We start from the raw sequence: 54,034 nt of genomic DNA, 5'->3' as shown, positions 1-54,034 counted from the left end.
CGGAGTGCCCCTGGTCACCGCCGGGTTCTGGCTCGGTCCGCCCGGGATCGCGGTGCTCGCGGCGGCGGTCGGGGTGATCGCCGTCGTGGAGTACGGCGGGCTGCTGCGGCTCGGCCCGGTGGACCGGGCGGTGCTCGGCGCGGCGGTCGTCGGGCTCGTCCTGACGGCCTGGCTCGCTCCCGGGGAGATGCCCCGGGTGGCGGCGGCCGGGGCGCTCGCGGTCGCCGGGGTGCCGCTCCTCGCGGGTGACGCGGAGCACGGGCTCCGCCGTCTGGGGGCGGGGCTGCTCGGCCTTGTGTGGCTGGGTGTCCTGGCCGCGCTCGTGCCGCTGGGCGCCCTCGGCCTCGTCCTGTTCGTCGCGGTGTCGATCGCCGACATCGTCGCGTACGCGGCGGGGCGCCGTCTCGGCGGGCCCCGGCTCTCCCCGCTGTCGCCCGCCAAACGGTGGAGCGGCACGCTGGCCGGGGCGGCGGCCGGTCTCGGCACGCTCGCCGTCCTCTCGTCCCTGACGTGGCAGACGGCGGTGGCCGTGGCGGTCGGCGGCCCGCTCGGGGACCTGCTCGAATCGATGGTCAAGCGGGGTGCACGCGCGAAGGACGCGGGCCGCTGGCTTCCCGGCTCGGGCGGCCTGCTCGACCGGATCGACTCCCTCCTCGTCGCCCTGGCGGTGCTGCTGGTGCTGAGCTGATCCGGGGCGGGGCGGGGCGGGGGCGAGGGCGGGGCCCGGACGGAGCCCTCCGGGTGGCGGCGGGCAAGGCGCCGGGTGAGGCTGGCGCCATCATCCCCCCAAGGAGGTCCCGTCGTGGCCGGAAGTCTCTCGCGCGGAGTCGTGGCGCTGCTGTTGTCCTGCACCCTGCTCATGACCACCGCCGCCTGCGGCAGCGACGACGAGGCCAGCACGAGCGGTGCGGCGGCGACCCCGACGAGTTCGAGCACCTTCGAGCAGCAGAAGCTCGCGAAGACCCGGTTCGTCGCCAACGCCGGTCTGGCCGCGGGCGCCACGTACCAGTGGATCGTGAAGCCGTACAAGGCGGGCAAGTTCAAGAAGGGCGCGGACGGGCGGACCTTCGCCCTGGTGAAGGCGGGCCTGGCGGGCGCGTTCACGTACAACCGGCTGAAGGCGGCGGTGAACAACGCCAAGGGCGACCCGCTGCTCTCGAAGGCGGTCGCACCGCTCTCGGCGGGCATCGACTCGCTCAAGGACCTCGGAACGAAGCTCCGCAAGGGCGAGGCGGGCGACGCGGACGTCGGAGCCTTCGAGAAGATCATCAACAGCGTCAAGGACGCGGGGAAGAGCGCCGGCGCCGAGGTCGTCGACAAGGTGCCCAGCACGTCCCAGCTCGGCGGCTAGTGCCCTGGTGGGCAACGTTCGCCGGATACGGCCTCGCCGGCTGTGTCGCGCCCGAGGAGTGGCTGGGCGGCCTCGGGCGGCGGTGAGGCGGTACGCGGCTGACGGCGCCCCGCGGCCTCCTCCGTACGTCGCAGGTGTCGTCATGGTCTTGAAGAGGCACGACGGCGACCGTCAATCGCCGTCCAGGCCGAAACCGTTGAGCTCCGCGAGCAGGCGGAGCGTGGCGGAGTCCGGTGATGTGACGAGCAGGTCCGTCACCGGTCCCCGCCGCCATGACTCCAGGCGTCCGGCGATCCGCTTCCGCGGGCCGACGAGGGAGATCTCGTCCGCGAAGGCGTCCGGCACGGCGCGGACGGCCTCCTCGCGCCGCCCGGCCGCGAACAGCTCCTGGACGCGCCCGGCCTCCGTCCCGTACCCCATCCGCCCCATCAGGTCGGCGTGGAAGTTGCGGGACGCGTGCCCCATGCCGCCGATGTAGAAGCCGAGCATCGCCTTGACCGGCAGCAGCCCGGCCGGCACGTCCTCGCAGACCTGCGCGCGGACCATGGGGGCGACGAGGAAGCCCTCGGGGAGGGTGTCCGGCAGCGCGTACACCTCCGACCAGCGGTCGGGCGTCCAGTACAGCGGCAGCCAGCCGTCGGCGATGGTGAGGGTCTGCGCGATGTTCCTGGGCCCCTCGGCGCCGAGGAGGACGGGGACGTCGGCCCGGAGCGGGTGCGTGATCGGCTTGAGCGCCTTGCCGAGGCCGGTGCCGTCCTGGCCGGTGTACGGGTGGGAGTGGTGGCGGCCGTCGAGCCGGACGGGGGCCTCGCGGCGCAGGACCTGACGGACCACGTCCACGTACTCGCGGGTCGCGGTCAGCGGCGAGCGGGGGAAGGGGCGTCCGTACCAGCCTTCGACGACCTGCGGCCCCGAGAGGCCGAGTCCGAGCAGGACGCGCCCGCCGGAGAGGTGGTCGAGCGTGAGCGCGTGCATCGCGGTGGTGGTGGGGGCGCGGGCGGCCATCTGCGCGACGGCGGTGCCCAGCCTGATGCGGCTGGTGTGGGCGGCGATCCAGGTCAGCGCGGTGAAGGCGTCGGATCCCCAGGCCTCGGCCGTCCACACGGAGTCGTAGCCGAGCCGCTCGGCCTCACGGGCGAGGTCGAGATGGGCGGGGGAGGGGCCGCGGCCCCAGTAGCCGAGGGCGAGTCCGAGCCGCATGCCCCACACCTTTCTGACGAGCCGTCAGGTGTCTCGATGCGGGGACTGTACGGCAACGGCCCCCCGCCCGGAAGTGATTCCGGTCGGAGGGCCGTGAAGCTGCCGTGCGGGTCAGCCGCGCTGGATGCCCGTCGTGTCCTGGAGGACGCCGCGGCGGCCGTCCTGCGTCTGCGCCACGAGCGCGGCACTGCGCTGCTCGACCGCCAGGTACCAGGTACCCGGGGCCAGTTCGGCGATCGGAGCCTGGGATCCGTCCTCCGCGTACAGCTGGCGGGCGACCGGAACCGCGAACCAGAACGGCGTGAAGTCCGAGGCCGGCTGCGCCTGCGGGGCCGGGGCCTGGGCCTGCGGCTCCGGCTGGTGCGGGGCGTGCGGCTGCGCGGCGGCGGCCTGCGCGCCGAACGGCTGGCCCGCACCGTGCGAGGGGTCCTGCGGCCCGCCGTACGGCTGCTGCTGCGCACCCGGGTAGCCGTAGCCGCCGGGGACACCCTGCGGGCCGGGCTGGCCGGGCTGCATGCCGTACGGCTGCGGGGTCTGCGGCTTGGGCGCGCCGACGAGCGGGGCCTTGAGGGCGGGGACCAGCGGACCGGCGACGGCGGCACCGGCCGCGACGAGGGCGGCGATCAGGCCGAGGATGAGGCCCACGCCGGCGCTGTTCGCCTCGAAGATCCACATGAGCAGGGTCCAGGCGGAAGCGACGGTGAACGCCGTGCCGACCTGGCCGAGCTCGAGACCGGCCACCTTGCGCTGCTGCGGCAGGGCGCGGGAGAGGACGACGAGCGCGACGCCGACGATGCCGAGGAAGAAGGAGCCCCAGCCGAGCGGCGATGTTTCCCACGAGTTCGGGGAGTCGAACTGCTCGCAGAACGACTCCGGGCCGTCACAGCCGGCGTAGCCGAGGAACGAGGCGATGAACAGCACGACCGCTGCACCGATCAGCACGCCATCGCCTCGGGTGAGGGAGCGGATATTCACGTAAGAGTCCTTCGTCGGTCGTCAGTCGTCGCGTCGGGGGTGGCGCTCAAGGTTCATGGCACGGGGGAGGCCCCATCGTACGGAGCGAATCTATCGCCCGCCGGTTCTACCCTTCGAGGTAGGTCTCGATGCCGTCGGCGATGCCGCGTGCCGCTTTCTGGCGCCACGCCGCCGAGGCGAGCAGCTCGGCATCCTTCGGATCACGCATATTGCCGCATTCGACGAAGACCTTGGGGACGGTCGAGAGATTGAGCCCGCCGAGATCGTCGCGCACGTCCAACCCCGTACCGGCGCCGAGGTAGTTGGAGGGTTCCGTGCCGGTGGCGCGGGCGAACCGGTCGGCGATCCGCTCGCCGAGCTCACGGGAGGGGCCGACGATCTTCGCGGTGTCGGCGGATCCCCCGCGCACGGATGCGGGCAGGATCACATGGAACCCGCGGTGGCCGGCGGCGGAGCCGTCCGCGTGGACGGAGACCACGGCGTCGGCGCGGGCCTCGTTGCCGATCCGGGCGCGCTCGTCGATGCACGGACCCCAGGGGCGGTCGGCGTCATGGGTGAGGACGACGGTGGCGCCGCGCGCGGTGAGGAGGTCGCGCAGCCGGTGGGAGACGTCGAGCGTGAAGGAGGCCTCGGTGTATCCCGCGTTCGTGGAGGTGCCGGTGGTGTCGCACTCCTTGCGATGGGTCCCGACGTTCACTTTCTGGTTGATTTCCGTGGAATGACGGAAATTGCCGGGATTGTGGCCGGGGTCGATCGCGACGGTGCGCCCGGCGAGCGGACGGGCCGGCTCCGGGGCCGGGGCGAGCGGAGAGGGCGGCGGGGTCGCGCTCTCGCGCGGGGCTCTCTGGGACTCCGGGCTCTGCCCGGACTTCCCGGCCGGCGGCGAGGCCTGGGAGGCCCCGCACCCGGCGAGCACGGCGCAGCAGCCCGTGACGGCGAGGGCCAGGGCGAGGGTACGGCGGGCGGTGTTCCGGTGGTCGTACGGCACCCAGCGACTTTAGGCCCTGAGCGGGCCGGAATGCGGTAGGGGTACGTCGCAGGTTGGTCACCGGGTTCACGGAACGGTGGACGCGTGTGCGCGAACCGTGAAGGGTATGCCGGAAGAGGCGACGGTGGGGTGTCACCGCGCATGGACCCACGAGGGGGAACCGTGGTGGGGGAAGAACCGAACGACGCACGTCCCGAGCCGAACGATGCTCGACCCGAACCGGACGACGCTCGTCCTGAGCCGAGCGATGCCCGACCGGAACCCGACGACGCTCGCCCTGAGCCGAGCGATGCCCGACCGGAACCCGACGACGCTCGTCCTGAGCCGAGCGATGCCCGACCCGAACCGAACGACGCTCGCCCTGAGCCGAGCGATGTCCGCCCGGAGCCCGAGGACGCTCGCCCTGAGCCGAAGGGCAGACCTCCGGGTGACGCTTCCGGCGCCTCGGAGGCGCCTTGGGCCGCCCCGAGGCCGGTGGCGCCGGTGCCTCCGGTGGCTCCGGTACCTCCAGTGACCCCAGTGCTTCCGGTGGCTCCGGCCGCGCCGCCTGCCCCGGTGGCTCCGGCCGCACCTGCCGCACCTGGCGCGGCTCCGGCGGCCCCGGTGGCACCCGTGGCTCCGGCCGCTCCCCCCGCCGGGCCGCCCACGCTCGCCTTCGGCCCGCCGCCGGGGACTGTTCCGGCCGCAGCCGCCGCCCCGCCGTCGGAGGCCGTGCCCTCCGCGGCCGCCGCCCCGCCCCCCGCGGCGGCGACGCCACCCGTGGGGCCCGACCCGTCCGGAGCGGGAGCAGCTCCGGGGTCCGGGGCGGCGGCCGGATACGGAGCCGTACCGCCGCCCGCCGCCCCGCCCGGATACGGGCCGCCGCCGCCCGGTTACGGTCCCCCCGGATACGGCCCGCCGCCCCCCGGCTACGGCGGCGGGCAGCCGCCCGCGCCGCAGCCGCCCGGTGACGCCAACCCGGCCCAGGCCGCCATGATCGGCCTTCTCAACCTCTCCTGCCTGGGCCTCGGTTACGTCCTCCTGCGCAACTGGATCGGCGCCGCGCTCTGCTGGATCGCCACCGCCGCGCTGCTCGTGTTCGCGCTTCCCGCCGACGTCGACGGTGTGGCCCCCGGCCTCCTCATCGGCTACGGCGTCTTCCTGCTCGCCGTCGCCGCCGACGGCGCCAGGCGCGGGCTGCGCGCCACCCTCCGGATCGGCGCCGGCTTCCGCCGCCTCGCGCTGCCGCTCGCGCTCGTGCTGCTCGCGGTGCCCGCGGGCGGCTCGCTCGCGTACGGCGCGGCCCGCGACGAGGCGAAGGAACAGGCCCTGCTCGAACGGCTGGCCGCCGCGGACGTCCTGGTGGAGTCGGGCGACGGACTGCCCTTCGCCTCGGCCGAGCCGATCTGGCGCAAGGCGCTCGTCACCTACCAGGACCTCGGCACGAAGCACGCGGGATCGCGGGCTGGGAAGCTCGTCCCCGCGCGCCTCGACGCGTACTACGAGACGGTCTCCGGCCCGTACACGGAGAAGAAGTACTGCGCGGCCGTCCCGCTGCTCAAGCACCTGCGGGGGCTGCCCGCCACCTTCGACAAGGAGCTCCTGGGCTCCCGGCCCGCCAAGACGGACGAGCCGCTCGCCGAGTCGCTCTACGAGTGCGGGACGTCCGCGCTGGGCGTGCAGGCCGCCGAGCCGCCCGCCAGCGACAGCCTCAACGAGCTCCTCGACACCTTCCCGAAGTCGGCCCACGCCGCCCGCGTCGAGCCGGCCGTGCGCGCGGCCGTCAAGACCCGGACGAACGCGCTCGGCGGGGCCGAGCCCTGCGACGCCACCACCGAGCTGCGGGCCCTGCGCTCCTCCCTCGACAACATGACGGACCCGTCCTTCGAAGCCGTGGCGAAGGATGCCGCCGCCGGGGTCCAGAAGGGTGATTTCGCGTGCGGGACCGACCACTTCAGGGACAAGGAGTTCAGCTCTGCGGCCAAGGCCATGACCGACTACGCGACGACGTACCCGAGCAGCCCGCAGGCCGCGCACGCCCGCTCCATCGCCATCGCCGCCGAGATCGCCGAGGAGGAGCCCGAGGCCGGGAAGAAGCTGCCCCCGGCCGACGCGCCCGGCGGCGCCCGGATGGTGATGGTGGTGAGCAACGACGGCCCCGGCGAGGTCGAGCTGCTCTACACGGGCCCGATGACCGGCAAGGTCACGCTCGACGCGTGCAAGACCTGCACGAAGTACAAGGCCCCGATCCTCACCATCTCGCCGAAGATCAAGGCCTGCACGGGACCGGCCTCCAAGTACCCCAAGGCGACCATCCTCCTGCCCGCCGGCAACTACCACTTCCTCCAGAAGCGGGCCGCCGGCACGTCCTCGGCCGGTGACACGAAGTCGAGCAGGACGAAGATCGAACCCGGGTACAGCTACACCAACTGCCTGTATGTGACCTCGCTGTACTGACCGGCTGCTCAGCGGCGGCGCAGCACCCGCAGCGAGTCGGTGACGGAGACCTCGTCGAAGTCGCCCGACTCGATCGCGCGCAGGTAGATCCGGTACGGCGCCTGGCCGCCGTCCGCCGGGTCGGGGAAGACGTCGTGGATGACGAGCAGGCCCCCGGGGGCGACCTTGGGGGCCCAGCCCTCGTAGTCGTTCGTGGCGTGCTCGTCGGTGTGCCCGCCGTCGATGAACACGAGCCCCAGCTGCCCGCCCCACACCTTCGCCACCTGCGGCGACCGCCCGACGACGGCGATCACGTGCTCTTCGAGGCCCGCCTTGCGCAGGGTCCGGCGGAAGGTCGGCAGGGTGTCCATGACCCCCACCTCCGGGTCGACCACCGTCTCGTCGTGGTACTCCCACCCCGGCTGCTGCTCCTCGCTGCCCCGGTGGTGGTCCACGGTCACCGCGACCGTCCCCGCCTGCCGGGCCACGTCCGCGAGCAGGATCGTCGAGCGCCCGCAGTACGTGCCGACCTCAAGCAGCGGCAGCCCGAGCTTCGCCGCCTCCGCGGCCGCCTCGTACAGCGCGAGCCCCTCCGCGGCGGGCATGAACCCCTTCGCGGCCTCGAAGGCGGCAAGGATCGCGGGCGCGGGCACGGACATGGTGACTCCTACTGGCGGGTACGCGGGTACGGGCGCCCATCGTGCCCTACCTCTGCTCATGGCCAGTGCCCCGGCCTGCTCGATGTCACTAGCGAACGACTGCTACCGGAGCTTCGTCGCAGTTCACACCTCACCAAGATCACGCGGTGGCCGTACCGGTTCCCTCCGCATGCCACTGGCAGCGTCAGCCCCGCCGCCTGTCCCGGAACACCCAGGCCAACCGCTCCGTGAAGTGGTGACGCCAGAGCCACCACGGAAGCCGTCGGCGGGCGACGAAGGACCACAGGTCGTCATCGGCTTCGTTGCCACGCGGGCAACCGCGCAGGAGATCGAGACATCGACGATCAACGGTCCGATGCAGACGGGCGACGTGAGCCAGAGCGATGACCCCTTGGCGGCGGACCTCCGGGTCCTCCGCCTCCAGCGCCTTGCCGACTCGGGGCAGAATCGCGTCCGCCTCCGCATGGTTGAGAGCGAGCGCGATCACAGCCACCCCAACGAGCGGCTCACCCCGGCTGAACGCAGCATCGACCTCCTCGGGCCGATCGGTCCAGCGCAGCGTGGAGCCATCCTGCCAGTTCAGGACAGGTGCCGGATCGACAGGTCCGCTCTCATCAGGGTGCACGGCCCGACCCTACCGAGCCACACCCGAAGGAACCCTCGATCCGACGCAGACGAAAGCATTTGACGGCGTCGGGAGAATGCCTGGCATGGGTACAGATATAAGCGGCTTCATCGAGTATCGGGTGCCGCATGACGGTCAGGAGCCGACCTGGTACAGCGCACACGGCCTCAGCTCCCTCAACGATGTCCGTAACTACGATGCGTTCGCTTGTCTCTTCGGGGTCCGTAACTATGCGAACTTCCGTCCCTTGGCCGCAGGCAGGGGGTTTCCCGCCGACGCCTCGGCCGCCATGGATGCGCGGTTCGCCCAGCTGACCGAGTGGTACGGCGAAGACGGCTTTCACGGCACTACGTGGATCACGTGGGCCGAGGTGAAGGCCGTCGACTGGGACGAGCCCGCAGAGAAGCCCGACAGCCGGCTTCACGAATACCGCCAGACGGCGAGCGGGCTCAGGATGACGGGCAAGGCCTCCTGGAGTGGTGCATTTGCCGAGGCTGTCGGTCTCAAAGCTGGTGAGGTTCGGGAGTGGCCCGAAGGAAGTGAGTGGCTCGTCGGGGACACGCTCTACAGATCAGTCACCATCTGCCGCAAAGATGCCGTCACCGAAACCGGCGAGTGGCAACCCGTCTGGGAAGCCATGAAAGGACTCGCGGAACAGCACGGTGACGACAACGTGCGCCTCGTCGTGTGGTTCGACGACTGAGCAGGCCACTGCCACCGCGCATCGCCCTGGAGACCCCTTCCTGATCATCGCGCGGACCAGATGAAGATGGCGGCGATGTGGAGTCCGGCGAGGCAGATGGTGGCGGTCTTGTCGTAGCGAGTGGCCAGACCGCGCCGCTGCTTGAGCTTGTTGATGCACCGCTCGACCGTGTTGCGCCGCTTGTAGGTCTCGCGGTCGAAGGCCGGCGGCCTGCCGCCTCGGCTGCCGCGACGTTTGCGGTTCGCGGCCTGGTCGGAGGGCTGCGGGATCACGGCCCGGATCCCGTGTTGGCGGAGAGGGGTCCGGATCGCGCGGGACGAATGCGCCTTGTCGGTCAGGACCACATCCGGTGTCGTCCTGGGCCGGTCGACCGGCCGCGGCACCCGTAAGCGGGCCATGACCTCGGGGAACGCGGGTGCGTCACCTGTCTGGCCGGGTGTGAGGACGAAGGCGAGCGGGCGGCAGCGGCTGTCCGCGGCGAGGTGGATCCTGTTGGTCAGTCCGCCGCGGGAGCGTCCGAGGGCATGGTCGTCGGGCTCGCCGGCCGGGGCCCCTTTTGACGGGCCTCGGCGGCGTGCTGGTGAGCCCGGACGACGGTGGAGTCGACCGCGACGACCCGGTCGAGGTCGCCTTCGGCGTCGGCCTGGGCGAGCAGGGCGGTGAAGACCTTCTCCCAGGTGCCGTCGGCGGCCCATTTCCGCAGCCGGTTGTGGGCGGTCCTTCCACGAGCCGAAGTGCGTGGGCAGATCCATCCACGGTGTGCCGGTGCGGTACTTGAATGCGATCGCGTCGATCACCTGCCGGTGATCACGCCACCGCCTGCCCGGCCGCGGAGTCCGGTCCGGCAGCAACGGCTCGATCCTCGCCACTGGGCATCAGTGGGCCTCCGCCATCACCGGGCGGAGTTGGACGAGGAGGACTCCTTGAATGGCGGAACAAAAGGTGAGCTGAGGCCACCTATTTCTCATTAATTTCCGGAAGGTGAGCCACCGCACGCATCATTCTCACGGGGGTTTCTGGCCAACATCGTTGAGTGGGGACAGGTTCATCGCGGCGATGGATCTTCCACTGAGGGTATCCGTCACTGATGGGGATATGCGGCGGTGGCGGTGAGCGGCGCATATTTCAACAGAGCGACAGGTCTCGATTCCGGCCAAGTCGCCTCGGGCATCTGTTCGGTGTATTCACGGCGGCCTTAGCGTGTGTCCGTCCGACATGCACATGCCACACAGCGATGAAGGAGGAGCACATGAGGACACCCGGTCGAATAGCAGGGGCGATCGCCACCGTCGCCATCACCGGGGGCGGAATGCTCGCCGCCGCGCCGTCGGCATCCGCCGGTGAACAGCTCTACGGATGTACCAGCTCGTACATCACGGGCAGCGGTGGGCACAAGGGTGCCGCGATCACCTGCAAGGGTGCGGATTGGGAAAGCTTTGTCGGCTGGGTGAAGTGCCGGAACGTGGATGGCCATATTTATGAGAGCTACGGCCCCAAGACCTGGGCGAACAATGCGTCAACCGCCTGGTGCGCCCTGGGGTACAGGGTCTACGCGACCTACTACTACGCCGTGTAGCTGGGCGATGCGTCGGTTGTACGCGTGAGTCGTGAATTACGAAGCCCCTCGGATCGGCCAATTCGCTCCCGAGGGGCTTGCGCGTGAGGGGGTGGACCCTATGCGGTGGTGAATACCAAGCCCATCGAAAGGCCCAGGACCCATGCCGGGGGTGAGCTTGCGGGCGCGGGCGGCCTTGAAGCCAGTGATCACGACGGGGTTTTCGGGGTCGGTGTCGAGTCCGAGGAAGCCGAGGTCGCCCAGGGCGCCGAGGTCGGCTTCGCGCAGGTGGGACAGGATGTCGTCGCGGCGGGCGGCGGTGATGTCATGGGTGGCGCCTGCTCGGGCGGCGGAGATCCAGATCAGGCGGCCCTTCTCGTCGGTCAGGGCGAGGAAGTGCAGGCCGTGGCGTCGGTGTTTGCCGGAGTAGTTGCGCTTGTTGTCCTTCCCTGTGCGTCGCAGCGTCGGGGGCAGAGTGCCGTCGATCAGGACGACTTCCCCGCCAGGAACGAAGGTCGCAAGCCGAAGGCGAACGGCACACGTTTGACCCAGGCCAGGAGGAACGGCGGCGCATCCGGCGACGACGCCGGGCCCGCCTGAAGGCAGCCCTGCTGGGCCGTTCACGGGGTTGCTTGACCACCAGCTCCATCTCGTCGCCGATCCGCGCTGCTGCCCGCTCCCCTTCGTCCTGACCGAGGGACAGGGGCTTCCACGTAGGCGGCCCACTTGACGTTCCCCCTGAGCCGCTTGAATGCGGCTCTTGCCGCCACTGATACCTCGTCGGTTCAGGCGGCAGTGCCCACGAGTGTGATCACGAATCACCGTCGCCGAGCCGCGACGTCAGGTGTCGCACTCGAACCACACCGTCTTGCCGTCGGTCTTCTCCGTCACGCCCCACCGGTCCGTCACGGCCTCCACCAGCGCGAGCCCCCGGCCGCTCTCCTCCAGCGGACCGGCGAGCTTCGCGATCACCGCTCCAGGGACGGCGTCCGCGACCTCGACCCGCAGTCCGTACGGCTCCCGCAGGATCAGGACGGAGCACCGCCGGCCCGGCACGTGCCGGACGACGTTCGCGACCAGTTCGGTGAGCGCGAGGGCCGCCGGGTCGGCGAGGCGATCGAGCTCCCAACGGGTGAGGAACATGCGCAGGATGCGGCGCATGTGACCGGCGGAGTGCTCACCGACGGTGAAGCCCATGCGGTAGCTCGTCGCAAGTACCGCAGGATAGAGGTCTGTTGCCTGATTCATGCCACCAGGGTGGAGCTGCTTCGTTACGCTCGGCTACGGACTGAACGCAACGCCTCACCGCGTGAGCTTGGGGGTGACCTCGCCTTGGTCAACATCCGCAACCTGGATCCGAGTGCCTCGCCGCTGGACTACTACGGATCGGAACTCCGCCGCCTGAGGGAGGAGGCGAAGCTCGGCCAGGCGGAGTTGGGTTCGATCCTCTACTGCACGGCCTCGCTCGTGGGCCAGATAGAGACGGCGAAGAAGGTCCCCACGCGCCAGTTCTCGGAACGGCTGGACGCGGCGCTGCTGACGGGCGGGGTGTTCACCCGGCTGGTGGGCCTTGTGCTGAAGAGCCAGCTGCCGACGTGGTTCCAGGCGTACGCGGAGATGGAAGCGAAGGCCGCCTGTATCTACTCGTTCCAGGCGCAGCTGATCGACGGATTGCTCCAGACACCCGAGTACGCGAGAGCGGTTCTCGGAGTGCGGACCGAGGACGACCTCGACGCCAAGGTCGCTGCACGCATTGAGCGCCAGCGCATCCTGGACCGGGAGACTCCGCCGTTGGTCTGGGTGGTGATGAGCGAGGCGGTCCTGCGCCAGGAGATCGGCGGACGCGCGGTCATGCGAAACCAACTCGCCCACTTGTTGGCCATGCAGGAGCGGGAGTGGGTGAAGATTCAGATCCTGCCGTTCGAGGCCGGGGCACACGCGGGGCTACCGGGATCGTTCAACCTGCTGCGCTTCGAGGACGACCCCGACCTCGTCTACACGGAGGACTTCGTCCAGGGGCACATGACCGCCAATCCGGCAGCCATCAGGGAGGGTTCGCTCCGTTACGATCACCTGCAGGCTGCCGCGCTCTCCGTGGAGGATTCGGTCGCACTGATCGCCCGCGTAATGGAGGAACGCTATGGGGACCAAGCAGAACCTGACGGGCGCGCACTGGCGTAAGTCTTCGTACAGCTCCGACACCGGCGGCCAGTGCATCGAGTGCGCCCCCCTCGGCCCCGCCGCCTGGCGCAAGTCCTCGTACAGCGGCCCGAACGGCGGCGAGTGCATCGAGGTCGCCGACCTCACCGCCCACATCGCCGTCCGCGACTCCAAGAACCCCGAAGGCCCCGCCTTCCTCGCCACCCCCGCCGCCTTCACGGCCTTCGTGAGCGCCGCTGCCGAGGGGCACATCGGCCGCTGACCGTGGCGACCCTCATGGGAATCGTGGGCCGCGCTCACGTACGCCGCCGGCGGCGTCGCGCTGCTCGTGCTCGCGGTCACCGCCGCCGCCGCGACCGTCACGACGCGTCGTCCTCGCTCTCAGGAGCAGGCCCGCCGCAGCGCGCCGAACGCGCTTTGGCAGTCTTGGCGTGCCCTACGGCAGGACCGGGGGAGGGGAGGGACACCCGTATGTCCATTGGTGAGTCGATATGCGAAGAAGAGCGGCCGCGTGGCTGCGTACTGTGGCGCCCGTCCTGGGCGCCGCACTCCTCATAGGGACCCAGACGGCGCCCGCCGCGGCCGTCACGACGACGGCCGGTGACGCGGCGGGGAACGCGTACACCCGGGACTCGGTGCGCGCGGCGACCTGGAACATGTGCGGCGAGGCCGGTGGCGAATGGGCGTCCGCGCCCGGCTACTGCCCCTGGCGGAACGGCAACGAGACCGACACCGGGCTGGACAAGCCGGACGGGAAGCCCATCTACAGCTACGACGGGCCCCGTACGAAGATGCAGGGCGTGCTGAACCTCATCAACAAGCGCAATCTCAACGTGGTGATGCTCCAGGAGGTCTGCGGCGGCAGGACGCCGGGCGACCTCTACGGGACGAGCCACCTCGACGAGCTCGACGCGCTGCTCCCCGACGGCCCCGACGGATGGACGATCGCGTCGGCGGGCGTCACGCGGGCCGACGACCCGGTGGGGGTGGAGCCGGAGCGGTCGACGGTCGAGCTCATCGACCAGGAGGGTTCGGACTGCCGCACCGACGCCCTGACGGGGACGCTGGGCGTCGCCATCGCCGTCAAGGGGGAGATCACCTGGAAGTCGGAGACGGACTTCACCACCCCTGTCGGCACCGGTCTGTCGATGAACAGGGGGACCATGCTCTGCGTCGAGGTGGCCGGCTGGGAGAACCACCTGTGCACCACGCATGTCTCCAACTTCGACGAGGACGCCAAGGCGGGGAGGATCACCCAGGACCAGGCCGACGCCTACTACAACGGCCAGAGGGACAAGGTTGTGGAGGTGGCGAAGAAGTTCCCGTCCGTGGTCGTGGGCGGTGACTTCAACACCACCCGTGCGGACAGGATCCAGCCGCTCTACAGCCTCATGGCGGAGTGCGACCAGCGCGCGTACTACCCCGGTGACGCGGCGAACGAGGTGACGAAGCTCAACCGGACGAGCGCGCAGCTCGACGCGAACGCCGGGTACCTGTCGTACGAGAACACGTCGAGCAAGATCGACTACCTCTTCGCGACGGGCGGCTTCACCGGCTGCGACTCGGCGGTCGAGTACGGCGACCGGACGAACTACCTCGTCAGCGTTCAGCCGGACTGCCAGAAGATCGCGAAGAAGTGCGTCCCCGGCCCTGAGGCCTACTCCGACCACACCCCCCTCTACGGCTACACCCAGGGCGGACCGGTCCTCTCCTGGAAGCTCGACGGCAGCGCCGACGCGACCGTCGGAGGTTCCGGCGCCCACAGCGGCGTGCGTACCGGAGGGACGGACTGGGACCTCGCCGACCACGGGGGTGCCCTGCCGCTGGACGGCGACGACACCGTGACCGCGGCCGGTCCCGTGGTCAACACCGCCCAGAGCTTCACCGTCTCCGCCTGGGCCAAGGTGGACCCCGCGGCCGGCACGTCGGCCGTGGTGGCGCAGGACGGTTCGAGGATCAGCGGAATGATGCTCTGGTACAACGCGCCCGACAACTCCTGGCGCTTCGGCATGCCCAGGGCGGACGCCGACGGCTGGAGCATCGACCAGGCCGTCTCTCCCGGTGCTGTCAAGGGGGAGTGGACGAGGGTCACGGGCGTCTTCGACGCGGCGGCCGAGAAGGTCAGCCTGTACGTCAACGGCGTGAAGAAGGCCGAGGCCGCGCACCTCAGTGCCGCCCAGTGGCAGGCGAAGGGTCCGTTCGTCGTCGGCCGGGACCTCGTGAACGGCGCCCAGAACGCGTTCTTCAAGGGCCGTATCCAGCGCGTCGAGGCCTTCGGCTACGCCCTGCGGGACGACCAGATCGCGAACTACGCCGGCAGCATGACCGTCCCCACGGGCGAGCGCGTCGAGCTCTTCGGTGCGGCCGGGGAGCTTTCGCAGGGCTGCCACCAGATGGAGGAGACGTTCGGGAACAGCTTCGGCACCGCCGCGAGCCTCACGCCCACGCTCACGGCCACGGTCCGGCACCCCGATCCGTCGAAGGACGTCTGGGCGGAGTTCTCCCTCTGGGACAACACCACGTCGACGCAGATCCTGACGCTGGGGACGCCGGGGTCGCGCAGCGCCACGACGGTCAAGGGTCAGGGCACCGTCTCGCTCACCGTGCCGACGCTCGCCCCCGGCCACAGCTACGGCTGGCGGGTCCGCACGGCCGACCGGACCACCAACAACACGCCCGTCTCCGCCAACTGCCACTTCAAGACACCGGCGGCCTGACGGGCCGACGTCGCCGCCCGGGCCCCGGGCGGCGACCAGGGGGCAGCGGACGCGATCGCATCCCCCGACGCGGGCGGCTGTCCGACTGAGGCCCCTCGGAGCCGCCCCGGGTCGCCTACAGTGGCGTCCGATGACTCACTTACACGCACACGACTTCGGGGGCGAAGGCCCCCAGCTGGTACTTCTCCACGGTTACGGACGTTCGCTCCACGACTGGGACGCCGCGGCTCCTCTGCTCGCGGCCGCCGGTCACCGTGTCCTCGCCGTCGACCTTCCCGGGCACGGCGGCTCTCCCTCCCTCTCCCCCTGGACCGTCCCCGCCGTGGTGGGGAAGCTCGCGGACACCCTCGACGCGCACGGCGTGCCGGAGGCCGTCGTCGTCGGCCACTCCCTCGGCGGGCTCGTCGCGGTCGAGTACGCACGGGCCGACCCCGACCGGGCTCGCGCCCGCGCCGCCGTCGACCTCGACGGCTTCTGGTGGCCCAGCGAGTCGCCCGGCGCCGCACGGATGACGGAGGGCCTGCTCGCGGCGGCCGGGGCCGTCGCGCCGCCCGACTACATCGAGGCACAGGTCGCCCACTCCGCCCGGTTCGGGATTCCCGCCGACCGGGCGGAGGCCGCCGCCCGCGCGGCCGCCCGCCCGCTGCCCGACGGCACGTGGCGGACGCGGCCGGAACGGGCGACGGCGGACGAGATCGCGGGCGAACTCCGCCGGCTCGGCGATCACGGCGTCATCCGGTGGCTGGCCGGCGTGGACCGTCCGCTGCTCCTCGTGCAGGCCGGCCGGCGGCTGCCTCCGGCGCCGGGCATGGAATGGTTCGACGAGTTCAGCACCCGGTTCGCACGCGAGGTCTCCGAAGCCCTTGACGAGCTCGCCCGTGACCGGCCGGCGATCAGCGTCGAACGGATCGACGCCACCCATCCCATGATCCTGGAGACCCCGGAGGCGGTGGCGAAACTGGTCGCCGAGTTCGTCCGGGGACTGCCCGGCTGAGGAGTCCGGCACGAGGACCACGCCCGGGGCGCCTCGGTGAAGGGGTCGAAGCCCGCTACGCCCGGGGCGCCTCGGTGAACCGGTCGAAGCCGGCGATCCTGGGGGAGAACACGAGCGTGCCGTGTTCGGCGAGCACGTCCCGCAGTCCGGCCGCCACCTCGGCGTCCGGCTCGCCGAACACCTCGAAGTGCTCCACCCGGCAGTGCTCCATGACCTCCGCGATGTACGGGTCCGCGAGCCTCCAGTGCAGACGGACCGCGTCGGAGTCCCGGTAGAGCTGGAAACTGTGGGCGAGCATCCGCCGCTCGTCCAGGAACGTCTGCACCATCAGCTGCGGTCCGTGCCGCTGCGCGAAGTCCACGGCCCTCGCGATGGCCTCGCGGAAGCCGTCCAGGTGGCCCTCGGTGATGCGCATGGTGTTGCGGAAGAGAAGGGTTCCGTCGTTCTGTGCGGTCATCTTTCCATGCTGAGACCTCAGTCATGGTTGAGGTCAAGCGCCCGAACGGCCGTATCCCGACACGTAACTGACCTTCCGTCAGAATGAAACGTGTTCTAGTCTGCCCGCCATGGGCATCGCCATCACGCACGAACAGCGGGAGCTCGCCCGGTCCGTCCGTGGCCTGCTCGCCCGCGCCGTCCCCCCGGAGGACGTACGCAAGGAGCTCGACGCCCCCGAGCCCGGCACCGGCCGGCCCGGGTACTGGGACACCCTCGCCGGACAGGGGCTGCTGGGGCCGCACCTCCCCGAGGAGTACGGGGGAGGCGGCGGCGACCTGGGAGACCTGGCCGTGGTCGTGGAGGAGGCCGCCCGGGCCCTGCTGCCGGGGCCGTACCTCCCCACCGTCCTCGCCGCCGAACTCCTCCACCGGGCCGGGCTCGGGGAGCGGGCCGCCGCACTCGCGCGCGGGGATCGGACAGGGGCCGTCGGCCTGGGGGACACCGGCACCCTCACCGCCGTCCCCACCGCCGGCGGATACCTCCTCGACGGCACCGCGCCCCCCGTCCTCGGCGGCGCCCAGGCCGATCTCCTGATCCTGCGGGCCGCCACCCCCGACGGCTCCGTCCGGCTCGCCGTCGACGCCGCCGGTCTCGCCGTACGGCCCCACACGAGCGCCGACCCCACCCGGCCCACCGCCGAGGTCACCGCCCGCGCCCTTTCCGTGCCCGCCGACCGCGTCCTCGCCCTCGACCCCGCCCTCGTCCACGACCTCGCCGCCGTCCTCCTCGCCGCCGACGCCTGCGGCACCGCCGCCCGCGCCGTCGAGACCGCCGCCGCGCACGCCCGCACCCGCGAACAGTTCGGACGGCCCATCGGACAGTTCCAGGGCGTCAAACACCTCTGCGCCAACATGCTCGTCCGGCTCGAACAGGCCCGCGCCCTCACCTGGGACGCCGCCCGCGCCACCCGCACCGAGGCCCGGTCCCTCACCGCCTCCCTCGCCGCCGCCACCGCCCTCGACACCGCGTACACCTGCGCCAAGGACTGCATCCAGATCCTCGGTGGCACCGGCTTCACCTGGGAACACGACGCCCACCTGCTCCTCCGGCGCGCCGTCGTCGCCCGCCAGCTCCTCGGCACCGGCGACCACCACCGCCTCGCCGCCCTCCGCCACGCCTCCGCCGGCGTCCGGCGCGGCCTCCGCCTCGACCTGCCGCCCGAGGCCGACCCGTACATGAGGGAGGCACGCGAGGCCGTCGCCCCCGCCGCAGGACTCGACCCGGCCGCCGCCCGGCGCGCCCTCGCCCCCACCGGCCACGCGGCCCCGCACCTCCCCGAGCCGTACGGACTCGGCGCGGGCCCCCTCCAGCAGCTCGCCGTCCAGCGCGCACTGGAGGAGGCCGGGATCTCCCTCACCGGGCTCGGCATCGCCACCTGGGTCGTGCCCTCGCTCCTCGCCCACGGCACCCCCGCCCAGCAGGCCGAACACCTCGGCCCGACCCTGCGCGGCGAACGCCTCTGGTGCCAGCTCTTCTCCGAACCCGGCGCCGGATCCGACCTCGCCTCCCTCCGCACCCGCGCCGAACGCACCGAGGACGGACGCTGGCGGATCAACGGCCAGAAGGTGTGGACGAGCGCCGCCCAGGGGGCCCACCACGGGATCCTGCTCGCCCGCACCGACCCCGCCGCCCCCAAGCACCAGGGGCTCACCTACTTCCTCGTCGACATGCGGAACACGCCCGGGATCGCCGTACGGCCGCTCAAGGAGATCACCGGGGACTCCCTCTTCAACGAGGTCTGGTTCGACGACGCGATCCTTCCCGCCGACGCCGTCGTCGGCGAGGTGAACGACGGCTGGCGGGTCGCCCGCAACACCCTCGGCAACGAACGCGTCCACATGGCCGACCAGGTCGCCTTCGACAGCGGCCTCGAAGCCCTCATCGAGCGGGCCGACGGCGCCGACGACTCCGTACGCGTACGGATCGGGGCCCTCCTCGCCGAGGCGCACGCGCTCGCGTGCATCGGCCTGCGCACCACCCTGCTCCAGGTGTCCGGACTCGAACCGGGCGCGGGCGCCAGCGTCCGCAAGCTCGTCCAGACCCTCCACCAGCAGAAGGTCGCCGAACTCACCCTCGAACTCCTCGGCCCCGAAGGCGCCGTGCGCGAGGGCCCCGGCGAACGGGCCGTCCACGGACTACTCATGTCCCGCTGCCTCACCATCGCGGGCGGCACCACCCAGGTACAGCTCAATGTCGTCGCCGAGCGGCTGCTCGGCCTGCCGAGAGACTGAGGGGGAACCGAAGATGGGCAAGGCGTACGTCGTCGGTGTCGGGATGACGAAGTTCGAGAAGCCGGAGACCCGGGACTGGCAGTACTGGGACATGGTCCGCGAGGCCGGCACCGCCGCCCTCGCCGACGCCGGCGTCCCCTACGCGCGCGTGGAGCAGGCCGCCGTCGGCTACTGCTTCCAGGCCTCCACCGCGGGACAGCGCGCCGTGTACGAGCTCGGCCTCACCGGCATCCCCGTCCTCAACCTCAACAACAACTGCGCCACCGGCGCCACCGCCCTCATGACCGCCCGCCAGTTCGTCGAGGGCGGGATCGCCGACTGCGTCCTCGCCGTCGGCTTCGAGAAGATGAGCAGGGGCGCGCTCGGCGGCGGCTCGGGCGCGGGGGACTTCTCGACCTCGCCCGTCGCCCGGCACTACGGGATCATGGCCGCCGCCCACGGCTTCGAGGCCACCCCGCCCACCGCCCAGATCTTCGGCAACGCGGCCCGCGAGCACATGGAGCGGTACGGGACGACCGAGGTCCAGCTCGCGGCGGTCGGCGCCAAGAACCACCAGCACTCGGTGAACAACCCCAACGCCCAGTTCCAGGACGCCTGCACGGTCGACGAGATCCTCGCCGCGAAGACCGTCCACCGGCCGCTCACCAGGCTCCAGTGCTCGCCCACCTCCGACGGCGCGGCGGCGGCCCTTGTCGTCTCCGGACGCTTCGCCGAGGAACACGGGCTGCGGGAGAGGGCCGTGGAGATCGCCGGCCAGGCCATGACCACCGACACCGAGGAGTCCTTCGCCTCGGGCTCCTGCGTCGACGCGGTCGGCCGCCCGATGTCCCGGGCCGCCGCCCGGCAGGCCTACGAGCGCTCGGGACTCGGCATCGAGGACGTCGACGTCATCGAACTCCACGACTGCTTCTCCATCAACGAACTCCTCACGTACGAGGCGCTCGGCATGTGCGAGGAGGGAGCCTCCGGCAAACTCGTCGAGTCCGGCGCCACCACGTACGGCGGCCGCTGGATCGTGAACCCCTCGGGCGGCCTCATCTCCAAGGGGCACCCCCTGGGCGCCACGGGCCTCGCGCAGACCGCCGAACTCGTGTGGCAGCTGCGGGGCGAGGCCGGAGCCCGGCAGGTGACGGGGGCGCGGGTCGGACTCGCGCACAACATCGGCCTGGGCGGGGCGGCGGTGGTGACGCTGCTGCGAAAGCCGTGACCGCGAGGCCGTTCCTGCTGCGAAGGCCCTGACCTCGACGGCCGTTCCTGCTGCGGAAGCCGTAGGACTCGCGGTGTATGTACGGGGTGGAGGGCGTCTGCGACCATGACATTCATGCCGCAGAGCGACCCCGCAAGCAAGGCCGTCACGGCCTCCGCCCCCCTCCCGTCCATACCCGCCGCCCCGCCCCGCGCCTGGCTGGTCGTCCTCGCCGCCTGCGCGGGGCAGTTCCTCGTCGTCCTCGACGTCTCCGTCATGAACGTGGCCCTGCCGTCGATGAAGGCCGACCTCGGACTCTCCACGCTCGGACTCCAATGGGTGCTCAACGCCTACTCGATCGCCTTCGCCGGCTTCATGCTGCTCGGCGGACGGGCCGCCGACCTCTACGGGCGCAAGGCGATGTTCCTGCTCGGGCTCGGGCTCTTCACCGCGGCCTCCGTCGTCGGCGGCCTCGCCCCCGAGGGTCAGTACCTGATCGGCGCCCGTGCCGTGCAGGGCCTCGGCGCCGCCCTCCTCTCACCGGCCACCCTCACCCTGGTCACGGCGGCCGTCCCCGCGGGGGCCGCCCGCACCCGGGCCATCGGGACGTGGACGGCGGTCGGCGCGGCCGGCGGCGCGGCGGGCGGCTTCGTCGGCGGGCTCCTCGTCGACCTGCTCTCCTGGCGCTGGGTCCTCCTCATCAACGTCCCCGTCGGCATCCTGGTCCTCGCCGCCGGGGCCCTCTGGCTCCGCGAGAGCCGCACCGGCGCGGGCCGCCGCCTCGACCTCCCCGGCGCCGTCCTCGTCACGGCGGGCCTCGCCACCCTCGCGTACGGCATCGTGCAGACGGAGGCGACGGGCTGGACCGCCCCCGCGACCCTGCTGCCGCTGCTCGGCGGCCTCGCCCTCCTCGCCGTCTTCGTCGTCGTCGAGTCCCGCACCCGGGAGCCCCTCGTACCGCTCGGCATCTTCCGCAACCGGGCCGTGTCGGCGGCCAACGCGGCGATCCTGCTGTGCGGTTGCAGCTCCTTCGGCATGTGGTTCTTCATGACGGTGTACGCGCAGAACGTCCTCGGCTACACCCCGCTCCAGGCGGGTCTCGCTCTCGTCCCCAGCTCCCTGAGCGTGCTCCTCGGCTCCAAGCTCGCACCCCACCTGATGCCCGTGACCGGCGCGAGGAACCTCGCCGTCATCGGCGCGCTCCTCGCCGCCGCGGGCTTCGCCTGGCAGTCGACACTGACCGCCGACGGGACCTTCCTCGGCACGATCCTGGGCCCCGGCATCCTCATGATGGGCGGCATCGGGCTCGCGACCACCCCGCTCGCGACCCTTGCCACCTCCAGCGCCTCGCCGGGCGACGCGGGCCTGGTCTCCGGCCTGGTCAACACCTCCCGCACGATGGGCGGCGCGATCGGCCTCGCCGTCCTCACGACCGTCGCCGCGGCGGCCACACCCACGGTCGTCCACTTCGGCCTCGCGCCCGACCCCGACTGGCTCGTTCCCGGTTATGCGGCGGCCTTCCGCGTCTCGGCCGGGGTCCTCGTGGCGGCGGCCGCGCTGATGCTGCTCTGGCTGCCGAAGGAGGCGGACCGGCGCGGGGCGTAGGGGGTGGCTGACGATTCCCCGCTGCGTCGCGGCGACACCCCCTGGGCGACAATGCGGCCATGATGATCAAGAGCAGGTTCAGAACCGCCGTGACCGCCCTCGCCGTCGGCGCCGCCCTGACGGTCGCGCCCTCGGCGTCGGCGGAACCCGTCGTGGCCGTGACGACGGGCGCGATATTCAACGACCCGACGAGCACCGACAAGGCCGCCACCGGCCGGATCCTCTTCCACCTGGCGGACCTCGTCGACGGTGCCGAGACGGGATCGAGCGTCCGGATCTCCCTGTACCTCTTCCACTCCCAGTACCTGGCCGAGAAGCTGGTCGCCGCCCACCGGCGGGGCGTCTCCGTCCAGGTGGTCCTCGACGCCGACAGCACCTCGGGGGCGGCCACGTATCTCGCGACCGAGCTGGCGAAGCCCGGCAGCGCGCCGTCCTGGGTCCGCACCTGCAAGCCCTCGGAGGCCTGTCTCGCCCTGGACCCGGGCACCACGGCCGCGGACCCCGACGGCTGGTACAGCAACGTCAACCACAACAAGTTCTTCCTGTTCTCCCGCACCAAGGGCAAGGGCGACACCCCCGTCGACAACGTGGTGGTGCAGTCCTCGGGCAACCTCACCGGGCAGGACACCGGCGACTGGTGGAACGACGCCCTGACGGTGGTGGGCAACACGGAACTGTTCGCCGCGTACACCCGGTACTTCGACGACCAGGCGGCGGCGGCCGTCGGAGAGAAGCCGCAGGTCGCCGACTACGCCCACGACACCCAGGCCGGCAAGGCCAAGGTCTACTTCTTCCCCCGGTCCGGCACCGACGTGATCGTGAACATCCTCAAGACGGTGGCCCCGGCCGGCACCGCGAACCCCTGCGGCGGCAACTCCCCGGGATTCGGCACCACCGACGGCCGTACGAAGATCCGCATCGCGCAGGGTCACATCACCCGCACCGAGGTGGCCAGGCAGCTGTGGGAGCTCGCCGAGCAGGGCTGCCACATCGAGGTCGTGTACCGCTCGCTGGAGAACTGGGACGCGGCGGCCGGCAAGCCGATGACCGAGGTGTCCTCCTGGCTGACCAGGCCGACCTCGGGGAAGGGCCGCGTCATCCTGCACAAGCTCGACAACGACGGCCGCGGCGGCTCCGACACCCACACCAAGTACCTGCTGATCGAGGGCACGTACCTCGGCGGCGTGAACAAGAAGATCGTCTTCACCGGCAGCCACACGTACACGGGAATGGCGCTCACGGTGAACGACGAGACCCTCCTCAAGTACGAGGACACGACGGTCTTCGACCAGTACGCGGCCAACTTCGAGGCCCAGCGCGCGGCCTCCCTCGCGGAACGCGAACTGTAGGCGCCGCCGGCCACGACCAGCTCCGCCGGCGGCCCGCACCGCGTTCGTACGGCCGGGTGGCCGTCAGTACTGCTCCGCGGCGGCGGCCGCCGCGAGCGCCGGGTCGATCACCGTCTCCCCGCGCAGCACCCGTCTGACTGCCTCGGTCAGCTCCTCCACGGGGCCGTCCTTGACCAGGAAGCCGGCCGCCCCCGCCTCCCGTGCCCGCCGGAGATACCCCGGCCGCCCGGCGGTCGTCAGGATCACCACCCGGCAGCCCGGCACCTCGTCCCGCAGGTCCGCGGCGACGTCGAGCCCCGAACGCCCCGGCAGCCCGACGTCGAGCAGCGCCACATCGGGGCGCGCGAGGAGCGCCGCGTCCACGATCTCGTCGCCGCGCCCGACCTGCGCGACCACCTCGAAGTCATGTTCCATCCCGAGCAGCACGGCCAGGGCGCCCCGTGCCGTCCCCTGGTCCTCGGCGAGCAGGATCCTGATCATTCCGTGGGCTCCCCGTCGTGCGGGCCGGGGGCCGCCACGGGAAATTCCGCGGTGACCCGGGATCCGCGCCCCGGGGGCCGGTCCCGAGACAAGCGTGCCGCCTGCGGCCGCGAGCCGCTCGCGGAGAGCCGGGCGGCACCATTTCTGACATGCCGTCAGGAGGGTTCACAACCGTCATCGGCTCGGCTATACATGGGGACCACCGACCTAGAACGCGTTCTAGAACGGGCGCGTACGGGACGGTCCCCGCACGGCCTCGGTGCGGCCGACGGTGCGGACGGCCGCGCCGAGGTCTTCCCCGCCACGAGGAGCAGCAGCCCGATGCCCATCGACCCCGCCAAGGCCGTCGCCGCCGAACCCCGCAGCGCCGGGATCTCCTGGGACCACAAGGACGTCCAGCTCTACCACCTGGGGCTGGGCGCAGGCGTCCCCGCCACCGACCCCGACGAGCTCCGCTACACCCTCGAATCCAAGCTCCACGTCCTGCCCAGCTTCGCGACCGTCGCGGGCGCCGGCATGGGGGTCGTCGGCGGGCTCTCCGCCCCCGGCATCGACATCGACCTCGCCGCCGTCCTGCACGGCGGGCAGTCGATCACCCTCCACCGCCCCGTCCCCGTCACCGGCCGCGCCGTCTCCACCTCCCGCGTCGCCGCCGTGTACGACAAGGGCAAGGCCGCCGTCCTCGTCCTGCGCTCCGAGGCCGCCGACGAGGACGGACCGCTCTGGACCAGCGACGCCCAGATCTTCGTACGCGGCGAAGGCGGCTGGGGCGGCGACCGCGGCCCCTCCGAGCGCCTCGCCCTCCCCGACCGCGCGCCCGACGTCACCGCCGAACGCCCGGTCCGGGAGGAACAGGCCCTCCTCTACCGGCTCTCCGGGGACTGGAACCCGCTCCACGCCGACCCCGAGTTCGCCAAGCTCGCCGGCTTCGACAAGCCGATCCTGCACGGCCTCTGCTCGTACGGCATGACCCTCAAGGCGGTCGTGGACACGGTGCTCGGCGGGGACGTCACCCGGGTCACCTCGTACCGCACCCGCTTCGCCGGCGTCGTCTTCCCCGGCGAGACCCTGCGCATCCGGATGTGGGCCGGGGACGGCCGCGTCCAGGTGACGGTCACGGCCGTCGAGCGCGACGACGCCCCCGTACTCGCCGACACCCTCGTCGAACACTCGTAGGACCCACACACCCGTCCCGGAGGGAGCCGCACCATGCGCGCAGCCGTACTGCACGAGATCGGCCAGGACAAACTCGAAGTCCTCGACGACGTCGAGGCCGTGGGCTTCGGGCCCGGCAAGGTGCGGATCCGGGTCAGGGCCACCGGCCTCTGCCACTCCGACGTCTCCGCGATGAGCGGCGTCCTCCCGCAGCCCGCCCCGTTCATCCCCGGCCACGAGGGCGCCGGCGAGATCCTCGACGTCGGCGACGGCGTCACCGGACTCGTCCAGGGCCAGCGGGTCCTGCTCTGCTGGCTGCCCGCCTGCGGCAGCTGTCCCGCCTGCGGGCGCGGCCAGACGCACCTCTGCCTGGCCGGCTTCATGAACGCCGGCACGCCCAACTTCAAGCGCCCCGGCGGCGACCTCTTCGGCTTCGCCGGCACCGGCACCTTCACCGAGGAGGTCGTCGTCGACGCCGGCTGCGCCGTCCCGATCCCCGACGACGTGCCCTTCGAGATCGCCGCCCTCATCGGCTGCGGCGTCACCACCGGCCTCGGCGCCGCCATCAACACGGCCAAGGTCGAAGCCGGTTCGTCGGTCGCCGTCATCGGCTGCGGAGGCGTCGGCATTTCCGCGATCCAGGGCGCCAGGCTCCAGGGCGCCGCCCAGATCGTCGCCGTCGACCCCGTCGAGTCCCGGCGCGAGGCCGCCCTGCGCTTCGGCGCCACCGAGGCCGTCGCCCCGGACGCGCTCGCCGACGCCAAGCAGCGGATCACCGGCGGGGAGGGCTTCGACTACGTCTTCGAGGTCGTCGGCAGGTCCGCCACCGCCCGCACCGCCTACGAGGCGACCCGGCGCGGCGGCACCCTCTGCGTCGTCGGCGCCGGCGCCCTCGACGACCACCTCAAGCTCAGCATGTTCGAGCTGTTCTTCGACGAGAAGCGGATCCTGCCGTCCATGTACGGCGGCGGCGACGTGCTCCGCTCGTACGAGAGGGCCATCGCGCTCTGGCGGGCGGGCCGCATCGACCTGGAGTCGCTCATCACCCACCGGGTCCCGCTCGCCGGCATCAACGAGGCCCTGGAGCAGATGCGCACCGGCGCCGCCCTCCGTACCTGCATCGAGATCTGAGAGGGACGGCCATGACCCTTCCGCTCGACGGACTGAGCGCGATCGTCACCGGCGCCGGGCGCGGTCTCGGCCGCGCCGAGGCCCTCGAACTGGCCCGGCTCGGCGCCGCCGTCGTCGTCAACGACTACGGGCAGCCCGGCCGCGACGGCTCCGGCGCGGCCTCCGCCGCGCCCGCCGAGGAGGTCGCCGCCGAGATCCGCGCGGCGGGCGGCCGGGCCGTCGCGCACCTCGGCGACGTCTCCGACTTCGAGACCGCGGGGGCCCTGGTCGGCCTGGCCGTGGCCGAGTTCGGGAAACTGGACGTCCTGGTCAACAACGCGGGCATCCTGCGCGACCGGATGGTCTTCTCGATGAGCGAGGACGAGTGGGACTCGGTCGTACGGGTCCACCTCAAGGGCCACTTCAACACCACCCACTTCGCCGCCGCGCACTGGCGGGGCCGCGCCAAGGCGGGCGAGACCGGCGTCTACGGCCGGATCGTCAACACCTCGTCCGAGGCCTTCCTCGCGGGTTCGGCCGGACAGCCCAACTACGCGGCGGCCAAGGGCGGCATCGTGGGCCTGACCACCTCGACGGCGCTCGCGCTCGCCCGGTACGGGGTGACCGCGAACGCGATCTGCCCGAGGGCCAGGACGCGGATGACCGAGGACGTGTTCGCGGGCTTCGGGGAGCCGGGGGAGGGGGAGCTCGACCCGCTGTCCCCGGAGCACGTGGCGCCGCTCGTCGGCTATCTCGCCTCCCCGGCCGCGTCCGGGGTCAACGGCCAGCTGCTCGTCGTGCACGGCGGGATGGTGGCGATCGTGGACCGGCCGCGGGTGTCGGCCAAGTTCGACACGGCCAAGGAGGCGTTCACGTACGAGGAACTGGACGGCCTGCTCACCCCGCACTACGCCGCCCGCCCGGCGGGCGAGACCTTCGCGGCGGCGGAGGTGCTGGCGCTGAAGAAGGGATAGCGGCCCGGCGACTTCACGGGCGCCCGGGACCGGCCGTCGCAGGACGGTCAGCGGTGGGGAAGACGAAGGGCCCCGGGGGAGACCCCGGGGCCCTTCGCCTCACTGGACCTACCCGGTCACTGCGCGTCGGGCTCGCGGCGGTGACGGCCGTGCGGGGAGGACGCGGAGTCCTCCGCCGGCGCGGCCTGACCGCGGTGCTTGCCGGAGCCGTTCCGCTCCTGCCCGTGCGTGCTGTTTTCCGACATGGTCGAACTCACCCCGTTGACATCGGTCTTGCTGTGCAGCCCGAGAGTCTAGTCAGCGGGTTTCCGGTCGGTGAGAGGAGCCTGCTGAAGCGGCACCGGACGGCACACCCGGGGCTCCTCGGCGACCGCCGCAGTGACCGCGACCGCAACCGGCACCGGCACCGGCTCGGGCTCCGGCGGCGGCTCCACGTCCGCGAGCCCGCACGGCGCCCCGGCCGTCACGTACGGCAGCCGCAGGACGCCCCCGGCCGTCCACAGGCCCGCGCCGGCCAGCCAGCCCGCGGGGGCGGCCACCTGCCCCATCCGCCGGGCCGAGGGCTGCCAGGTGCCGACCCAGCTCCCGGCCGCCGCGTCGATCCGCAGCGCCACGCCACAGCTCTCCGGCATCAGCACCTGCCCCGGCTGCACGGCGAACGGCGTCACCGCCGCGTCGTCGAGCCGCAGACATTCGGGGAACCGCACCGGGAGCAGACTCCCGAGCACCCCCCAGCCGAGCCGGTCGTGCCCCGGCGACGGCGCGTCGGAGCGGATCAGGAGCAGCCCGCTGTCGGGGTCGGCGAGGAGCAGCCGGTCGTGACTGTCCTCGGTGATCTGGAGGAGCGGTGTCACCTCCCCGCCCCGCTCCAGGTCCACGGCGACGGCCTTCACGGGCCCGCCGTCGAGCCGCCGGTCGAGCGCGAGCATCCGGCCCGTACGGTCGAGCCACACACCGCCCGCGCACCGGCCCCTGACCTCCGCCACCTGCTCCGGGCCGAAGGCGCCGCCCGCGACGAGCCACAGCGTCGTCGTGTCGGGGCCGACGCACATCGCGTACGCGCAGATGCCGTCCGGCGAGGGCGGGAGCAGCACCAGCCGCTCGGAGCCCGGCGCCTCCACCGCGCCGAGCTGGAGCTCGCCGGTGGCCGGTCCCGTGGGGTAGAGCAGCGAGAAGGTGTTCCGCCGCCCGTCCACGCGGCGGGCGACGAGGACCCGGCCGTCCGCGAGGGGCAGCAGCTGGGTGCCCCGCTCCTCCGGCTGGCCGAGAGGGAGCGGCACGGCGTACGGTTCCGGGCCGTCGAGGGTCCACCGCTCCACGTACAGGGCGTCCCCGGCGCCCGCGAGCCTGGCCGCGTACGCGCCGTTCGCCGTGATCGTGAACCCCGTCGCCCGGACGGTTCCCCAGGGGCGCTCGACGTCCCGGCTTCCCTCGCGGTCGTCGTCCTCGGCCGCCGTCTCGATGGCACACGCTGTCATCGACTCGTCACCTCCGGCCACGAAGCTAGTTTTCGCACTTCCAGCCGAACAACACGAGCCCGGTCACTTCACACATAAGGGTGGCCGTGCGGCGGTTCGGCTGAGGGGAGGGGGGCGGCTGTGCTGGAGTGTGCCCGTGGTGAGTAAGGTAAGGCGAACCTAAACGGAGCCTGTGGCTCCGGCCGGTCGTGCCCGTCGCCCCGCCAGGACCCTTACAGGAGCCTTCTCATGTCCCTCCGCCGCAGCGGCACCGCCGCCGTCCTCGCCCTCGCCGCCACGCTCTCGCTCGCGGCCTGCGGAGGAGGGGACGGAGGCTCCGACGCCTCCGCGAAGGAGGACACGACCAAGAAGAAGGACGTCGCCACCGGCGGCAAGGACTTCGGCGACGCGGCGGCCAAGACCGCGGCCCTGGGCACCGACGCCAAGGCGGGCCAGTTCCCCCGCACCCTGACCCACGCCCTCGGCAGGACCGAGCTGAAGTCCGCGCCCAAGCGGGTCGTCGTCCTCGACGTCGGCGAGCTCGACAACGTCGTCTCCCTCGGCATCCAGCCCGTCGGCTACGCCCCCTCCGAGGGCGACGACGGCATCCCCGGCTACCTCAAGAAGGACGCCGGCGCCCCGAAGTCCGTCGGCACCATCAACAACCTCAACCTGGAGGCCATCGCCAACCTCCAGCCCGACTTGATCCTCGGCAGCCAGCTCCGCGCCGCCGACAAGTACGACGAACTGTCGAAGATCGCGCCGACCGTGTTCTCCATCCGTCCGGGCTTCACCTGGAAGGAGAACTACCTCCTGAACGCCGCCGCGCTCGACAGGACGGCGGAGGCGAAGGAGAAGCTCGCCGCGTACGAGACCAAGGCGAAGCAGCTCGGCACCGACATCGGAACGAACAAGCCGACCATCTCCATGGTCCGCTACCTCCCGGGCAAGATCCGCCTCTACGCCAAGGCCTCCTTCATCGGCACGATCCTGGAGGACACCGGCCTGCCCCGGCCCAAGAACCAGCAGATCAACGACCTCGCCGCCGAGATCAGCCCCGAGAAGATCGACGAGGCCGACGCCGACTGGATCTTCACCGGCGTGTACGGCGACGCCAAGGCCACCAAGAAGGACACCGCCCAGGCCAACCCGCTCTGGAAGAACCTCAAGGCGGTCAAGGCCGGCCAGGCCAAGGACGTCCCGGACGAGACCTGGTACCTCGGCCTCGGCGTGACGGCGGCGAACAGCGTCCTCGACGACCTCCGCGCGGATCTCGTCAAGAAGTAGGGACGACGCGTACGGGTTCGGGGGGCGCGGCGGTGCGCGGGGGACGTGAGCGCCGCCGCACCCGCCCTCGTACCGGCGCCCGCGCACCGGGCACGACGGCCCGGCACGTGAGCCAGGTAGCCTTTCCTCCGTGCCCCGTCTGTCTGAAGTCATCGCCGCGCTCGACGCCCTCTGGCCACCCGAGCGGGCCGAGTCGTGGGACGCCGTCGGCACCGTCTGCGGCGACCCCGACGCCGAGGTCACCCGCGTGCTCTTCGCCGTCGACCCCGTCCAGGAGATCGCCGACGAGGCCGTCGCCCTCGGCGCCGACCTGATCGTCACCCACCACCCGCTCTATCTCCGCGGTACGACGACGGTCGCGGCCGGCCACTTCAAGGGCCGCGTCGTGCACGGCCTCATCAAGCACGACATCGCCCTCCACGTCGCGCACACCAACGCCGACACCGCCGACCCCGGCGTCTCCGACGCCCTCGCCGGCGCCCTCGGCCTCCGCGTCACCGGCCCCCTCGTACCCGAGAACAACCTCGGCCGGATCTGCGAGCTCGACCACCCCGAGACCCTCGCGGAGTTCGCCGCGCGCGCCGCGAAGCGACTGCCCGCCACCGCGCAGGGCATCCGGGTCGCCGGCGACCCCGCCATGACCGTGCGCCGCGTCGCCGTCAGCGGCGGCTCCGGCGACAGCCTCTTCGACGCCGTACGGGCCGCCGACGTGGACGCCTTCCTCACCGCCGACCTGCGCCACCACCCGGTCTCCGAGGCCACCCAGCACTCACCGCTCGGTCTGGTCGACGCCGCCCACTGGGCCACCGAATGGCCCTGGTGCGAGCAGGCCGCCGCCCAGCTCGACGAGATTTCCGACCGCCACGGCTGGGACCTCCGCGTCCACGTCTCGAAGACGGTCACCGACCCCTGGTCCTCCCACCACACCTCCCCTGGAGCCCCCAACTGAACGCCGCGCCCGCCGACCAGATCCGCCTCCTCGACGTCCAGTCCCTGGACGTCCGCCTCCAGCAGCTCGCCCACAAGCGGCAGTCGCTGCCCGAGCACGCCGAGATCGAGTCGCTGACCAAGGACCTCACCCAGCTGCGCGACCTGCTCGTCGCCGCGCAGACCGAGGAGAGCGACTGCGGCCGTGAGCAGACCAAGGCCGAGCAGGACGTCGACCAGGTCCGCCAGCGGGCCGCCCGCGACCAGCAGCGCCTCGACTCCGGCGCCGTGTCCTCCCCGAAGGACCTGGAGAACCTCCAGCGCGAGATCGTCTCCCTCGCCAAGCGCCAGGGCGACCTGGAGGAGATCGTCCTCGAGGTCATGGAGCGCCGCGAGTCCGCGCAGGAGCGCCTCGCCGAGCTGACCGAGCGTGTCTCCGCCGTCCAGGCCAAGACCGACGACGCCACCGCCCGGCGCGACGCCGCCGAGGGCGAGCTGGACGCCGAGGTCGCCTCCGTGACGAAGGAGCGCGAGCTCATCGCGGCCTCCGTCCCCGCCGACCTCATGAAGCTGTACGAGAAGCTGCGCGTGCAGCAGGGCGGCGTCGGCGCGGCCCGGCTGTACCAGCGCAAGTGCGAGGGCTGCCACATCGAGCTCAACATCACCGAGCTCAACGAGGTCCGCGCCGCCGCCCGTGACGCGGTCGTCCGCTGCGAGAACTGCCGTCGCATCCTCGTCCGCACCTCGGAGTCCGGTCTGTAATGTCCGCCCTTCCGTCTCCGCGCGAGGTGATCGTCGAGGCCGACGGGGGATCCCGGGGCAACCCGGGGCCCGCCGGCTACGGGGCGGTCGTCCTGGACCCCGTGACGGGCGAGACGCTCGCGGAGGCGGCCGAGTACATCGGCGTGGCGACGAACAACGTCGCCGAGTACAAGGGCCTGGTGGCGGGCCTCGAAGCGGCCCGGGCGCTGTTCCCGGACGCCACCGTCCACGTCCGGATGGACTCCAAGCTGGTCGTCGAGCAGATGTCCGGCCGCTGGAAGATCAAGCACCCGGACATGAAGCCGCTCGCCGCGGAGGCGGGCCGGGTCTTCCCGGCGGGCCGGGTCCGCTACGAGTGGATCCCGCGGGAGCGGAACAAGCACGCGGACCGGCTCGCGAACGAGGCGATGGACGCGGGCAAGCGGGGCCGTCAGTGGGAACCGTCCGCCTCGACGGCCGCCCTCGACGCCTCCGCCGCGCGCAACGCCGCCGCCCCCGCCCCGTCGGGCCCGCCCGGCGACGCGACGGCGGGCGCGGCCCGCGCGAGGGCGGCGCTCGGCGCCCGGCCCCCGGGCGGCGCCGGGACCCGTACGGCGGACAGCGGCGCCACGACCGAGGGCGCCACGGGCACGGCCGCCTGGCCGAGCGCCGCGTCGCGCCCGTCGGCCCCGGCCGTGCCCGACGACGGTCTGTTCGCGACGGAAGCGCTCGTGGCCTCGGGCGACTTCGAGGCGGAGGCGGGCCACGCGACGCCGCCGCACCACGGGGCCCACCGGGCGGAGACGACCACGGGCGGTACGCCCGCCGAGCCCGTCGCCGGGCCGGCCGGTACGTCGTCCGAGCCGGCCGGTACGCCTTCGGCGCAGGCCGGTACGTCTTCGGTGCCGGCCGGTACGGAGGCCGGAGCGGCCACCGCGCCCGCCGGTCCCACCCCACCCGCCGGTCCCACCCCGCCCATCGGCGGCGTCACCGCCGTCGAGACCTCCCCGCGACCGGTCGCCGCCGCCCCCACGCCCCGTCAGGGCGCGGCCGGGCCCGACATGGGGGCGCCCGCCACGTTCGTGCTGCTGCGGCACGGCGAGACCGCGCTCACGCCCGAGAAGCGGTTCTCGGGGAGCGGGGGGTCCGATCCCGAGCTCTCCGCGGCCGGCCTGCGGCAGGCCCGGGCCGTCGCCGAGGCGCTCGCCGCGCGCGGCACCATCCAGGAGATCGTCAGCTCGCCCCTCACCCGCTGCCGCCAGACCGCCGCCGCCGTCGCCGCCCGCCTCGGGCTCGACGTACGGATCGAACAGGGGCTCCGGGAGACCGACTTCGGCGCCTGGGAGGGGCTGACCTTCGGCGAGGTCCGTGAGCGGCACCCCAAGGACCTCGACGCCTGGCTCGCCTCCCCGAAGGCCGCGCCCACCGGCGGCGGGGAGAGCTTCGCCGCCGTGGCCCGCCGCGTCGCCGCGACCCGGGACCGGCTGACCGCCGCCCACGCGGGCCGGACCGTCCTCCTCGTCACCCATGTCACGCCGATCAAGACCCTGGTCCGGCTGGCGCTCGGAGCCCCGCCGGAGGCGCTGTTCCGGATGGAGCTGTCGGCCGCGTCGATCTCCGCCGTGGCCTACTACGCGGACGGCAACGCGTCCGTACGGCTCCTCAACGACACCTCGCACCTGCGGAACTGACGGCGGGAACGGGGTGGCGCCGGGCCCTTGTCCCGTACCACCATCCCGTCATGACCTGGCACTTCACCGAGGACGCCACCGCGTTCCGTACCGCCGCGGCGGACCACCTGGCCGCGGAGCCCGCCCGTAACACCGCCGTCCTGACCCTCATGGACAGGGCCGACCTGCTCGGCTGGTGGGCCGAGCCCGACGGCCGCGTCACGGGCGTGTTCGCCGCGTCACCGGTCCGCGTGCCCGCCTTCGGGGCGATGACCGTGGAGGCGGCCCGCGCCCTCGTCCTCCCGGCGGGCGAGGAGCCGACCGGGCTGCGCGGTGAGACGGCCGCCGTCGAGGCGTACGCGGAGGCCTCGGGCCGCCCCTGGGCGCCCACCGTCCGGATGCGGCTCTTCCGCCTCGCCGAGCCGGTGCCGCCGGAGCCCGCCCCCGAAGGGAGGGCTCGCGTCGCCGACGCGGCGGACGTGCCGCTCGTCACCGCCTGGGCGCGCGGCTTCGCCCGGGCCATCGGGGAGGACCCCGAGCAGGACTTCACGGGCCCGGTCACCGAACGGATCTCCGAGGGACGGCTGCTGCTCTGGGTGACCCCGGGCGGCCGCCCGGTCGCGATGGCCGCGGTGTCCCGCACGATCGAGGGCCAGGCCCGCGTCCACCTCGTCTGGACCCCGCCGGAGGAGCGCCGCAGAGGCTACGCGGCCGGCGTCACCGCCGCCGTCGGCCGGGCCGCCCTGGACAGCGGCGCCGCGCAGGTCCTGCTCTTCACGGACCTGTCCAACCCCACGAGCAACGCCCTCTACCAGCGCCTCGGCTACCGCCCGGTGACCGACCATCTCGGGGTGGAGTTCGCACCCACGGCCGTGTGATCGCGCGGCCGTTGCCCGGTACGTCAGGAGCGCCGCGTCAGAGCGCCGCCGCCTCGCGTGCGAGGGACTCGACCCGTGCCCAGTCGCGGGCCGCGAGGGCGTCGGGCGGCAGCATCCACGTACCGCCGACGCAGCCGACGTTCGGCAGGGACAGATAGGCGGGGGCGGAGGCGAGGGAGACGCCGCCGGTCGGGCAGAAACGGGCGTGGGGGAGCGGGCCCGCGAGGGACTTCAGGTACGGGACGCCGCCCGCCGCCTCGGCCGGGAAGAACTTCATGGTGTCCACGCCCTGTTCGAGCAGGGCCACGACCTCCGAGGTCGTCGACACCCCCGGCAGGAACGGCAGGCCCGACTCCCGCATCGCGCCGAGCAGCCGCCCGGTCCACCCGGGGCTGACCAGGAACCGGGCGCCGGCGCCGACCGCCTGCGCGACCCCGGCCGCCGAGACGACCGTCCCCGCGCCGACCACCGCGTCCGGCACCTCGGCCGCGATCGCGCGGACGGCGTCGAGCGCGGCCGGCGTCCGCAGGGTGACCTCGATCAGCGGCAGCCCGCCGGCCACCAGGGCCCGCGCCAGGGGTACGGCGTCGGCGGCGTCCCCGATCACGACGACCGGGACGACGGGGACGGCTTCCGGGGCAAGGTCGAACACGCTCGTCATGGCCTCATCCTGGCCAGGGCGAGCGCTATCCGCAACGGGCGTTGCGCAGCATGCAATGAGTCCTAGTGGATCTCGTCCACCAGCACGTCAAGGGCTCCCGCCTTCCCGCCCTCCTCCACCACGTACCCCAGGTCCCGCAGCGCCACCACCAGCTCCCCCGGCGACCCCGGCACCGCGCCCGCCTCAAGGAGGCTCCGCACGATCCGCCCCTTCGTCGCCTTGTTGAAGTGACTGACCACCTTCCGCGTCGGCGCGTGCAGCACCCGCACCGTCGCCGTCCGCGCCGCCACCTCCCCCTTCGGCTTCCACGCCGACGCGTACGCCGACGAACGCAGATCGAGGACCAGACCCTCCCCGGCCACCTCGGGAAGGACGGAGGCCATCGCCCCGCGCCAGTGCGCGCCCAGCGCGCCGAGCCCCGGCAGCTTGACCCCCATCGAGCAGCGGTACGACGGAATCCGGTCCGTCACCCGCACCGCGCCCCACAGCCCCGAGAACACGAGCAGCGAACGCCCCGCCCGCTTCCGGGCCGCCGCGTCCAGGGTCGCCAGGCCGAGGGCGTCGTACAGCACGCCCGTGTACACCTCGCCCGCGGGACGCGCGCCCGCCGTCCGCAGCTCCACGTTCTTCGCGACCTCGCCCCGCAGGCCCTCGCTCAGGCCAAGGACCGCGCGCGCCTTCTCCTCGTCGGCCGCGCACAGCTCGACCAGCTCGTCGAGGACCGCCGCCCGCGCCTCCGCGAGCCCCGGCAGGGACAGCGACTCCGGCTTGAGCGGCGCCCCGCGCCCCGAGGAGGCCTTGCCCTCGGAGGGCGGCAACAGCACGAGCACGGTGGTTCTCCTTCGTCCGTACGGGATCGGGGGTGCGGCCCCGGCCGTCAAGACTACAAAGCGCGGACCCCCTTCCCCGCCGCGTGGCCGTTCAGCCGCGGCACCAGGTCCGGCGCCCGTGCCTGGGGCCGCGCCCGGAACCCCGCCGGCCCCGTGCCTGGGGCCGCGCCCGGAACCCCCAGCCGCGCGGCCGTTCAGGGTGCCGCTCCCCGCACCCCGCCCTACGCTCGGTCCATGCCCCGCCGCCCCATTCACGTGACCGGCGCAGCCGAGGCTCCACTGCGGGCCGCCCTGCGCGCACTCCGTACCGAGCTCGCGATCCCCGAGGAGTTCCCGCCCGCCGTCCTCGCCGAGGCCGAGACCGCCGCGAAAGCCCCCAGGCTCCCCGCGCACGACGCCACCGACCTGCCCTTCTTCACCGTCGACCCGCCCACCTCCACCGACCTCGACCAGGCCATGCACCTGGCCCGCAGGGCCGACGGCGGCTACCGCGTCCACTACGCCATCGCCGACGTCGCCGCGTTCGTCACCCCCGGCTCCGCCCTCGACGCCGAGGCCCACCGGCGCGTCCTCACCCTCTACTTCCCCGACGGCCGCGTCCCGCTCCACCCCGCCGTCCTCTCCGAGGGCGCCGCCAGCCTCCTCCCCGGCGATCCCCGCCCCGCCCTGCTGTGGCGGATCGACCTCGACGCCGAGGGGCGCAGGGTCGCCACCGACGTCCGCCGCGCCCTCGTCCGCAGCCGCGCCCGACTCGACTACGCGGGCGTGCAGCGGCAGATCGACAGCGGTACGGCGGAGGAACCCGTCGCCCTCCTCCGCGAGATCGGGCTGCTCCGCGAAGCCCTGGAAGCCGAGCGGGGCGGGATCTCCCTCAACGTCCCCGAGCAGGAGATCGTCGAGCAGGACCACACCTACGCGCTCGCCTACCGGGCCCCGCTCCCCGCGGACGGCTGGAACGCCCAGATCTCCCTCCTCACCGGAATGGCCGCCGCCGACCTCATGACCGCCGCCGGCACCGGCATCCTGCGCACCCTCCCCACCGCCCCCGACGGCGCCGTCGCCCGCCTGCGCCGCTCCGCGCAGGCCCTCGGTGTCGACTGGCCGCACCACGTCTCGTACGCGGACGTCGTCCGGGCCGCCGACCCGGCGAACCCGCGCCACGCCGCCTTCCTCCAGGAGTGCACCACCCTCCTGCGCGGCGCCGGGTACACCGTCTTCACCGACGGCCACATCCCCACCCCCGCCGTGCACGCCGCCGTCGCCGACGAGTACACCCACTGCACCGCACCGCTGCGGCGGCTCGTCGACCGGTACGCGGGCGAGCTGTGCGTGGCGGCGGTGGCGGGCGACGAGCCGCCCGAGTGGGTACGGGCCGCCCTGCCCACCCTCCCCGACGAGATGGCCGCGGGCTCGCGGCGCGCGAACACCGTCGAGCGCGAGAGCGTCGACATCGTCGAGGCCGCCCTGCTCAGGGAGCGGGTCGGGGAGATCTTCGACGCGTACGTGATCGACGTGAAGGAACGCGAACCCTCCACCGGCACCGTCCACCTGGACGACCCGGCCGTCGTCGCCCGGATCGCGGGCGGCGAGGGGCGGCTGCCGCTGGGGGAGTGGCTGCGGGTCAGGCTCGCGGAGGCGGAGCCTGGGTCGGCGAAGGTGCTGTTCGCGCCCGCGTGACCGCCCGCGTGACCTGCGCGTACAGGGCGCGCGGGTCGTCGGCGTGGACACGGATCAGCCGTACGGGCCGGGGCGCGCCCAGGAACCGGGGCGCGTTCACCGGTTCGGCCAGCTCGATCGTCACGGAGGTCTGGGAGCCGACGGCGAGGTTCAGCTCGCCCTCGGCCTTCTCGTGCGTGAACCGCAGCTCGTGGCGGACGGCCGCGACGTGTTCGAGCGGCACGCGTATGTCCACGTGCGCGGCCTGCCGCAGCCGCAGGACGTCCCCGGTGAGGGTGTGCGGCCGGGTCACGGAGGCGGCGTGCAGCCCGAGGACGAAGAGCACGGTGTACACGTCCAGGACGAGGACGACCGCGTGCACCAGGGGCCATCCGCCGAGCAGGTACGACATGCCGGCCGTCTCCACCAGGCACACGAACGCGAAGCCGTACATCAGCGCCGCCTGGTCCCGCGCGTGCGGGAACACCGCGTCCGCGCCGTCGACCCCCTGCGGCCGCCGCGCCACCCACCGCGCCAGACTCACCATGATCCGCAGCTCGTGCCCCATGATCCGCAGCACGGGCTCGGGCACCAGCTCGGCCACGGCGGCCCGCCGGGAGAGCCCCCTCCGGCGCAGCCGCAGATAGGACAGCCCCTCGGCGAACAGGAGCAGGACGAGGAGGAGCTCGGCCACGGCCCACACGGCCCCGGGGATCCGGACCCCGCCGACGAGCAGCACCGCGAGGACGACCTCGGCGGGCAGGGCGACGTAGGCGAAGAGCCGGAGGAGACGGACGGGACGGGTGCGGAAGGTGCCGGACCGCTCCGGACCACGGCCCTCGGCCCGGCCCTCGCGGTCACCGGGCGCGCGGCCGCCGTCGAGGTCCGTCGTCATCGGCCCCGCTCCCGTCGGTCGCTGACGAGGCGGACCGCCAGGCGCACGGCCGCCGACTGGGCCGGGGCGAGATCCGCGAAGAAGGTGTCGGCGAGGGAGCCGTCGGGGGCACCACCCGACTCGGCGCCCGGGATCTCCACCCCCAGCTCGTCCGGCAGACAGGCGGCGAGCACCCGGGCCGCCTCCGTGACCCGCGGGTCGTCGGGATCCGCCCCGGCGAGGGCGTCCAGGAGCGGGTACACCACGCGCGCGTGCTCCGCCGCGTCCCGCATCAGACCCATCAGCCGGGACCGCTCCTCCTCCGGTACGACGGCGTCGAGGAGGGCCAGGATCTCCCGGTCCTTCGCCGCCATCGGCGACTCGGGCAGCTCGCCGAGACCCGCGAGCAGCGCCGTGAGATCCGGCGACAGGGGCCCGTCGGCGGGCAGCCGCCCGGCCCGCGCCTCGACGAGGAGCGGGGCGAGCCGGGCGCGGCGCTCCCGGATCACCGCCTCCTGGCGCGCCAGGTCCTCCGCCAGCTCCTCCAGCACCTCCACGAGCCCCCGCCCCTCGTCGCCGGCGATCACGTCCCGTACCTCGTCGAGCCCGAGGCCCAGCTCGGTGAGCCGCCGGATCCGGGCGAGCAGGACGGCGTCACGGATGCCGTACTCCCGGTACCCGTTGGCCCGCCGCACGGGCTCGGGCAGCAGGCCCGACTGGTGGTAGTGCCGCACGGCCCGGGGAGTGACCCCGACCAGGGCGGCGATCTCGCCGATACGCATGCGCCCAGTAGAAACCCTGACGCTGCGGCAAGGTCAAGCGGTGTCCGTGCCGACGGGTAGCATGGTCGGCACGGCAGACGAGCCGGGCGGGCGGCCGCGTGAAGATCCCCGGATCTTCCCGAGGAACGTCCGGGCTCCACAGAGCAGGGTGGTGGCTAACGGCCACCCGGGGTGACCCGCGGGACAGTGCCACAGAAAACAGACCGCCGGGGACCTCGGTCCTCGGTAAGGGTGAAACGGTGGTGTAAGAGACCACCAGCGCCTGAGGTGACTCAGGCGGCTAGGTAAACCCCACTCGGAGCAAGGTCAAGAGGGGACACCCCGGTGTCCCTGCGCGGATGTTCGAGGGCTGCTCGCCCGAGTCCGCGGGTAGACCGCAGGAGGCCGGCGGCAACGCCGGTCCTAGATGGATGGCCGTCACCCCGACGACCGCGAGGTCCCGGGGTACAGAACCCGGCGTACAGCCCGACTCGTCTGTCGGCCTCCGTGGGGAAGGGCCCCTGATCAGGTGTTCGTCCTGGTCAGGGGCCCTTCTCGCAGGCGCTGTGGTGGTGATCCGCTCGCCACCGCCTGCCCCGACGGCCGCGAGGCCCGGTGGCCCGGGGCGGTCGCCGGGGCCCTTCAGGGGCGGCGTACCTCGAAGAGGAAGCAGCCGTGCTCGACCGCCCTGACGTGCACCAGCGCCACGGCCGGGTCGGCGAAGGCCTCCGTGAACGCCCGGTCGAAGCCTTCCGTCGCCGCTTCCGGGATCTTCAGGAGCCGACCGCCGACGATCCGGCCCGCCGCGTCATAGCCGCGGACGGTCCGGAGCGCCCCCGGCCGGGCGAAGGGGTACGTCTCCGAGGGTGCGGGTCCGCCGCACTCCTCGGCGTGGATGAAGACCGGGCCCTGCTCGTCGTACGCGCCCGGATCGGCGCCGGTCTCGGCGGCCCCGCGTCGCAGCGGCGCGTACGAGACGAGCGCGATCCGTTCGCCGGGGACGGAGCGACGAAGACAGCAGCGGAGGGGATGGCCGCCTTCGTCGGCGGTGTACGGCGCGCAGGCGCGGCCCGCGTCGTCGCCGACCCGCAGCTCGGCGAGGGCCGTGGCCGGCACGGCGCGGGCGGTGTAGCCGGCGGTGCGGGAGGTGGTGTGCGTGCTCATACGGCCAGGGTCACGCGGCCCCGGCCCTACCGCTGGCGCCATTCGGACACGGTGCTCCGGGGGTCCGGTCTTCGCGGGAAAGCGGACCGATCCTGTCCGCCATGGGTGTGAGAGTGGATCCACGGACGCAGCGGACCCGGGCGCAAGGGGAACCGGACCCTGCACGGTCGGTACGCGCACACCGCAACGAACGGAGCAGCACGATGAGCCGCGATTTCCAGGTCACGTTCGACGCTCACGACCCGAGGGCGCTGTCGTCCTTCTGGCGTGACGTACTGGGTTACGTCCATCCCGCGCCGCCCGGGACCGATCTGCCGGAGGGCGCCGATCCGCTGGCGGCGTGGGACGACTTCCTCGCGAAGATGGGCGTACCGGAGGAGCAGCGCAACACGCGGTCGGCCATCGAGGACCCGGCGGGGCAGGGGCCCCGGGTGTTCTTCCAGCAGGTGCCGGAGGACAAGGCCGCCAAGAACCGGGTCCACCTCGACGTCCGGGCGGCTCCCGGACTGGAGGGGGAGGAACGGATGGCGGCGCTCGAGGCCGAATGCGACCGGCTGGTCGCGCTGGGAGCGAGGCGGCAGCGCCGCTTCGAGCCCGACCCGCCGATGAGCACCGGGTGGATCGTGATGGCCGACCCGGAGGGCAACGAGTTCTGCCTGGACTGACGCGGGCGCCCCCACGGCAGTCAACCGCACAGAGCCGTGTCCACGACCTTCGACACCCCCTTGATGGCCGCCTCCTCCGTAGGAATGCTCGTCACGGTGACGTTCGTGGCGCGGCCGTCGTCGGTCACTCCGCCCCGGGTCTCGTAGCCCGCGATGTCACCGCCGTGACCCCAGTAGACGCCGCCGCACGACAGCGGCCTGCTCATGAGCCCCAGCCCGTAGCGGAAGGGGGTGCCCTCGACGGGGACGGTGGTGCGCATCTGGGCGCGCTGGGCCTCGGCGAGGAGGAGGTCGCTGCCGAGGAGCGTGTCGAAGAAGCGGTTGAGGTCGGAGTTGGTGGAGATCATCTGGCCTGCCGCCCAGCCCGCCGAAGGGTCGAGCTCCGTGAAGTCGCGCAGCGGTTCCTCCGCCTTCGTCCGGTGATAGCCCCTCGGGTGGGGTTCCCGGATGGTCTTGTCGCCGGGGGCCGGGAAATACGTGTGGCGCAGCCCGATCCTCTTGATGACGCGCCGGTCGATCTCCTCGGCCAGTGGCCGGCCGGTGACCTTCTGGATGATCAGGCCGGCCAGTACGTAATTCGTGTTGCTGTAACTCCACTTCTTCCCCGGGGCGAAGACGGCCTTGTGCTTGAGCGCGATGTCGACGAGGTCGCGGGGGTCGAAGTACCGGTACGGGAGTTCGTCGTCGCTGATGTCCTCCGAGTACTCGGGAATTCCGCTCGTGTGCTGCAGGAGCTGCCGGACGGTGATGTGGCGTCCGTCGAGGCCCTCTCCGCGTACGAGGCCCGGGAGATACGTGTCGACATGACCGTCCAGGTCGATCCTTCCCTCGCCGACCAACTGCAGGACGACCACCGCCGTGAACGTCTTCGTGTTGCTGCCGATCCGCACCTGGCCGTCCCTCGGCACCTTCGCGCCGGTGGCCAGATCGCCGACCCCGGCGGTGTAGGTACGGGTGCGGCCCGCCCTGTCCTTGACGCTCGCGAGCGCGGCGGGCTGGCCGTCGCGCACCAGCGCGTTCAGGCCCTGCTGGACCGTGTCGTGTTTCGGGGCGGCGAACGCCGTGGGCGGCGCCAGGGCGCCCGCCGTCATGACGGCGACCACCACCGCCGCCGCGGCGGCCACTCCTCCGCATCGGCCTCCCGCCTGCCGCAGGGAGAAGCGAGACCTGGACGCCTTCGTCGCTTGCGTGTTCATCAGCTGTCCTTCCGTCGATCGGGCAGGACACGATCATGTTTTCCAGGGCTCGGACGCGCATCGCGGGAAGGCGGGAGATATCGCTCCCCCGATCGGGGGAGGCCGCTCGTGAACCGCCCGTACATACTGGCTGATCATGATCAAGGGACTCCGGCCGCTGTTGCGCCGCTCCACGTACTCGGGAGCGCTGTTCGCCTACGGCGCCGCTCTGGCCAGCCTTCCCCTGCTGTCCTTCGCGCTGCTGCCGGCGCTGGCGTGGCGATCCGCTCCCGAGGGTGTGCAGGTCCTCGTGGTCCTGCTCCTCTGGGCGGCACTGATCGGCCTGGTCGGCCTGGCCCGTACCACGCGGCGGGTGCTGATCGTGTCCGCCCGCCGGCTGTTGAGGGTGGCGTTGCCGACCCCGGCCGCGCCCGGGGGCGCCGCTTCGTCAGGAAACCCGTCGGGCGTCCCGTCAGCCGGTCCTGCCTCCGTCGCGTCCGGCGTCCCGTCCGTCGCCGGCCGTTGGCGGACTCCTCTCTGGCTGTTGCTGCACGTGGTGCTCGGCTGGACGGGTGCGCTCGCGAGCGGTGTGCTGCTCTTCGTGGCCGTGACTCTCCCGGGGGGTTGGCTCGACGCCGAGTTCGGGCTGAGCCTGTTCGGCCGGTCGGTGCGCGTGGACGGCGGTTGGCAGAGCTGGGCGGTGGCGTTCGGCTGCCTGCTGCTCGCCGCAGCCGTCTGCGTGCTGGTCACCCACGCCCTGCGGTGGTCGGCGCCGAGGCTGCTCGGGCCGTCGGCGGCCGAGCGGCTCGCCCTCGCGGCCGAGCGGGAACTGAGGCTGGCCGAACGCAACCGGCTGGCCCACGACTTGCACGACTCGATCGGGCACACGCTGACGACGACCACGATCCAGGCCGCTGTCGCGGGCGAGCTGATGTCCGCCGACCCGGTGGCGGCGCGGGCCGCCCTGCACAGCATCGAGGAGTCGGCGCGGGCCGCGCTCGAAGACCTGGACTACGTGCTGGGGGTACTGCGCGAGCAGGAGGCCGAGACGGCACCGGCCCGCACCCTGGCCGACCTGTCCGGGCTGCTCGACCGGTTGCGGCACGCGGGCGCGGTGGTGGAGCTGGACCGGTCGGGTGACCCGGCGCAGGTGCAGGGGACCCCGTCCCGGGCGGCGTACCGGATCCTGCAGGAGGGGCTGACGAACGCCATGCGGCACGGCGCGGCCGGGCCGATCACGGTCCGGGTGGCGGTCGGCCCGGACGTCCTTGAGCTCCACGTGGTCAACGAGACGCGGGCCGGTGCGGGCGTGAGCGCGGGACCGGGCCGCCGGAAGGCCTTCCCCACCTCCGGGCACGGCCTGCCGGGTCTCGCCGAGCGCGTGCGCCTGCTGCACGGGGAGATCGAGGCCGGTCCGGACGGGCCGAGGCACTGGCGACTGGCGGTCAGGCTGCCCGTACGGTTGTCGGCATGACCGCCTCCGACGCCGGCGAAACCGTCACGACCCTCCTGATCGCGGACGACGACGAGGTGACCCGCAGCGGCCTGCGTACCCTGCTGGCCGCACAGCCGGGGATCGAGGTGGTCGGGGAGGCCGCCGACGGCGTGGAGGCGGTCGAGCGGGCGCGGCGGCTGCGTCCGGACGTGGTCCTGATGGACGTACGGATGCCACGCCGCAACGGGATCGAGGCCACCCGGCAACTCCTCGCCGAGTCGGCCCAGTCAGCCGGGTCAGCCACGTCGGCCATGTCGGCCAAGTCAGCCGCATCTGCAGCATCTGCCGCATCGGGCGAGTCCGCCGACCACGCCGCACCGGCGCCGAAGGTCGTCGTCATCACCACCTTCGAGAACGACGACTACGTCACCGCCGCGCTCAGCGTGGGGGCCAGCGGGTTCGTGCTCAAGCGGCTTCCGGTCCGGCAGATCGCGGAGGCCGTGCGGGTGGTGGCGGCGGGGGAGGCGATCCTCTTCCCCGCGGCCCTGCGCCGGATGGTCGCCGCCCGTCCGCTGGACTCCGCGGAGGCACTGCCGAGGGCGGCGCTGACGGGGCGGGAGGAAGAGGTGCTGCGGCTGATGGCCACCGGCCTGTCCAACCCGGAGATCGCGGAGTCGCTGACGGTGAGCCTGGAGACGGTGAAGACGCACGTCGGGAACGTGCTGACCAAGCTCGGCGCGCAGAACCGGACCCACGCGGTGGTCATCGCGTACGAGTCCGGTCTGGTGGTGCCGGGGTTCACCGGCTGACGCGGCCGGTGGCGAGTCTCTGGCCGGAAGGCCCGGCCGGAGAGACACCGGCCGGGCCTCTGTGGGCTCAGGCGAGGACCTCGATCCTCCACTGGGGGTCCCGGTCGTCCGTACGGACGAAGATGGGCTTGGGGAGCGGAGACCGGTCCTCGAACAGGTCGCGGCCGAGGGCCAGACCGTTCTGGTCGATCACGTACATGCCGTCCTTGAGGTCGGCGAGCGAGGTGATCGTGGTGGCGCCGTCGTCGTCGACGCGCTGGAGGCGCCAGACGGAGGCGGGGGAGTCGTCGGAGCGGACGACCGCGGGGGCGCGCTCGGCTCCCGCCGAGGTGATGGTCTCCTCCGTGCCCTTCGCGGTGAGGCGGAACCCCCCGCCCTCATGGGTGATCAACCACTCCGGTGCCCGCCCCCGGTCGACGAGGAATCCGACCGGTGTTCCGTCCTCGACCCCGACCGGGGCACCCTTCGCATACAGCTTGACGACCTTGCCGGCGTTCGGCATCGCTCCTCCTGGGTTGGTTCGGGAGTCACCCGACCATGCCCGGAGGGCCGTGCCCGCGGCCCAGTGAACACGCAGGTCATAGGCTGGGTGGAGCTCAGAAGTCGTCAGTGAGGTGACACTTCCGCGTGGCCGGGCCGCGGTGCGCGCCGGCCCGGTGTACGGGTGGGGGCATGACGATTCCTGTGAACCAGCTCAGCGATCCCGCCGTGCGCGCTTTCGTCAGGGCCCTCAACGCCAACGACGCGGAGGCCTTCCAGCAGGCGCTCGCGCCCGGGGCGACCATGTCCGACGACGGGTCCGACCGTGATCTGGCCGCGTGGACCGAGAAGGAGGTCTTCTCCTCGCGCGGCCACATGGAGATCGAGTCCGAGAAGAGCGACGGGCGTGATCTCGTCGCCCGTTTCCGCAACGACACCTGGGGCGAGATGCGGACCCGCTGGCGCTTCACGGTCGAGGACGGGAAGATCGCCCGCTTCGAGACCGGGCAGGCCTGACCGAGCGAGAGCCGGGGGCGGCCCGACCCGGCGCCGCCCCCGGCCCGTCACGGGCGAGGCCGACCGTGCGCCCCCGGCTGTCGGGCGCGGCCGACCGTGCGCCCCCGGCTGTCGGGCGCGGCTGATCGTTCGCCCCGGCCGTCGGGGGCGGCCTGACCGTGCGCCCCGGCCCGGCGCCTCCTACCCCCGTCCGATGTACGGCATCCCCGTCGCCATCACCGTCGCGAACTGGACGTTCGCCTCCAGCGGCAGGGACGCCATGTGCACCACCGTCGCCGCCACGTCCGCCGCGTCCATCACCGGCTCCACCGCCAGTTCGCCGTTGGCCTGGAGGATCCCGGTCTGCATGCGGGCCGTCATCTCGGTCGCCGCGTTGCCGATGTCGAGCTGGCCGCAGGCGATGCGGTACGGGCGGCCGTCGAGCGACAGGGACTTCGTCAGGCCCGTCATCGCGTGCTTCGTCGCCGTGTACGCGATCGAGTGCGGGCGTGGGACGTGGGCGGAGATCGAGCCGTTGTTGATGATCCGGCCGCCCTGCGGGTCCTGTTCCTTCATGGTCCGGAAGGCGGCCTGCGCGCAGAGGAACGCCCCCGTCAGGTTGACGTCGACGACCGCGCGCCAGGTGGCCGGGTCCAGGTCCTCGACGGGGACGCCGCCGCCCGCGAACGTACCGGCGTTGTTGAAGAGCAGGTCGACACGGCCGTAGCGGTCCCGGACCGCCGAGAAGAGCGCCGTGACCGCCTCGGGCGAGGTCACGTCCGTCGGTACGCACAGGAAGTCGCCGTCCGGCCGTGCCGCCGCCGTCTCCTCCAGGGCCTCTGCCCGGCGCCCGGCGAGGGCCACCGACCAGCCGGCCGCCGCGAGGGCCAGCGCCACGCTCCGGCCGATGCCCGACCCCGCTCCCGTCACCACTGCGATGCTCATGGCCGCGCAGCGTACGCGAGACGCGTGCCCCATGAACTCATCCGTCCGACACGTGGATGTCCTGTACCCGACAACGTGACGTCGCCCCGCCCCACTCGAATACCGGACGGAGAACATCCGTCCGGGGAGGGGCACATGACTCACATACAGGACCACACCGAGGAACTCCGGTCCGCCGCACGCCACTTCGGCCGCCGCCGGTTCCTCACCGTCACCGGCGCCGCCGCCGCGCTCGCCTTCGCCACCCAGCTGCCCGCGGCCGGCGCCGCGGCCGCCGCCGAGCTCGACGGCCGGCGCGTCACCGAGGACCCGTTCACCCTGGGCGTGGCCTCCGGCGACCCCCTGCCCGGCTCCGTACTGCTCTGGACGCGGCTCGCGCCCCGTCCCTTCGAGCCGGGCGGCGGGCTGCCCGCCGAGCGGGTGTCCGTCCACTGGGAGCTCGCCCGCGACGAGCGCTTCACCCGGACCGTCCGGCGCGGCCGGGCCACCGCCCACCCGGAGTTCAGTCACACCGTCCACGTCGAGGTGGAGCACCTCGACCCCGACCGCGCGTTCTTCTACCGCTTCCGCGTCGGCGACTGGACCAGCCCCGTCGGCCGCACCCGCACCGCGCCCGCCCCCTGGGCCCGGAACTCCGCGCTCAAGCTCGCCGCCGTCTCCTGCCAGGCCTACCACGACGGGTACTTCACGGCCTACCGCCACCTCGCGGACGAGGACGTCGACGTCGTCTTCCACCTCGGCGACTACCTGTACGAGTACGCCGTCAACGCCACCGGCGGCGCCCGCGCCCACACCGACCGCACGCTCCCGGCCGTCTTCAACCGCGAGACGGTCACCCTGGAGGACTACCGGCTGCGCTACGGCCTCTACAAGTCGGACCCCGACCTGCGCGCCGCGCACGCCGCCCACCCCTTCGTCGTCACCTGGGACGACCACGAGACCGAGAACAACTACGCGGACGGCACCCCCGAGAACAGCGTCCCGCCGGAGGAGTTCCTGCTCCGCCGGGCCGCCGCCTACCGCGCCTACTGGGAGCACCAGCCGCTGCGCGCACCCCAGCGCCCCGAAGGCCCCGACATGCGGCTCTACCGGCGCCTGCGCTTCGGGAGCCTCGCCCAGTTCGACATCCTCGACACCCGTCAGTACCGCTCCGACCAGGCGTACGGGGACGGCTGGCAGGTCCCGGGGCCGGAGTCGGAGAATCCGGCGCGCACGATGACCGGCGCCGCGCAGGAGCGGTGGCTGCTCGACGGCTGGAGGGCCTCCCGCGCCCGCTGGAACGTCCTGCCGCAGCAGGTCGTGTTCGCCGAGCGCCGCGACCGGCCCACCGCCGACTTCAAGCTGTCCATGGACTCCTGGGACGGCTACCCGGCCTCCCGGCAGCGCCTCCTCGCGGGGGCGGAGGCCGCCGGGGTCGAGAACCTCATGGTGCTCACCGGCGACGTCCACGTCGGCTACGGCCTCGACATCAAGGCCGACTTCCGCGACCCGGCCTCCCGGACCGTCGGCACCGAGATCGTCGCCACGTCGATCAGCAGCGGCAAGGACGGCGCCGACCGGCCGTCGAACTACGACAGGCTGACGGCCGCCAACCCGCACCTGAGGTTCTTCAACGGGCGGCGCGGCTACGTCACGGTCGCCCTCGGCGAGGACGGCGCCCGGGCCGACTTCCGTACGGTGCCGTACGTGACGACCCCGGGCGCCCCCGTCACCACAGCCGCCTCCTTCGTCACGGAGGCGGGCGACCCGGGCCTCAGGCCCGCGTGACCAGCGCCTCCTGCGGCTCCTCCTGCGGGTAGCGGACGCCGATGCGGTCACGTACCGCGTCGAGCGTCCGCATCACCGCGAGCGAGCCGTCGAGGGGCACGAGCGGGGACTCGGTCCCGCCCGCCCGCAGACAGCGCATGACCTCGGCGGCCTCGTGCCGCAGCGAGTGCGGATCGTCCCCGTTCGTGAACTCCTCCGGCTCCCGGCCGTCGCGGTGCAGCGTGAACCGCTCGGGGAAGAAGAAGCCGCGCGGCAGGTCGATCCGGCCGAGGGTGCCGGTCACGGAGGCCGTCAGCGGCGTGTCCGCGACGAGCGAGCAGGACAGCAGCGCCGAGGCGCCCGCGTCCGACCAGCCCAGCAGCATGCCGGTGTTGAGGTCGACGCCCTCCGGCGAGAGCAGCGCGTGCGCCTGGACGGAGTCCGGCTCCCCGAGGAGCAGCTGCGCGAACGACACGGGGTACACGCCCAGGTCGAGCAGCGCCCCGCCGCCCACCGCGGGGTCCCGCAGCCGGTGGTCCGCCGCGAACGGGCCCGCGAGCCCGAAGTCCGCCTGTACGGTCCTGATCTCGCCGATCGCCCCCTCGCGGACGAGCTCCACGAGCCGCCGGATCAGCGGGTTGCAGTACATCCACATGGCTTCCATGAGGAAGAGGCCACGGTCCCGGGAGAGCGTGACGAGTTCCTCCGCCTCGCGGGCGTTGAGCGTGAGAGCCTTCTCGCAGAGGACCGCCTTGCCCGCCTCCAGAGCGCGGCCGGCCGCCTCCCGGTGGGCGTGGTGCGGGGTCGCCACGTACACCACGTCGACGTCCTCGTCGGCGAAGAGCCCGTCCCATTCCCCGTACGCCCGCGGGATGCCGAACCGGTCGGCGAAGACCTTCGCCGACGCCTCCGTACGGGAGGCCACGGCGACGACCTCCGCTCCGTCGAGCGTCAGCAGGTCCGTCGTGAACCGCTCCGCTATGCCGCCCGTCGCCAGGATTCCCCAGCGCACCTTCTCGTTCATGTTCCCCACCCGTCCCCTGAGAGGTCTCGACCATGCCGGTCGAGCTGAGAGCATAGGCAAGGTTTCAACGAAATGGAGCAGTCGATGCCGGAGAGCGGCCAGAAGGCAACACAAGGACACATATCCCAACCCGCGCCCGTCGAGGCCGCCCGGCGGACCGGGCTGCTCGTCACGCTCGTCCTGGGCGGGCTCACCGCGCTGCCGCCGCTCTCCATGGACATGTACCTCCCGGCGCTGCCCGAGGTCACCGGCGCACTGAACGCCCCCGCCGCCACCGTCCAGCTCACCCTCACCGCCTGCCTCGCCGGCATGGCCCTCGGCCAGCTCGTCGTCGGCCCGATGAGCGACAAGTGGGGGCGCCGCCGCCCGCTGCTCATCGGCATGATCGTGTACGTCCTCGCCACCGCCGTCTGCGCGCTCGCGCCCACCGCCGAACTCCTCATCGGGTTCCGGCTGCTCCAGGGCCTCGCGGGCGCCGCCGGCATCGTCATCGCCCGCGCCGTCGTCCGCGACCTCTACGACGGCGTCGAGATGGCCCGGTTCTTCTCCACCCTGATGCTGATCTCCGGCGTCGCCCCGATCATCGCGCCCCTCATCGGCGGCCAGATCCTGCGGATCACCGACTGGCGGGGCGTCTTCCACGTCCTCACCGCGATCGGCGTCCTCCTCACCCTCGTCGTCTGGCGCTTCCTCGACGAGACACTGCCCGTCGAACGACGCCACGAGGGCGGGGTCGGCGAGGCCCTGCGCACCATGAGGGGCCTCCTCGCCGACCGGGTCTTCACCGGCTACATGCTGACCGGCGGGCTCGCCTTCGCCGCCCTCTTCGCGTACATCTCGGCCTCGCCGTTCGTCGTCCAGGAGATCTACGGGGCCTCGCCGCAGACCTTCAGCCTGCTCTTCGGGCTCAACTCGATCGGGCTCGTCGCCGTCGGCCAGGTCAACGGCAAGCTGCTCGTCGGCCGCGTCAGCCTCGACAAGGCACTCGGCTGGGGCCTCGGAACCATCCTCGTCGCCTCGCTCGCGCTGCTCCTCATGACCAGCGGCGTCTTCGGCGAGGTCGGACTCGTGCCCGTCGCCGCCGGGCTGTTCGTCCTCATGTCCGCGATGGGCCTCGCCATGCCGAACACCAACGCCCAGGCCCTGATGCGCACCCCGCACGCCGCGGGTTCGGCCTCCGCGCTCCTCGGCACCACGTCGTTCCTCATCGGCGCCGTCGCCTCCCCGCTCGTCGGCATCGCGGGCGAGCACACCGCCGTCCCGATGGCCGTCGTCCAGCTCACCTGCGCCGTCCTGGCCGCGGCCTGCTTCCTGGGTCTGTGCCGCCCGTGGCAGAGCGCCACACGCACCCCCTAGGGGGTGTCTTGTCGATCAGGCCGGGCTCGCGGCGCCTGGCACCGCACCTCGCCGCGTTGTCGTCGGTCGCCAACGCTCCGCGTTGGCTCCCTCCTCCGCCTTGCGATGCACGGCACCAGACGCCGCTCCCTGATCCGGCCTGATCGACAAGACACCCCCTAGGAACGCCCGTCCGGCGGATCTCCGGCGGGGGCACGGCCCTGATCCGCCGGACCGCCCTATCGTGGCGCCATGGAGCAGCGCATCAGTCTCGTCACGCTCGGCGTCGCCGACCGCGCCCGTGCCCGGACGTTCTACGAGCGCCTCGGCTGGCGCGGCCAGGAGGTCGAGGAGACCGTCTTCCTCCAGGCAGGCGGCCTCGGCCTGGTCCTGTGGAGCCGGGAGAAGCTCGCCGCGGACTGCGGGGTCGACGATCCGGGCACCGACGGGTTCGGTGGCATCGCCCTGGCCCACAACGTCCGCTCGCCCGCGGAGGTCGACCAGCTGCTCGCGGTGGCCGCCGACGCGGGCGCCACCCTCACCCGGCCCGCCGCCGCCACCTCCTACGGCGGATATGCCGGAGTCTTCCTCGACGTCGACGGACACGCCTGGGAGATCGCCCACAACCCCGGCTTCCCCCTGGCCGAGGACGGGACCCTCACCCTCCCGGACTTCGGCGGCCAGGACCGACCGTTTGCAGGAGACCCTCAGGATCCCCGGCCGCCTAGACTGTCTCGGTGAACGTCTCCGCCCCCTCCGCCGACTCCCTGCGCGCCGCCCTCGCCGGGCTCCTCGAAGGACTGCCGCCCAACCGGGCCGCCAAGGCCGTCGAGCGGCTGATCGCCAACTACCGGGGCACCACCCCGACGGACGCCCCCGTGCTGCGCGACCGCTCCGACGTCGCCGCGTACGCCGCGTACCGGATGCCGGCGACCTTCGAGGCGGTACGCGGCGCCCTCGGCGCGCTGCGCGAGGCCGCGCCCGACTGGGAGCCGCGTACGCACACCGACGTCGGCGGCGGTACGGGCGCGGCGAGCTGGGCGGTCGCCGAGGCCTGGGCGGAGGAGCCGCCCCGCACCACCGTCCTGGACTGGGCGGAGCCGGCCCTCGCGCTGGGCCGCGAACTCGCGGCCGGGACCCTGGACGCCGAGTGGCACACAGCCAGGATCGGCGGCGCTCTCCGGCTCGCGGACACGGACCTCGTCACCGTCTCGTACGTCCTGAAGGAGCTGACCGGGGCCGACCGGGCGGCGCTCGTCGCCGAGGCGGCGCGCGCCGCCCGGACGGTGGTGATCGTGGAGCCCGGCACCCCCGACGGCTACGAGCGGATCATCGCGGCCCGGACCCTGCTGATCGAGGCCGGGTTCACCGTCGCCGCACCCTGCCCGCACAGCGGGGCGTGCCCGATCGAGCCGGGCACGGACTGGTGCCACTTCTCGGCCCGGGTCAGCCGCTCCTCGCTGCACCGCCAGGTGAAGGGCGGCTCGCTGCCGTACGAGGACGAGAAGTACAGCTATGTGGCGGCGACCAGGGACCCGGCGGCTCAGGCGGCCTCCCGCGTCATCCGCAGGCCCCAGATCCGCAAGGGCCTGGTCCTCCTCGACCTGTGCGGTCCCGAAGGGCTCGCCCGGGAGACGGTCACCAAGCGCCACGGGCCCCTGTACAAGCATGCCCGGGACGCCGAGTGGGGCGACTCCTGGCCACCGGGGGACGAGGCCTGAGGGCCCCCGTGCGACGGCCGCGGGTCGCCGAGGCCTGAGGGGCCCGTGCGACGGCCGCGGGTCGGCGAGGCAGGAGGCCCGTCAGCCGTCTCACGGCGAGGAGCGCGCCGGTCGGTCGACGTCCGGGACAAGGCCCTCCCGGACGTCGGCGCGGAGGCCGGCCTGCCAGACGGTGGGGTCGCACTTCGGGCCGTTGGGCGTGGACTTCCGCAGGGTGACCTCCGTGGTGCGGTCGTAGACCGTCCGGCCGGAGGCCGGGTCGGTCACCCGGAGACGCACGGTCGTCCGCTGCTCCCCCGTGGCCTCGGGCAGGGGCACGGTGAAATGGCCGACGGGCTCGGGCGACCCTGTGGTGCGAAGCTCCCGGCAGGCCTCGTCGACGCAGAGCCGGTAGTGGGCGCCCGCGGCGAAGTCCGTCGGCCGGTAGACGACGCTCACCCCGGACTCGGCGCCGATCAGGGTGCACACCTGGCGGTCCCCGCGCTGGCAGCCGGTGGCCGCCGACAGGACGGCGACCATGGCCACGGCGTACCGGAACGTGCCGCGCGTACGCATCGAGAACGCCCCCCTGACGTCACGTCTCCGTGTATCAGGGGGACTCTACGGAGGCGGCGCGGGGGAGTCGACCCCCCCTGAACCGCGAGGCCTACGGCCGCAGCTCCTGGGTGCAGCACTTCACGCTGCCGCCGCCCTTGAGCAGTTCGCCCAGGTCCATGCCGATCGGCTCGAAGCCCCGCCGGCGCAGGGGGGCGAAGAGGCCCACGGCCGCCTGCGGCAGCAGGACGTGGTGGCCGTCGCTCACCGCGTTCAGGCCGAGGGCCGCCGCGTCCTCGGCCGTCGCGATCAGGGCGTCGGGGAAGAGCCGGGCGAGTACCGCGCGGCTGCCGGGGGAGAAGGCGTCCGGGAAGTACATGACCTCGTCGCGGGCGTCGTCCAGGACGCACAGCGCGGTGTCCAGGTGGTAGTAGCGCGGGTCCACCAGTTCGAGACCGATGACGGGGCGGCCGAAGAACTCCTGCGCCTCGTCGTGGGAGAGCGGGCTGGAGCGGAAGCCACGCCCGGCGAGGATCCAGGAGGCGGTGACGGCGAAGTCGCCCTCGCCCTCGTTGACGTGCTCCGGGACCCGCAGGGTGTCGTCCGCCCAGCCGTTCCGGCGGAACCAGGCCAGGTGGGCCTCGGCCTCGGCCGCGCGCTCCGCGTGGGCGAACTTCGCGCCGAGGACCCGGCCGTCGACGACGGTGGCGCCGTTCGCCGCGAAGACCATGTCCGGAAGCGCCGGGTCGGGGGTGAGGAGCTCGACGGTGTGTCCGAGCGCCCGGTAGCGGTCGCGCAGGTCCTCCCACTGGGTGAGGGCCAGGGGCAGGTCGACCGGTTTCGTGGGGTCCATCCAGGGGTTGATGGAGTACGTCACCGTGAAGTGCGTGGGTGGGCACATCAGGTAGCGGCGGGGCGAGGACGAGCGCGGAGTGGGGCGCAATGAGGGCTCCTCACGGACGGGTGGACGGAAGAACCGAAGATCGGTGGACCCCATGGTCCGCCTTCCGGGCCCCGCACGCTGTGGACCGTTCGGGTGGTTCGGAACCGGCCCGTTCGGGCGAGACGTGGCGTCTCGTCCGCTGCTAGATTGGGCCCATGCCCGACCCCAAGGCCCCCGACGCCTCCCGCCGCAGCGAACGCTCCCGCCGCGCCATCTTCGACGCCGCCCTCGCCCTCGTCGCCGAGACGGGCTACGCGAAGACCACCATCGAGGGCATCGCCGCCCGCGCCGGGGTCGGCAAGCAGACCATCTACCGCTGGTGGCCCTCCAAGGCCGCCGTCCTCCTCGACGCCTTCCTCGACCTCCAGAACCGGGCCGCCGAAGCCCTGGGCGGCGACACCGGGAACGAGATCCCCGACACAGGGGACCTCGCCGCCGACCTGAAGCACGTCCTGCGCGCCACCGTCGACGAGCTGAACGACCCGGCCGTCGACGGCCCCACCCGCGCCCTCGCCGCCGAGGGCATCGTCGACGCCGAGCTCGGCGCCCGCTTCACCGAGGCCCTCCTCGAACCGCAGCTCCAGTACTACGTCCGCCGCGTCGAGGCCGCCCAGGCCGCCGGCGACATCGACCCGGACATCGACCCCCGCATCGCCCTCGAACTCCTCGTCGGCCCCCTCCACCACCGCTGGATCCACCGCACCCTGCCCCTCACCCACGCCTACGCCGACACCCTCGTCGACCTCGCCCTGAGGGGCCTCGCCCCGAGGCGCTGAGACGTTCCGGCCCACCCCGGTTCCGCACTCCGGTCACCCGAGGCGCAGGATGGTGGGACCATGGGCAGAGCCGAACGGGCGAGCATGAGGTGTGAGGGGATAGATGGGCGACGGC

Annotated in this window: 54 protein-coding genes, 1 other RNA gene and 1 pseudogene (2 of these 56 cut by a window edge); 33 read left to right on the top strand and 23 right to left on the bottom strand. The window is 72.8% G+C overall.

Going from position 1 to position 54,034, the window contains the following annotated elements; all coding sequences use genetic code 11:
* On the top strand, positions 1 to 688 hold the 3' portion of the coding sequence (locus ACFVYX_RS25780; RefSeq protein ID WP_389683856.1) for a phosphatidate cytidylyltransferase. It extends 116 nt beyond the left edge of the window; 688 of the gene's 804 nt are visible here — the last part of the coding sequence; the start codon falls outside the window, past its left edge; its stop codon occupies positions 686 to 688.
* 171 nt (positions 689 to 859) lie between these two features.
* Positions 860 to 1,351 (top strand): hypothetical protein, encoded by a 492-nt coding sequence (locus ACFVYX_RS25775; protein WP_389683905.1) that lies wholly within the window; start codon positions 860 to 862, stop codon positions 1,349 to 1,351.
* A 171-nt stretch (positions 1,352 to 1,522) separates the two neighbouring features.
* Here ACFVYX_RS25775 and ACFVYX_RS25770 read toward each other — a convergent pair whose 3' ends face one another.
* The 3 genes from ACFVYX_RS25770 to ACFVYX_RS25760 all read right to left on the bottom strand — a co-directional run bounded on the left by ACFVYX_RS25770 (position 1,523) and on the right by ACFVYX_RS25760 (position 4,514).
* Positions 1,523 to 2,551, bottom strand: a complete 1,029-nt coding sequence (locus tag ACFVYX_RS25770; protein WP_389683855.1) for an LLM class F420-dependent oxidoreductase — start codon at positions 2,549 to 2,551, stop codon at positions 1,523 to 1,525.
* A 111-nt stretch (positions 2,552 to 2,662) separates the two neighbouring features.
* Positions 2,663 to 3,526, bottom strand: coding sequence for a DUF5336 domain-containing protein (locus tag ACFVYX_RS25765; protein ID WP_389683854.1), 864 nt, complete (start codon positions 3,524 to 3,526; stop codon positions 2,663 to 2,665).
* A 106-nt stretch (positions 3,527 to 3,632) separates the two neighbouring features.
* Positions 3,633 to 4,514, bottom strand: coding sequence for an N-acetylmuramoyl-L-alanine amidase (locus ACFVYX_RS25760; protein WP_389683853.1), 882 nt, complete (start codon positions 4,512 to 4,514; stop codon positions 3,633 to 3,635).
* A 612-nt stretch (positions 4,515 to 5,126) separates the two neighbouring features.
* On the opposite strand from ACFVYX_RS25760, the gene ACFVYX_RS25755 reads away from it, so the two are divergent.
* Positions 5,127 to 6,950 carry a hypothetical protein gene (locus ACFVYX_RS25755; protein WP_389683852.1) on the top strand — a complete coding sequence of 608 codons (1,824 nt, stop codon included), beginning with the start codon at positions 5,127 to 5,129 and terminating at the stop codon, positions 6,948 to 6,950.
* 8 nt (positions 6,951 to 6,958) lie between these two features.
* Here ACFVYX_RS25755 and ACFVYX_RS25750 read toward each other — a convergent pair whose 3' ends face one another.
* Both ACFVYX_RS25750 and ACFVYX_RS25745 read right to left on the bottom strand, forming a co-directional pair.
* On the bottom strand, positions 6,959 to 7,588 hold the full coding sequence (locus ACFVYX_RS25750) for a class I SAM-dependent methyltransferase (RefSeq protein WP_389683851.1): 630 nt from the start codon (positions 7,586 to 7,588) through the stop codon (positions 6,959 to 6,961).
* A gap of 184 nt (positions 7,589 to 7,772) precedes the next feature.
* Positions 7,773 to 8,213 carry a hypothetical protein gene (locus ACFVYX_RS25745; RefSeq protein ID WP_389683850.1) on the bottom strand — a complete coding sequence of 147 codons (441 nt, stop codon included), beginning with the start codon at positions 8,211 to 8,213 and terminating at the stop codon, positions 7,773 to 7,775.
* 85 nt (positions 8,214 to 8,298) lie between these two features.
* Here ACFVYX_RS25745 and ACFVYX_RS25740 point away from each other — a divergent pair, with 85 nt between their 5' ends.
* Complete coding sequence (locus ACFVYX_RS25740) at positions 8,299 to 8,916, top strand: hypothetical protein (protein ID WP_389683849.1); 618 nt, start codon at positions 8,299 to 8,301, stop codon at positions 8,914 to 8,916.
* Positions 8,917 to 8,960: 44 nt separating this feature from the next.
* Here ACFVYX_RS25740 and ACFVYX_RS25735 read toward each other — a convergent pair whose 3' ends face one another.
* The gene (locus tag ACFVYX_RS25735) at positions 8,961 to 9,785 is read right to left on the bottom strand and encodes an IS5 family transposase (RefSeq protein WP_389683848.1); all 825 of its coding nucleotides are present in this window, start codon (positions 9,783 to 9,785) and stop codon (positions 8,961 to 8,963) included.
* 380 nt (positions 9,786 to 10,165) lie between these two features.
* Here ACFVYX_RS25735 and ACFVYX_RS25730 point away from each other — a divergent pair, with 380 nt between their 5' ends.
* Positions 10,166 to 10,492 (top strand): hypothetical protein, encoded by a 327-nt coding sequence (locus tag ACFVYX_RS25730; protein ID WP_389683847.1) that lies wholly within the window; start codon positions 10,166 to 10,168, stop codon positions 10,490 to 10,492.
* Between the two features lie 36 nt (positions 10,493 to 10,528).
* Here the strand turns inward: ACFVYX_RS25730 and ACFVYX_RS25725 are convergent, their stop codons facing one another.
* Together ACFVYX_RS25725 and ACFVYX_RS25720 are read right to left on the bottom strand one after the other, a co-directional pair.
* Positions 10,529 to 11,095 (bottom strand): transposase family protein, encoded by a 567-nt coding sequence (locus ACFVYX_RS25725; RefSeq protein ID WP_389683846.1) that lies wholly within the window; start codon positions 11,093 to 11,095, stop codon positions 10,529 to 10,531.
* Between the two features lie 216 nt (positions 11,096 to 11,311).
* The gene (locus ACFVYX_RS25720; RefSeq protein ID WP_389683845.1) at positions 11,312 to 11,719 is read right to left on the bottom strand and encodes an ATP-binding protein; all 408 of its coding nucleotides are present in this window, start codon (positions 11,717 to 11,719) and stop codon (positions 11,312 to 11,314) included.
* An 84-nt stretch (positions 11,720 to 11,803) separates the two neighbouring features.
* On the opposite strand from ACFVYX_RS25720, the gene ACFVYX_RS25715 reads away from it, so the two are divergent.
* The 4 genes from ACFVYX_RS25715 (at position 11,804) to ACFVYX_RS25700 (ending at position 16,342) form a co-directional block, all read left to right on the top strand.
* Positions 11,804 to 12,652: a Scr1 family TA system antitoxin-like transcriptional regulator gene (locus tag ACFVYX_RS25715; protein ID WP_389683844.1), complete on the top strand. Its 849-nt coding sequence runs from the start codon at positions 11,804 to 11,806 to the stop codon at positions 12,650 to 12,652.
* A complete protein-coding gene (locus ACFVYX_RS25710) occupies positions 12,612 to 12,893 on the top strand; it encodes a DUF397 domain-containing protein (RefSeq protein ID WP_389683843.1) in 282 nt (93 codons plus the stop codon). The genes ACFVYX_RS25715 and ACFVYX_RS25710 overlap by 41 nt, the downstream gene beginning before the upstream one ends.
* Before the next feature lie 229 nt (positions 12,894 to 13,122).
* Positions 13,123 to 15,348 (top strand): LamG-like jellyroll fold domain-containing protein, encoded by a 2,226-nt coding sequence (locus ACFVYX_RS25705; protein ID WP_389683842.1) that lies wholly within the window; start codon positions 13,123 to 13,125, stop codon positions 15,346 to 15,348.
* A 130-nt stretch (positions 15,349 to 15,478) separates the two neighbouring features.
* Complete coding sequence (locus ACFVYX_RS25700; protein ID WP_389683841.1) at positions 15,479 to 16,342, top strand: alpha/beta fold hydrolase; 864 nt, start codon at positions 15,479 to 15,481, stop codon at positions 16,340 to 16,342.
* A gap of 55 nt (positions 16,343 to 16,397) precedes the next feature.
* Here the strand turns inward: ACFVYX_RS25700 and ACFVYX_RS25695 are convergent, their stop codons facing one another.
* On the bottom strand, positions 16,398 to 16,799 hold the full coding sequence (locus ACFVYX_RS25695; RefSeq protein WP_389683840.1) for a hypothetical protein: 402 nt from the start codon (positions 16,797 to 16,799) through the stop codon (positions 16,398 to 16,400).
* Positions 16,800 to 16,908: 109 nt separating this feature from the next.
* Here ACFVYX_RS25695 and ACFVYX_RS25690 point away from each other — a divergent pair, with 109 nt between their 5' ends.
* From ACFVYX_RS25690 to ACFVYX_RS25675, 4 genes are all read left to right on the top strand, one after another.
* Positions 16,909 to 19,071 (top strand): acyl-CoA dehydrogenase, encoded by a 2,163-nt coding sequence (locus ACFVYX_RS25690; RefSeq protein ID WP_389683838.1) that lies wholly within the window; start codon positions 16,909 to 16,911, stop codon positions 19,069 to 19,071.
* Between the two features lie 13 nt (positions 19,072 to 19,084).
* Positions 19,085 to 20,278 (top strand): lipid-transfer protein, encoded by a 1,194-nt coding sequence (locus tag ACFVYX_RS25685; protein ID WP_389683837.1) that lies wholly within the window; start codon positions 19,085 to 19,087, stop codon positions 20,276 to 20,278.
* Between the two features lie 114 nt (positions 20,279 to 20,392).
* Positions 20,393 to 21,862 (top strand): DHA2 family efflux MFS transporter permease subunit, encoded by a 1,470-nt coding sequence (locus ACFVYX_RS25680; RefSeq protein WP_389683836.1) that lies wholly within the window; start codon positions 20,393 to 20,395, stop codon positions 21,860 to 21,862.
* Between the two features lie 59 nt (positions 21,863 to 21,921).
* Complete coding sequence (locus tag ACFVYX_RS25675) at positions 21,922 to 23,211, top strand: phosphatidylserine/phosphatidylglycerophosphate/cardiolipin synthase family protein (protein WP_389683834.1); 1,290 nt, start codon at positions 21,922 to 21,924, stop codon at positions 23,209 to 23,211.
* Between the two features lie 81 nt (positions 23,212 to 23,292).
* Here ACFVYX_RS25675 and ACFVYX_RS25670 read toward each other — a convergent pair.
* A pseudogene (locus tag ACFVYX_RS25670) lies at positions 23,293 to 23,691 on the bottom strand (response regulator); the annotation flags it as partial.
* A 321-nt stretch (positions 23,692 to 24,012) separates the two neighbouring features.
* Between ACFVYX_RS25670 and ACFVYX_RS25665 the strand changes: the two are divergent.
* Genes ACFVYX_RS25665 through ACFVYX_RS25655 form a run of 3 tightly spaced genes read left to right on the top strand, consistent with a single transcriptional unit; the run spans position 24,013 to position 26,930 of the window.
* Positions 24,013 to 24,867: a MaoC/PaaZ C-terminal domain-containing protein gene (locus ACFVYX_RS25665; protein ID WP_389683833.1), complete on the top strand. Its 855-nt coding sequence runs from the start codon at positions 24,013 to 24,015 to the stop codon at positions 24,865 to 24,867.
* Between the two features lie 33 nt (positions 24,868 to 24,900).
* The gene (locus ACFVYX_RS25660) at positions 24,901 to 25,977 is read left to right on the top strand and encodes a Zn-dependent alcohol dehydrogenase (protein WP_389683832.1); all 1,077 of its coding nucleotides are present in this window, start codon (positions 24,901 to 24,903) and stop codon (positions 25,975 to 25,977) included.
* An 11-nt stretch (positions 25,978 to 25,988) separates the two neighbouring features.
* Positions 25,989 to 26,930, top strand: a complete 942-nt coding sequence (locus ACFVYX_RS25655; protein ID WP_389683830.1) for a 3-oxoacyl-ACP reductase — start codon at positions 25,989 to 25,991, stop codon at positions 26,928 to 26,930.
* Positions 26,931 to 27,046: 116 nt separating this feature from the next.
* On the opposite strand, the gene ACFVYX_RS25650 is transcribed toward ACFVYX_RS25655, so the two are convergent.
* Positions 27,047 to 27,175, bottom strand: coding sequence for a hypothetical protein (locus ACFVYX_RS25650; protein ID WP_389683828.1), 129 nt, complete (start codon positions 27,173 to 27,175; stop codon positions 27,047 to 27,049).
* Between the two features lie 48 nt (positions 27,176 to 27,223).
* Complete coding sequence (locus tag ACFVYX_RS25645; RefSeq protein WP_389683826.1) at positions 27,224 to 28,408, bottom strand: hypothetical protein; 1,185 nt, start codon at positions 28,406 to 28,408, stop codon at positions 27,224 to 27,226.
* Positions 28,409 to 28,636: 228 nt separating this feature from the next.
* Here ACFVYX_RS25645 and ACFVYX_RS25640 point away from each other — a divergent pair, with 228 nt between their 5' ends.
* The 5 genes from ACFVYX_RS25640 to ACFVYX_RS25620 all read left to right on the top strand — a co-directional run bounded on the left by ACFVYX_RS25640 (position 28,637) and on the right by ACFVYX_RS25620 (position 33,890).
* On the top strand, positions 28,637 to 29,674 hold the full coding sequence (locus ACFVYX_RS25640; RefSeq protein ID WP_389683824.1) for an ABC transporter substrate-binding protein: 1,038 nt from the start codon (positions 28,637 to 28,639) through the stop codon (positions 29,672 to 29,674).
* Positions 29,675 to 29,804: 130 nt separating this feature from the next.
* Complete coding sequence (locus ACFVYX_RS25635) at positions 29,805 to 30,623, top strand: Nif3-like dinuclear metal center hexameric protein (protein ID WP_389683823.1); 819 nt, start codon at positions 29,805 to 29,807, stop codon at positions 30,621 to 30,623.
* Complete coding sequence (locus ACFVYX_RS25630; RefSeq protein WP_389683904.1) at positions 30,620 to 31,363, top strand: zinc ribbon domain-containing protein; 744 nt, start codon at positions 30,620 to 30,622, stop codon at positions 31,361 to 31,363. The genes ACFVYX_RS25635 and ACFVYX_RS25630 overlap by 4 nt, the downstream gene beginning before the upstream one ends.
* Positions 31,363 to 33,033, top strand: a complete 1,671-nt coding sequence (locus tag ACFVYX_RS25625; RefSeq protein ID WP_389683822.1) for a bifunctional RNase H/acid phosphatase — start codon at positions 31,363 to 31,365, stop codon at positions 33,031 to 33,033. Before ACFVYX_RS25630 ends, ACFVYX_RS25625 begins: the two co-directional genes overlap by 1 nt.
* Positions 33,034 to 33,083: 50 nt before the next feature.
* On the top strand, positions 33,084 to 33,890 hold the full coding sequence (locus tag ACFVYX_RS25620) for a GNAT family N-acetyltransferase (protein WP_389683821.1): 807 nt from the start codon (positions 33,084 to 33,086) through the stop codon (positions 33,888 to 33,890).
* 37 nt (positions 33,891 to 33,927) lie between these two features.
* Here ACFVYX_RS25620 and eda read toward each other — a convergent pair whose 3' ends face one another.
* Both eda and yaaA read right to left on the bottom strand, forming a co-directional pair.
* Positions 33,928 to 34,551 carry a bifunctional 4-hydroxy-2-oxoglutarate aldolase/2-dehydro-3-deoxy-phosphogluconate aldolase gene (gene eda / locus ACFVYX_RS25615; protein WP_389683819.1) on the bottom strand — a complete coding sequence of 208 codons (624 nt, stop codon included), beginning with the start codon at positions 34,549 to 34,551 and terminating at the stop codon, positions 33,928 to 33,930.
* Between the two features lie 62 nt (positions 34,552 to 34,613).
* Positions 34,614 to 35,381 (bottom strand): peroxide stress protein YaaA, encoded by a 768-nt coding sequence (gene yaaA, locus ACFVYX_RS25610; RefSeq protein ID WP_389683818.1) that lies wholly within the window; start codon positions 35,379 to 35,381, stop codon positions 34,614 to 34,616.
* Between the two features lie 234 nt (positions 35,382 to 35,615).
* Here yaaA and ACFVYX_RS25605 point away from each other — a divergent pair, with 234 nt between their 5' ends.
* Positions 35,616 to 37,058, top strand: a complete 1,443-nt coding sequence (locus ACFVYX_RS25605; RefSeq protein ID WP_389683817.1) for an RNB domain-containing ribonuclease — start codon at positions 35,616 to 35,618, stop codon at positions 37,056 to 37,058.
* Here the strand turns inward: ACFVYX_RS25605 and ACFVYX_RS25600 are convergent.
* Together ACFVYX_RS25600 and ACFVYX_RS25595 are read right to left on the bottom strand one after the other, a co-directional pair.
* Positions 37,003 to 37,932 carry a hypothetical protein gene (locus ACFVYX_RS25600; protein WP_389683816.1) on the bottom strand — a complete coding sequence of 310 codons (930 nt, stop codon included), beginning with the start codon at positions 37,930 to 37,932 and terminating at the stop codon, positions 37,003 to 37,005. The genes ACFVYX_RS25605 and ACFVYX_RS25600 overlap by 56 nt on opposite strands.
* Positions 37,929 to 38,693 (bottom strand): MerR family transcriptional regulator, encoded by a 765-nt coding sequence (locus ACFVYX_RS25595; protein WP_389683815.1) that lies wholly within the window; start codon positions 38,691 to 38,693, stop codon positions 37,929 to 37,931. The genes ACFVYX_RS25600 and ACFVYX_RS25595 overlap by 4 nt, the downstream gene beginning before the upstream one ends.
* A gap of 78 nt (positions 38,694 to 38,771) precedes the next feature.
* On the opposite strand from ACFVYX_RS25595, the gene rnpB reads away from it, so the two are divergent.
* An RNA gene (gene rnpB / locus ACFVYX_RS25590) (RNase P RNA component class A) lies at positions 38,772 to 39,170 on the top strand.
* Positions 39,171 to 39,314: 144 nt separating this feature from the next.
* On the opposite strand, the gene ACFVYX_RS25585 is transcribed toward rnpB, so the two are convergent.
* Positions 39,315 to 39,836 carry a DUF1203 domain-containing protein gene (locus tag ACFVYX_RS25585; protein ID WP_389683814.1) on the bottom strand — a complete coding sequence of 174 codons (522 nt, stop codon included), beginning with the start codon at positions 39,834 to 39,836 and terminating at the stop codon, positions 39,315 to 39,317.
* Positions 39,837 to 40,039: 203 nt separating this feature from the next.
* Here ACFVYX_RS25585 and ACFVYX_RS25580 point away from each other — a divergent pair, with 203 nt between their 5' ends.
* Positions 40,040 to 40,501 carry a VOC family protein gene (locus tag ACFVYX_RS25580; RefSeq protein WP_389683813.1) on the top strand — a complete coding sequence of 154 codons (462 nt, stop codon included), beginning with the start codon at positions 40,040 to 40,042 and terminating at the stop codon, positions 40,499 to 40,501.
* A 20-nt stretch (positions 40,502 to 40,521) separates the two neighbouring features.
* Here the strand turns inward: ACFVYX_RS25580 and ACFVYX_RS25575 are convergent, their stop codons facing one another.
* The gene (locus ACFVYX_RS25575) at positions 40,522 to 41,697 is read right to left on the bottom strand and encodes a serine hydrolase domain-containing protein (RefSeq protein WP_389683812.1); all 1,176 of its coding nucleotides are present in this window, start codon (positions 41,695 to 41,697) and stop codon (positions 40,522 to 40,524) included.
* Between the two features lie 136 nt (positions 41,698 to 41,833).
* Here ACFVYX_RS25575 and ACFVYX_RS25570 point away from each other — a divergent pair, with 136 nt between their 5' ends.
* Positions 41,834 to 43,150, top strand: coding sequence for a histidine kinase (locus tag ACFVYX_RS25570; RefSeq protein ID WP_389683811.1), 1,317 nt, complete (start codon positions 41,834 to 41,836; stop codon positions 43,148 to 43,150).
* Positions 43,147 to 43,920 (top strand): response regulator, encoded by a 774-nt coding sequence (locus ACFVYX_RS25565; protein ID WP_389683810.1) that lies wholly within the window; start codon positions 43,147 to 43,149, stop codon positions 43,918 to 43,920. Before ACFVYX_RS25570 ends, ACFVYX_RS25565 begins: the two co-directional genes overlap by 4 nt.
* 67 nt (positions 43,921 to 43,987) lie before the next feature.
* On the opposite strand, the gene ACFVYX_RS25560 is transcribed toward ACFVYX_RS25565, so the two are convergent.
* Positions 43,988 to 44,422 (bottom strand): hypothetical protein, encoded by a 435-nt coding sequence (locus ACFVYX_RS25560; RefSeq protein WP_389683809.1) that lies wholly within the window; start codon positions 44,420 to 44,422, stop codon positions 43,988 to 43,990.
* A gap of 170 nt (positions 44,423 to 44,592) precedes the next feature.
* Here ACFVYX_RS25560 and ACFVYX_RS25555 point away from each other — a divergent pair, with 170 nt between their 5' ends.
* A complete protein-coding gene (locus tag ACFVYX_RS25555) occupies positions 44,593 to 44,916 on the top strand; it encodes a nuclear transport factor 2 family protein (protein WP_389683808.1) in 324 nt (107 codons plus the stop codon).
* 180 nt (positions 44,917 to 45,096) lie between these two features.
* Here the strand turns inward: ACFVYX_RS25555 and ACFVYX_RS25550 are convergent, their stop codons facing one another.
* Positions 45,097 to 45,873 (bottom strand): SDR family oxidoreductase, encoded by a 777-nt coding sequence (locus tag ACFVYX_RS25550; RefSeq protein WP_389683806.1) that lies wholly within the window; start codon positions 45,871 to 45,873, stop codon positions 45,097 to 45,099.
* A 102-nt stretch (positions 45,874 to 45,975) separates the two neighbouring features.
* Between ACFVYX_RS25550 and ACFVYX_RS25545 the strand changes: the two genes are divergently transcribed.
* Positions 45,976 to 47,607 (top strand): alkaline phosphatase D family protein, encoded by a 1,632-nt coding sequence (locus ACFVYX_RS25545; RefSeq protein ID WP_389683805.1) that lies wholly within the window; start codon positions 45,976 to 45,978, stop codon positions 47,605 to 47,607.
* On the opposite strand, the gene ACFVYX_RS25540 is transcribed toward ACFVYX_RS25545, so the two are convergent.
* On the bottom strand, positions 47,594 to 48,610 hold the full coding sequence (locus tag ACFVYX_RS25540; protein ID WP_389683804.1) for a Gfo/Idh/MocA family protein: 1,017 nt from the start codon (positions 48,608 to 48,610) through the stop codon (positions 47,594 to 47,596). The two genes, ACFVYX_RS25545 and ACFVYX_RS25540, sit on opposite strands and share 14 nt — an antisense overlap.
* Before the next feature lie 84 nt (positions 48,611 to 48,694).
* Between ACFVYX_RS25540 and ACFVYX_RS25535 the strand changes: the two genes are divergently transcribed.
* The 3 genes from ACFVYX_RS25535 (at position 48,695) to ACFVYX_RS25525 (ending at position 51,666) form a co-directional block, all read left to right on the top strand.
* A complete protein-coding gene (locus tag ACFVYX_RS25535; RefSeq protein WP_389683903.1) occupies positions 48,695 to 49,966 on the top strand; it encodes a Bcr/CflA family multidrug efflux MFS transporter in 1,272 nt (423 codons plus the stop codon).
* A 231-nt stretch (positions 49,967 to 50,197) separates the two neighbouring features.
* Entirely contained in the window at positions 50,198 to 50,686 is a 489-nt protein-coding gene (locus tag ACFVYX_RS25530; RefSeq protein ID WP_389683802.1) for a VOC family protein, read from the top strand.
* Complete coding sequence (locus tag ACFVYX_RS25525; RefSeq protein ID WP_389683801.1) at positions 50,683 to 51,666, top strand: small ribosomal subunit Rsm22 family protein; 984 nt, start codon at positions 50,683 to 50,685, stop codon at positions 51,664 to 51,666. The genes ACFVYX_RS25530 and ACFVYX_RS25525 overlap by 4 nt, the downstream gene beginning before the upstream one ends.
* Positions 51,667 to 51,756: 90 nt before the next feature.
* Here the strand turns inward: ACFVYX_RS25525 and ACFVYX_RS25520 are convergent, their stop codons facing one another.
* Positions 51,757 to 52,221 carry a hypothetical protein gene (locus ACFVYX_RS25520; protein WP_389683800.1) on the bottom strand — a complete coding sequence of 155 codons (465 nt, stop codon included), beginning with the start codon at positions 52,219 to 52,221 and terminating at the stop codon, positions 51,757 to 51,759.
* A gap of 91 nt (positions 52,222 to 52,312) precedes the next feature.
* On the bottom strand, positions 52,313 to 53,143 hold the full coding sequence (gene ddaH / locus ACFVYX_RS25515) for a dimethylargininase (RefSeq protein ID WP_389683799.1): 831 nt from the start codon (positions 53,141 to 53,143) through the stop codon (positions 52,313 to 52,315).
* 155 nt (positions 53,144 to 53,298) lie between these two features.
* Here ddaH and ACFVYX_RS25510 point away from each other — a divergent pair, with 155 nt between their 5' ends.
* A complete protein-coding gene (locus tag ACFVYX_RS25510; RefSeq protein WP_389683798.1) occupies positions 53,299 to 53,919 on the top strand; it encodes a TetR/AcrR family transcriptional regulator in 621 nt (206 codons plus the stop codon).
* Positions 53,920 to 54,022: 103 nt separating this feature from the next.
* Positions 54,023 to 54,034: the start of a bifunctional DNA primase/polymerase gene (locus ACFVYX_RS25505; protein WP_389683797.1), read on the top strand. The gene runs 768 nt beyond the window's last position; only the first 12 of its 780 coding nucleotides appear in the window; it begins with the start codon at positions 54,023 to 54,025; the stop codon falls past the right edge of the window.

This window comes from Streptomyces sp. NPDC058326, from assembly GCF_042879855.1.
In the GTDB taxonomy this organism is placed as follows: Bacteria; Actinomycetota; Actinomycetes; order Streptomycetales; family Streptomycetaceae; genus Streptomyces.
Note: the sequence above shows the minus strand (reverse complement) of the source record. Positions and strands in the feature narration are given on the sequence as shown.

Bases quoted from the DNA above. Each gene is read 5' to 3' on its own strand.
- ACFVYX_RS25775 (WP_389683905.1), top strand. From the start codon at position 860: ATGACCACCGCCGCCTGCGGCAGCGACGACGAGGCCAGCACGAGCGGT.
- ACFVYX_RS25770 (WP_389683855.1), bottom strand. From the start codon at position 2,551: ATGCGGCTCGGACTCGCCCTCGGCTACTGGGGCCGCGGCCCCTCCCCC.
- ACFVYX_RS25750 (WP_389683851.1), bottom strand. From the start codon at position 7,588: ATGTCCGTGCCCGCGCCCGCGATCCTTGCCGCCTTCGAGGCCGCGAAG.
- ACFVYX_RS25740 (WP_389683849.1), top strand. From the start codon at position 8,299: ATGGGTACAGATATAAGCGGCTTCATCGAGTATCGGGTGCCGCATGAC.
- ACFVYX_RS25730 (WP_389683847.1), top strand. From the start codon at position 10,166: ATGAGGACACCCGGTCGAATAGCAGGGGCGATCGCCACCGTCGCCATC.
- ACFVYX_RS25720 (WP_389683845.1), bottom strand. From the start codon at position 11,719: ATGAATCAGGCAACAGACCTCTATCCTGCGGTACTTGCGACGAGCTAC.
- ACFVYX_RS25710 (WP_389683843.1), top strand. From the start codon at position 12,612: ATGGGGACCAAGCAGAACCTGACGGGCGCGCACTGGCGTAAGTCTTCG.
- ACFVYX_RS25705 (WP_389683842.1), top strand. From the start codon at position 13,123: ATGCGAAGAAGAGCGGCCGCGTGGCTGCGTACTGTGGCGCCCGTCCTG.
- ACFVYX_RS25700 (WP_389683841.1), top strand. From the start codon at position 15,479: ATGACTCACTTACACGCACACGACTTCGGGGGCGAAGGCCCCCAGCTG.
- ACFVYX_RS25695 (WP_389683840.1), bottom strand. From the start codon at position 16,799: ATGACCGCACAGAACGACGGAACCCTTCTCTTCCGCAACACCATGCGC.
- ACFVYX_RS25690 (WP_389683838.1), top strand. From the start codon at position 16,909: ATGGGCATCGCCATCACGCACGAACAGCGGGAGCTCGCCCGGTCCGTC.
- ACFVYX_RS25685 (WP_389683837.1), top strand. From the start codon at position 19,085: ATGGGCAAGGCGTACGTCGTCGGTGTCGGGATGACGAAGTTCGAGAAG.
- ACFVYX_RS25680 (WP_389683836.1), top strand. From the start codon at position 20,393: ATGCCGCAGAGCGACCCCGCAAGCAAGGCCGTCACGGCCTCCGCCCCC.
- ACFVYX_RS25675 (WP_389683834.1), top strand. From the start codon at position 21,922: ATGATGATCAAGAGCAGGTTCAGAACCGCCGTGACCGCCCTCGCCGTC.
- ACFVYX_RS25665 (WP_389683833.1), top strand. From the start codon at position 24,013: ATGCCCATCGACCCCGCCAAGGCCGTCGCCGCCGAACCCCGCAGCGCC.
- ACFVYX_RS25660 (WP_389683832.1), top strand. From the start codon at position 24,901: ATGCGCGCAGCCGTACTGCACGAGATCGGCCAGGACAAACTCGAAGTC.
- ACFVYX_RS25655 (WP_389683830.1), top strand. From the start codon at position 25,989: ATGACCCTTCCGCTCGACGGACTGAGCGCGATCGTCACCGGCGCCGGG.
- ACFVYX_RS25650 (WP_389683828.1), bottom strand. From the start codon at position 27,175: ATGTCGGAAAACAGCACGCACGGGCAGGAGCGGAACGGCTCCGGCAAG.
- ACFVYX_RS25645 (WP_389683826.1), bottom strand. From the start codon at position 28,408: ATGACAGCGTGTGCCATCGAGACGGCGGCCGAGGACGACGACCGCGAG.
- ACFVYX_RS25640 (WP_389683824.1), top strand. From the start codon at position 28,637: ATGTCCCTCCGCCGCAGCGGCACCGCCGCCGTCCTCGCCCTCGCCGCC.
- ACFVYX_RS25625 (WP_389683822.1), top strand. From the start codon at position 31,363: ATGTCCGCCCTTCCGTCTCCGCGCGAGGTGATCGTCGAGGCCGACGGG.
- ACFVYX_RS25620 (WP_389683821.1), top strand. From the start codon at position 33,084: ATGACCTGGCACTTCACCGAGGACGCCACCGCGTTCCGTACCGCCGCG.
- eda (WP_389683819.1), bottom strand. From the start codon at position 34,551: ATGACGAGCGTGTTCGACCTTGCCCCGGAAGCCGTCCCCGTCGTCCCG.
- ACFVYX_RS25605 (WP_389683817.1), top strand. From the start codon at position 35,616: ATGCCCCGCCGCCCCATTCACGTGACCGGCGCAGCCGAGGCTCCACTG.
- ACFVYX_RS25600 (WP_389683816.1), bottom strand. From the start codon at position 37,932: ATGACGACGGACCTCGACGGCGGCCGCGCGCCCGGTGACCGCGAGGGC.
- ACFVYX_RS25595 (WP_389683815.1), bottom strand. From the start codon at position 38,693: ATGCGTATCGGCGAGATCGCCGCCCTGGTCGGGGTCACTCCCCGGGCC.
- ACFVYX_RS25585 (WP_389683814.1), bottom strand. From the start codon at position 39,836: ATGAGCACGCACACCACCTCCCGCACCGCCGGCTACACCGCCCGCGCC.
- ACFVYX_RS25580 (WP_389683813.1), top strand. From the start codon at position 40,040: ATGAGCCGCGATTTCCAGGTCACGTTCGACGCTCACGACCCGAGGGCG.
- ACFVYX_RS25575 (WP_389683812.1), bottom strand. From the start codon at position 41,697: ATGAACACGCAAGCGACGAAGGCGTCCAGGTCTCGCTTCTCCCTGCGG.
- ACFVYX_RS25570 (WP_389683811.1), top strand. From the start codon at position 41,834: ATGATCAAGGGACTCCGGCCGCTGTTGCGCCGCTCCACGTACTCGGGA.
- ACFVYX_RS25565 (WP_389683810.1), top strand. From the start codon at position 43,147: ATGACCGCCTCCGACGCCGGCGAAACCGTCACGACCCTCCTGATCGCG.
- ACFVYX_RS25560 (WP_389683809.1), bottom strand. From the start codon at position 44,422: ATGCCGAACGCCGGCAAGGTCGTCAAGCTGTATGCGAAGGGTGCCCCG.
- ACFVYX_RS25555 (WP_389683808.1), top strand. From the start codon at position 44,593: ATGACGATTCCTGTGAACCAGCTCAGCGATCCCGCCGTGCGCGCTTTC.
- ACFVYX_RS25550 (WP_389683806.1), bottom strand. From the start codon at position 45,873: ATGGGGCACGCGTCTCGCGTACGCTGCGCGGCCATGAGCATCGCAGTG.
- ACFVYX_RS25545 (WP_389683805.1), top strand. From the start codon at position 45,976: ATGACTCACATACAGGACCACACCGAGGAACTCCGGTCCGCCGCACGC.
- ACFVYX_RS25540 (WP_389683804.1), bottom strand. From the start codon at position 48,610: ATGAACGAGAAGGTGCGCTGGGGAATCCTGGCGACGGGCGGCATAGCG.
- ACFVYX_RS25535 (WP_389683903.1), top strand. From the start codon at position 48,695: ATGCCGGAGAGCGGCCAGAAGGCAACACAAGGACACATATCCCAACCC.
- ACFVYX_RS25530 (WP_389683802.1), top strand. From the start codon at position 50,198: ATGGAGCAGCGCATCAGTCTCGTCACGCTCGGCGTCGCCGACCGCGCC.
- ACFVYX_RS25520 (WP_389683800.1), bottom strand. From the start codon at position 52,221: ATGCGTACGCGCGGCACGTTCCGGTACGCCGTGGCCATGGTCGCCGTC.
- ACFVYX_RS25510 (WP_389683798.1), top strand. From the start codon at position 53,299: ATGCCCGACCCCAAGGCCCCCGACGCCTCCCGCCGCAGCGAACGCTCC.